Origin of the sequence: Limnohabitans sp. Bal53, from assembly GCF_003063355.1 — a bacterium.
Lineage (GTDB): Bacteria > Pseudomonadota > Gammaproteobacteria > Burkholderiales > Burkholderiaceae_C > Limnohabitans_A.
The window spans coordinates 282,829-339,189 of the sequence record NZ_NESH01000004.1 but is presented as its reverse complement, the minus strand read 5'-3'; the positions used below and the strand labels follow the sequence as shown (position 1 = coordinate 339,189).

56 protein-coding genes and 3 pseudogenes (2 of these 59 cut by a window edge) are annotated in these 56,361 nt (G+C 56.1%); 27 read left to right on the top strand and 32 right to left on the bottom strand.

The window, feature by feature from the left end:
- Positions 1-935: the 3' portion of a tripartite tricarboxylate transporter substrate binding protein gene (locus B9Z50_RS12840; RefSeq protein WP_108364919.1), read on the top strand. Its footprint begins 40 nt before the window's first position; the window shows 935 of its 975 coding nt (coding positions 41-975); the start codon falls outside the window, past its left edge; its stop codon occupies positions 933-935.
- 36 nt (positions 936-971) lie between these two features.
- Here B9Z50_RS12840 and B9Z50_RS12835 read toward each other — a convergent pair whose 3' ends face one another.
- From B9Z50_RS12835 to B9Z50_RS12825, 3 genes are all read right to left on the bottom strand, one after another.
- Positions 972-1,430, bottom strand: coding sequence for a cupin domain-containing protein (locus B9Z50_RS12835; RefSeq protein ID WP_108364917.1), 459 nt, complete (start codon positions 1,428-1,430; stop codon positions 972-974).
- Positions 1,431-1,444: 14 nt separating this feature from the next.
- Positions 1,445-3,154, bottom strand: a complete 1,710-nt coding sequence (locus B9Z50_RS12830; protein WP_108364915.1) for a sulfatase-like hydrolase/transferase — start codon at positions 3,152-3,154, stop codon at positions 1,445-1,447.
- Positions 3,155-3,710: 556 nt separating this feature from the next.
- Complete coding sequence (locus B9Z50_RS12825; RefSeq protein WP_233249855.1) at positions 3,711-4,595, bottom strand: LysR family transcriptional regulator; 885 nt, start codon at positions 4,593-4,595, stop codon at positions 3,711-3,713.
- A gap of 132 nt (positions 4,596-4,727) precedes the next feature.
- On the opposite strand from B9Z50_RS12825, the gene B9Z50_RS12820 reads away from it, so the two are divergent.
- Together B9Z50_RS12820 and B9Z50_RS12815 are read left to right on the top strand one after the other, a co-directional pair.
- Positions 4,728-5,213 (top strand): DoxX family protein, encoded by a 486-nt coding sequence (locus B9Z50_RS12820; protein ID WP_108364911.1) that lies wholly within the window; start codon positions 4,728-4,730, stop codon positions 5,211-5,213.
- Between the two features lie 50 nt (positions 5,214-5,263).
- Complete coding sequence (locus B9Z50_RS12815) at positions 5,264-6,076, top strand: dioxygenase (protein WP_108364909.1); 813 nt, start codon at positions 5,264-5,266, stop codon at positions 6,074-6,076.
- 32 nt (positions 6,077-6,108) lie between these two features.
- Here the strand turns inward: B9Z50_RS12815 and B9Z50_RS12810 are convergent, their stop codons facing one another.
- From B9Z50_RS12810 to B9Z50_RS12790, 4 genes are all read right to left on the bottom strand, one after another.
- Positions 6,109-6,747 carry a trimeric intracellular cation channel family protein gene (locus tag B9Z50_RS12810; RefSeq protein ID WP_108364907.1) on the bottom strand — a complete coding sequence of 213 codons (639 nt, stop codon included), beginning with the start codon at positions 6,745-6,747 and terminating at the stop codon, positions 6,109-6,111.
- 527 nt (positions 6,748-7,274) lie between these two features.
- The gene (locus B9Z50_RS12805) at positions 7,275-8,300 is read right to left on the bottom strand and encodes a tyrosine-type recombinase/integrase (protein ID WP_108364905.1); all 1,026 of its coding nucleotides are present in this window, start codon (positions 8,298-8,300) and stop codon (positions 7,275-7,277) included.
- 1,150 nt (positions 8,301-9,450) lie between these two features.
- Positions 9,451-9,945, bottom strand: a complete 495-nt coding sequence (locus B9Z50_RS12795; RefSeq protein ID WP_108364901.1) for a DUF6641 family protein — start codon at positions 9,943-9,945, stop codon at positions 9,451-9,453.
- Positions 9,946-10,053: 108 nt separating this feature from the next.
- A complete protein-coding gene (locus tag B9Z50_RS12790) occupies positions 10,054-11,637 on the bottom strand; it encodes a hypothetical protein (protein ID WP_146183218.1) in 1,584 nt (527 codons plus the stop codon).
- A 549-nt stretch (positions 11,638-12,186) separates the two neighbouring features.
- Between B9Z50_RS12790 and B9Z50_RS12785 the strand changes: the two genes are divergently transcribed.
- The 3 genes from B9Z50_RS12785 to B9Z50_RS12775 are packed head-to-tail and all read left to right on the top strand — an operon-like array spanning position 12,187 to position 13,286.
- Entirely contained in the window at positions 12,187-12,699 is a 513-nt protein-coding gene (locus B9Z50_RS12785; protein WP_108364897.1) for a zeta toxin family protein, read from the top strand.
- Positions 12,696-12,917 carry a hypothetical protein gene (locus B9Z50_RS12780; protein WP_108364895.1) on the top strand — a complete coding sequence of 74 codons (222 nt, stop codon included), beginning with the start codon at positions 12,696-12,698 and terminating at the stop codon, positions 12,915-12,917. Before B9Z50_RS12785 ends, B9Z50_RS12780 begins: the two co-directional genes overlap by 4 nt.
- A gap of 21 nt (positions 12,918-12,938) precedes the next feature.
- On the top strand, positions 12,939-13,286 hold the full coding sequence (locus tag B9Z50_RS12775; RefSeq protein ID WP_108364893.1) for a DUF3024 domain-containing protein: 348 nt from the start codon (positions 12,939-12,941) through the stop codon (positions 13,284-13,286).
- Here B9Z50_RS12775 and B9Z50_RS12770 read toward each other — a convergent pair.
- The 5 genes from B9Z50_RS12770 to B9Z50_RS17625 form a co-directional block, all read right to left on the bottom strand.
- Positions 13,249-13,917: an SOS response-associated peptidase gene (locus B9Z50_RS12770; protein WP_108364891.1), complete on the bottom strand. Its 669-nt coding sequence runs from the start codon at positions 13,915-13,917 to the stop codon at positions 13,249-13,251. The genes B9Z50_RS12775 and B9Z50_RS12770 overlap by 38 nt on opposite strands.
- A 41-nt stretch (positions 13,918-13,958) precedes the next feature.
- On the bottom strand, positions 13,959-14,201 hold the full coding sequence (locus B9Z50_RS12765; RefSeq protein WP_233249854.1) for a BrnA antitoxin family protein: 243 nt from the start codon (positions 14,199-14,201) through the stop codon (positions 13,959-13,961).
- The gene (locus B9Z50_RS12760; protein ID WP_108364889.1) at positions 14,179-14,457 is read right to left on the bottom strand and encodes a BrnT family toxin; all 279 of its coding nucleotides are present in this window, start codon (positions 14,455-14,457) and stop codon (positions 14,179-14,181) included. The genes B9Z50_RS12765 and B9Z50_RS12760 overlap by 23 nt, the downstream gene beginning before the upstream one ends.
- 43 nt (positions 14,458-14,500) lie before the next feature.
- The gene (locus B9Z50_RS12755) at positions 14,501-14,857 is read right to left on the bottom strand and encodes a DUF6876 family protein (protein WP_233249853.1); all 357 of its coding nucleotides are present in this window, start codon (positions 14,855-14,857) and stop codon (positions 14,501-14,503) included.
- Positions 14,858-15,116: 259 nt separating this feature from the next.
- Complete coding sequence (locus tag B9Z50_RS17625; protein WP_158270683.1) at positions 15,117-15,278, bottom strand: hypothetical protein; 162 nt, start codon at positions 15,276-15,278, stop codon at positions 15,117-15,119.
- A 125-nt stretch (positions 15,279-15,403) separates the two neighbouring features.
- On the opposite strand from B9Z50_RS17625, the gene B9Z50_RS12750 reads away from it, so the two are divergent.
- Positions 15,404-15,979, top strand: coding sequence for a site-specific integrase (locus B9Z50_RS12750; protein ID WP_108364885.1), 576 nt, complete (start codon positions 15,404-15,406; stop codon positions 15,977-15,979).
- 284 nt (positions 15,980-16,263) lie between these two features.
- On the opposite strand, the gene B9Z50_RS12745 is transcribed toward B9Z50_RS12750, so the two are convergent.
- The 4 genes from B9Z50_RS12745 to B9Z50_RS12730 are packed head-to-tail and all read right to left on the bottom strand — an operon-like array spanning position 16,264 to position 18,589.
- Positions 16,264-16,692, bottom strand: coding sequence for an organic hydroperoxide resistance protein (locus B9Z50_RS12745; protein WP_104801850.1), 429 nt, complete (start codon positions 16,690-16,692; stop codon positions 16,264-16,266).
- Positions 16,693-16,726: 34 nt separating this feature from the next.
- Positions 16,727-17,884, bottom strand: coding sequence for an NAD(P)/FAD-dependent oxidoreductase (locus tag B9Z50_RS12740; RefSeq protein ID WP_108364978.1), 1,158 nt, complete (start codon positions 17,882-17,884; stop codon positions 16,727-16,729).
- 17 nt (positions 17,885-17,901) lie between these two features.
- A complete protein-coding gene (locus tag B9Z50_RS12735) occupies positions 17,902-18,069 on the bottom strand; it encodes a rubredoxin (protein WP_108364883.1) in 168 nt (55 codons plus the stop codon).
- A 46-nt stretch (positions 18,070-18,115) separates the two neighbouring features.
- Positions 18,116-18,589, bottom strand: a complete 474-nt coding sequence (locus B9Z50_RS12730) for a rubrerythrin family protein (protein ID WP_108364881.1) — start codon at positions 18,587-18,589, stop codon at positions 18,116-18,118.
- A gap of 132 nt (positions 18,590-18,721) precedes the next feature.
- Between B9Z50_RS12730 and B9Z50_RS12725 the strand changes: the two genes are divergently transcribed.
- On the top strand, positions 18,722-19,630 hold the full coding sequence (locus B9Z50_RS12725) for a hydrogen peroxide-inducible genes activator (RefSeq protein WP_108364879.1): 909 nt from the start codon (positions 18,722-18,724) through the stop codon (positions 19,628-19,630).
- Positions 19,631-19,805: 175 nt separating this feature from the next.
- On the opposite strand, the pseudogene B9Z50_RS12720 reads toward B9Z50_RS12725, so the two are convergent.
- The 5 genes and pseudogenes from B9Z50_RS12720 to B9Z50_RS12700 form a co-directional block, all read right to left on the bottom strand.
- A pseudogene (locus B9Z50_RS12720) lies at positions 19,806-20,098 on the bottom strand (addiction module antidote protein).
- Positions 20,099-20,193: 95 nt separating this feature from the next.
- Positions 20,194-22,014, bottom strand: coding sequence for an acyl-CoA dehydrogenase C-terminal domain-containing protein (locus B9Z50_RS12715; RefSeq protein ID WP_108326952.1), 1,821 nt, complete (start codon positions 22,012-22,014; stop codon positions 20,194-20,196).
- Between the two features lie 2 nt (positions 22,015-22,016).
- Entirely contained in the window at positions 22,017-23,327 is a 1,311-nt protein-coding gene (locus tag B9Z50_RS12710; RefSeq protein ID WP_104801860.1) for an acetyl-CoA C-acetyltransferase, read from the bottom strand.
- 8 nt (positions 23,328-23,335) lie between these two features.
- Positions 23,336-24,250 (bottom strand): MaoC family dehydratase, encoded by a 915-nt coding sequence (locus B9Z50_RS12705; protein WP_158270139.1) that lies wholly within the window; start codon positions 24,248-24,250, stop codon positions 23,336-23,338.
- Between the two features lies 1 nt (position 24,251).
- Entirely contained in the window at positions 24,252-25,652 is a 1,401-nt protein-coding gene (locus B9Z50_RS12700; protein ID WP_104801858.1) for a 3-oxoacyl-ACP reductase, read from the bottom strand.
- Between the two features lie 63 nt (positions 25,653-25,715).
- On the opposite strand from B9Z50_RS12700, the gene fabR reads away from it, so the two are divergent.
- Both fabR and B9Z50_RS12690 read left to right on the top strand, forming a co-directional pair.
- Positions 25,716-26,393 carry an HTH-type transcriptional repressor FabR gene (fabR, locus tag B9Z50_RS12695; protein WP_104801857.1) on the top strand — a complete coding sequence of 226 codons (678 nt, stop codon included), beginning with the start codon at positions 25,716-25,718 and terminating at the stop codon, positions 26,391-26,393.
- A gap of 120 nt (positions 26,394-26,513) precedes the next feature.
- The gene (locus tag B9Z50_RS12690) at positions 26,514-27,353 is read left to right on the top strand and encodes a D-alanyl-D-alanine carboxypeptidase family protein (RefSeq protein WP_304481684.1); all 840 of its coding nucleotides are present in this window, start codon (positions 26,514-26,516) and stop codon (positions 27,351-27,353) included.
- Between the two features lie 344 nt (positions 27,354-27,697).
- On the opposite strand, the gene B9Z50_RS12685 is transcribed toward B9Z50_RS12690, so the two are convergent.
- From B9Z50_RS12685 to B9Z50_RS12670, 4 genes are read right to left on the bottom strand one after another with little or no spacing between them, the layout of a single operon-like run.
- Positions 27,698-28,837 (bottom strand): ABC transporter permease, encoded by a 1,140-nt coding sequence (locus B9Z50_RS12685; RefSeq protein WP_066692014.1) that lies wholly within the window; start codon positions 28,835-28,837, stop codon positions 27,698-27,700.
- Between the two features lies 1 nt (position 28,838).
- Entirely contained in the window at positions 28,839-30,011 is a 1,173-nt protein-coding gene (locus tag B9Z50_RS12680; RefSeq protein ID WP_066692050.1) for an ABC transporter permease, read from the bottom strand.
- 7 nt (positions 30,012-30,018) lie between these two features.
- Positions 30,019-30,987, bottom strand: a complete 969-nt coding sequence (locus B9Z50_RS12675; protein ID WP_104801856.1) for an HlyD family secretion protein — start codon at positions 30,985-30,987, stop codon at positions 30,019-30,021.
- Position 30,988: 1 nt separating this feature from the next.
- Positions 30,989-32,407, bottom strand: a complete 1,419-nt coding sequence (locus tag B9Z50_RS12670; protein ID WP_233249852.1) for a TolC family protein — start codon at positions 32,405-32,407, stop codon at positions 30,989-30,991.
- Between the two features lie 93 nt (positions 32,408-32,500).
- On the opposite strand from B9Z50_RS12670, the gene B9Z50_RS12665 reads away from it, so the two are divergent.
- Entirely contained in the window at positions 32,501-33,094 is a 594-nt protein-coding gene (locus B9Z50_RS12665; RefSeq protein ID WP_066692010.1) for a TetR/AcrR family transcriptional regulator, read from the top strand.
- A 100-nt stretch (positions 33,095-33,194) separates the two neighbouring features.
- On the opposite strand, the gene B9Z50_RS12660 is transcribed toward B9Z50_RS12665, so the two are convergent.
- A complete protein-coding gene (locus tag B9Z50_RS12660; protein ID WP_104801855.1) occupies positions 33,195-34,145 on the bottom strand; it encodes a LysR family transcriptional regulator in 951 nt (316 codons plus the stop codon).
- Between the two features lie 209 nt (positions 34,146-34,354).
- On the opposite strand from B9Z50_RS12660, the gene B9Z50_RS12655 reads away from it, so the two are divergent.
- The gene (locus tag B9Z50_RS12655) at positions 34,355-34,792 is read left to right on the top strand and encodes a DUF4148 domain-containing protein (RefSeq protein ID WP_199221736.1); all 438 of its coding nucleotides are present in this window, start codon (positions 34,355-34,357) and stop codon (positions 34,790-34,792) included.
- 525 nt (positions 34,793-35,317) lie between these two features.
- Here the strand turns inward: B9Z50_RS12655 and B9Z50_RS12650 are convergent.
- Positions 35,318-36,310: a hypothetical protein gene (locus B9Z50_RS12650; RefSeq protein ID WP_146183217.1), complete on the bottom strand. Its 993-nt coding sequence runs from the start codon at positions 36,308-36,310 to the stop codon at positions 35,318-35,320.
- A gap of 37 nt (positions 36,311-36,347) precedes the next feature.
- Between B9Z50_RS12650 and B9Z50_RS12645 the strand changes: the two genes are divergently transcribed.
- The 3 genes from B9Z50_RS12645 to B9Z50_RS12635 all read left to right on the top strand — a co-directional run bounded on the left by B9Z50_RS12645 (position 36,348) and on the right by B9Z50_RS12635 (position 39,438).
- Complete coding sequence (locus tag B9Z50_RS12645) at positions 36,348-37,217, top strand: hypothetical protein (RefSeq protein WP_146183216.1); 870 nt, start codon at positions 36,348-36,350, stop codon at positions 37,215-37,217.
- A 76-nt stretch (positions 37,218-37,293) separates the two neighbouring features.
- A complete protein-coding gene (locus tag B9Z50_RS12640) occupies positions 37,294-37,935 on the top strand; it encodes a hypothetical protein (protein ID WP_146183215.1) in 642 nt (213 codons plus the stop codon).
- A 153-nt stretch (positions 37,936-38,088) separates the two neighbouring features.
- Positions 38,089-39,438: a hypothetical protein gene (locus B9Z50_RS12635; protein WP_108364869.1), complete on the top strand. Its 1,350-nt coding sequence runs from the start codon at positions 38,089-38,091 to the stop codon at positions 39,436-39,438.
- A 344-nt stretch (positions 39,439-39,782) separates the two neighbouring features.
- Here the strand turns inward: B9Z50_RS12635 and B9Z50_RS12630 are convergent, their stop codons facing one another.
- The 3 genes from B9Z50_RS12630 to B9Z50_RS12620 all read right to left on the bottom strand — a co-directional run bounded on the left by B9Z50_RS12630 (position 39,783) and on the right by B9Z50_RS12620 (position 42,295).
- Positions 39,783-40,109: a LacI family transcriptional regulator gene (locus tag B9Z50_RS12630; protein ID WP_370463080.1), complete on the bottom strand. Its 327-nt coding sequence runs from the start codon at positions 40,107-40,109 to the stop codon at positions 39,783-39,785.
- 80 nt (positions 40,110-40,189) lie between these two features.
- Positions 40,190-41,611 carry a heavy metal sensor histidine kinase gene (locus B9Z50_RS12625; RefSeq protein WP_108364867.1) on the bottom strand — a complete coding sequence of 474 codons (1,422 nt, stop codon included), beginning with the start codon at positions 41,609-41,611 and terminating at the stop codon, positions 40,190-40,192.
- Entirely contained in the window at positions 41,612-42,295 is a 684-nt protein-coding gene (locus B9Z50_RS12620) for a heavy metal response regulator transcription factor (protein ID WP_108364976.1), read from the bottom strand. It abuts the gene before it with no gap.
- Positions 42,296-42,505: 210 nt separating this feature from the next.
- Here B9Z50_RS12620 and B9Z50_RS12615 point away from each other — a divergent pair, with 210 nt between their 5' ends.
- The 11 genes from B9Z50_RS12615 (at position 42,506) to B9Z50_RS17490 (ending at position 52,160) form a co-directional block, all read left to right on the top strand.
- Positions 42,506-42,772, top strand: a complete 267-nt coding sequence (locus B9Z50_RS12615) for a hypothetical protein (RefSeq protein WP_228768226.1) — start codon at positions 42,506-42,508, stop codon at positions 42,770-42,772.
- Positions 42,769-44,202: a TolC family protein gene (locus B9Z50_RS12610; RefSeq protein ID WP_108364865.1), complete on the top strand. Its 1,434-nt coding sequence runs from the start codon at positions 42,769-42,771 to the stop codon at positions 44,200-44,202. The genes B9Z50_RS12615 and B9Z50_RS12610 overlap by 4 nt, the downstream gene beginning before the upstream one ends.
- A gap of 15 nt (positions 44,203-44,217) precedes the next feature.
- Positions 44,218-45,630, top strand: a complete 1,413-nt coding sequence (locus B9Z50_RS12605) for a multicopper oxidase family protein (RefSeq protein WP_108364974.1) — start codon at positions 44,218-44,220, stop codon at positions 45,628-45,630.
- Between the two features lie 21 nt (positions 45,631-45,651).
- On the top strand, positions 45,652-46,146 hold the full coding sequence (locus B9Z50_RS12600; protein ID WP_108364863.1) for a plastocyanin/azurin family copper-binding protein: 495 nt from the start codon (positions 45,652-45,654) through the stop codon (positions 46,144-46,146).
- 26 nt (positions 46,147-46,172) lie between these two features.
- Positions 46,173-46,655: a DUF411 domain-containing protein gene (locus B9Z50_RS12595; protein WP_089957688.1), complete on the top strand. Its 483-nt coding sequence runs from the start codon at positions 46,173-46,175 to the stop codon at positions 46,653-46,655.
- Positions 46,656-46,662: 7 nt separating this feature from the next.
- Entirely contained in the window at positions 46,663-47,007 is a 345-nt protein-coding gene (locus tag B9Z50_RS12590; protein ID WP_108364861.1) for a copper-binding protein, read from the top strand.
- A 1,005-nt stretch (positions 47,008-48,012) separates the two neighbouring features.
- Positions 48,013-49,188, top strand: coding sequence for a tyrosine-type recombinase/integrase (locus tag B9Z50_RS12585; protein ID WP_108364859.1), 1,176 nt, complete (start codon positions 48,013-48,015; stop codon positions 49,186-49,188).
- Positions 49,185-49,637 (top strand): hypothetical protein, encoded by a 453-nt coding sequence (locus B9Z50_RS12580; protein WP_108364857.1) that lies wholly within the window; start codon positions 49,185-49,187, stop codon positions 49,635-49,637. Before B9Z50_RS12585 ends, B9Z50_RS12580 begins: the two co-directional genes overlap by 4 nt.
- A 938-nt stretch (positions 49,638-50,575) precedes the next feature.
- Positions 50,576-51,445: a ParB/RepB/Spo0J family partition protein gene (locus tag B9Z50_RS12575; RefSeq protein WP_158270682.1), complete on the top strand. Its 870-nt coding sequence runs from the start codon at positions 50,576-50,578 to the stop codon at positions 51,443-51,445.
- 18 nt (positions 51,446-51,463) lie between these two features.
- Positions 51,464-51,820: a hypothetical protein gene (locus tag B9Z50_RS12570; protein WP_146183213.1), complete on the top strand. Its 357-nt coding sequence runs from the start codon at positions 51,464-51,466 to the stop codon at positions 51,818-51,820.
- 37 nt (positions 51,821-51,857) lie between these two features.
- Complete coding sequence (locus B9Z50_RS17490; RefSeq protein ID WP_146183212.1) at positions 51,858-52,160, top strand: hypothetical protein; 303 nt, start codon at positions 51,858-51,860, stop codon at positions 52,158-52,160.
- Between the two features lie 205 nt (positions 52,161-52,365).
- Here B9Z50_RS17490 and B9Z50_RS12565 read toward each other — a convergent pair.
- Positions 52,366-53,533: pseudogene (locus B9Z50_RS12565) on the bottom strand (IS3 family transposase); the annotation flags it as partial.
- Positions 53,534-53,607: 74 nt separating this feature from the next.
- On the opposite strand from B9Z50_RS12565, the pseudogene B9Z50_RS17485 reads away from it, so the two are divergent.
- Positions 53,608-53,847 (top strand): annotated as a pseudogene (locus tag B9Z50_RS17485) (hypothetical protein); the annotation flags it as partial.
- 239 nt (positions 53,848-54,086) lie between these two features.
- On the opposite strand, the gene B9Z50_RS12560 reads toward B9Z50_RS17485, so the two are convergent.
- Positions 54,087-56,361, bottom strand: the 3' portion of a protein-coding gene (locus tag B9Z50_RS12560; protein ID WP_108364851.1) for an SNF2-related protein. It continues 1,601 nt past the right edge of the window; only the last 2,275 of its 3,876 coding nucleotides appear in the window; the start codon falls outside the window, past its right edge; the stop codon is at positions 54,087-54,089.

Here is a 56,361-nt window from a genome sequence, read left to right as displayed (position 1 = left end):
CCCCGTTTTTGGCTAGCCTGCCAACCATGGCACAAAGCTACCCGGACAAGCCGATTAAGATTATCGTGCCCCTGCCGCCGGGAAGTCCCCCGGATGTGCTTGCACGTCACCTGGCCGATGCCGTGAGCCGCAACTGGAAGCAACCTGTGATCGTGGAGAACCGCCCGGGTGCAACGGGCATGATCGGCATGCAAGCTTTGGCACGATCGGCTCCCGATGGTTACACCATGGGCGTTATGTTCCTGACACACACCGTGCTGCCCGAACTCATCGGCCCCCTGCCATACAACACCGCAGCTGACTTTGCACCCGTGGCCAATCTGGTGTGGCTTTACAACGTGCTGGTGGTGCCCGCATCGTCCAGCATACAGACTCTGCAAGACTTGGTCATCCGGGCTCGCAGCGAACCCAATGCCTTGAATTACGGCTCAGGAGGTAACGGCTCCCCCGCTCACTTGGTGGCCGAATCCTTTAGCCAGGCCAGCAATGTGAAAATGACGCATGTCCCATTTAAGGGTCCAGCCGAAGCAGTCAACGCACTATTGGGCAATCAGATCACCGCCATGTTTGCCACGGTACCCAACGCTGCTGCACTGGTGCGTTCGGGCAAGCTGCGTGCGATTGCCGTGACCAGTCCACAACGTCTGAGTGCCCTACCCAATGTGCCTACACTGGCCGAATCCGGTGTATCCGGCGTGGAGGTGAAGGAATGGGAAGGTCTGGTCGCACCAGCGGGCACACCCAAGGCCATCACCGACAAATGGAACCAAGAGTTGTTCCAAGTGCTGGCCTCTAGCGATTTGCGCGCCAAACTCGCCGACCTGGGCATGTCGGTCGTGCCCTCACACCCCAGCAGTGACTTTGCAGATTTGATCCGCAAGGAACTCGATCATTGGGGCAAGTTCGTCCGCACGACGGGCATGCGCCCCAGCTGACCGAACCCGATGGCCCGGCTCAGCCGGGCCACCGTTTTATCGCGCCGATGAAATAGGCTGCTCAAAAACCACCCCAAATTCAGGCGAAATTTCCGTCACCTTGCGTGGGTTGGCAATGTTGTGAATGCGCCGGTACAAGGCTGGCAACTCGCCTGCAGGCTCAGCCCAAAAAATGGCTTGCACCACCTTGCCACTGTTGTTGTAGAAAGCATGTGGGATTCCCTTGGGCAGGTAACCGATTTCACCCGTACGAACAATTGTTCGTACACCCTCAATTACCACTTCCACCGAGCCATTGAGTGGACTTAGATACTCGTCTTGCTCAGGGTGCGTGTGCGGTGGAACAAAGCTTTCCTCTGGAAAGGTGGCATGCCATACAAACTGCTTGTCATCGTATTGCTTTGGCGTGTAAACCTGGCCCATGATGTTCCAAGTCACACCATCGATGCCAGTGGGTGAATGGTCGCAATCGGGGAGTTGGGAAGCGTGGCTCATGACTTTCTCCGGTATCAGACTTTTTCGGTGGCGACGTGCTGACCTGTCAGGCGATCGAGCGCTTCCTTGACCAGCGGGTTGTGGCTTGCATAACGGGGCTTGAAGGTCTGCCGCTGAGCCCGCAAATCGTCCTCATCGGCATAACCGATCAAAATTCCGTTTTCGGCAATGCGCGCCTGAATCTCGGTGTTTTCGATCATTTCGTCCGACACCGTGACACGCTGGCGAGGACGTCGGGCCCACTCGAACAGGGCTTCGTGCAGACGTGCACGTTGTCGAACATGCTCGGGATCAGCCGAGGTGCCCAAATCGGTCAGCTCGTGGGGATCAGATTGCAGATCGAACAACATGGAGCGGTGGCCTTCGCACAGGACGTATTTCCAGCGGCCATCAAAGGCCATGCGCATCCAAGAGTCAATCGGCGGTTGCTTCAGTTCTATGCGGGCGTCCTGGAAGGCGTAGTCGCATTCGCAGACAGCAATGTTGCGCCAATCGGTCGGCGTCTGGCCAAACAACAAAGGGCGCAACGAGCGGCCATCCATGATGTGGGGAACGGGGTTGCCGCCATACACATCCAGGAAGGTGGGCGCGATGTCCACCGCCTCGACCAAGGCCTGGCAGCGCGTGCCACGGGTGGCATCTGCACGGGTATCTGGGTCGTAAATGATGAGTGGGGTGCGGACCACCGGCTGGTGAAACAGCTCCTTGTCCCCCAGCCAATGATCACCCAAAAAATCGCCATGGTCCGCGCAGAACACGATCATGGTGTTGTCCATCAGGCCGCGCTCCTCCATGAAGGCGAAGAGCTTGCCCATCTCGTCGTCAATCTGCTTGACCAGGCCCATGTAACCCACCATGACCGCATCTCGGACGCCAGGCTTGGCAAAGGTACGCGAGACCCGGTGGTGGGTCATGGCAGCATAGACCGGATGCGGGTCCTTGAGCTCTTCTTCGGAACGCACCACGGGCAATGCATCCTCGGGTTTGTACATGCCGGCATAAGGCTTGGGCACCACATACGGCCAGTGAGGCTTGATGAAAGACAGGTGCGCGACCCAGGGCTGATCGCCCGCCTCGCGCATGAAGTCCATGGCCCGGCGCGTGGTGTAGGGCGTCTCTGAATGTTCGTTCGGGATACGGGCAGGCAAATGGCTGTACTTCAGGTACCAACCCGAGCGGAACTGGCCTTGCTCGTCCACCACGGTGTTGGCCCATTCCTCCCAAGGGTTGTCGCCCCCGAAGCCCTGTTTGCGCAGATAAAGGTTGTAGTTGGGGTTGGGGTCATGGCCAGAAAACGGATGAATGCCATCGTCGCGCTCGTAAGGGTCAAAACCACATTCGGCGATGCGGATACCTATTTGCGATTCGGGATCGATACCCAGACGCGACATGCCGGACGAATCACCGCGCATATGGGTCTTGCCAATCAACACCGAACGCACACCCAGTGGCCGCAGGTGATCACCAAGTGTCATCTCGCCTGCCTTAAGGGGCACAAAGTTCCAGCTAACGCCATGCGACTGCATGTAGCGACCTGTGTAATAGCTCATGCGCGAAGGACCGCATACGGGAGACTGCACATAGGCGTTATCAAAAATCACGCCCCGCTTGGCTAGCCCATCCAGATGGGGTGTCTGCAGCTTGGGGTGCCCATAGCAAGACAGGTGATCGGCACGCAGCTGATCAGACATGATGAAGAGTATGTTCTTGACGCGTTGAGTCATGACTGCGGGCCTTGAGCAGGCACAAATTTACGATGACTCATGCTAGACATAGCGTAGCCAGTAATCCAATCGTATTTTTTAAAGCCGATTACCAAGGGTTATCGGCTTGAATTTCAATGAGATCTAGCCGCATACCTGAGGCATCAAACGGTCAAAAAAAAGAAGCACGCCTGTGATGCAAGGCTCACCTAGCGATCCAATCACTCAAAGTATCCGGGGAAAATTTCGGCATAAGTCACAGTCACCGGTCTATCCATCACAACTGACTCTCGCTGGTGGTTATTTTCTTGCAGGTAGTTTGGGTACACATGACTCGTTTTTGTCTCAGACCATCGCACACGAAACCAAGAAAGTGCAACCTGTCGCCTCAACAGGATTCTCAGACTGAGAGAGCTGAGAAGAGCTCCGACGGCGTATCCGTGCTTGCGTCAAAAACGATTAAGCCTCTGCAACGTTTTCTGTGGGTCGAAAAATAACCACCTTAACCACCTCATTGATCTAGCAGGCATGCGTTGAAGACTGTCCGACTTGTTCTCAGTTTTGAATGGTAAGCAATCTACAGATAACCCCACGGCGCCTCTCTCAACCGGGCATCAAGAAACTCGACCAAGGCGCGCACCTTGGGCAACACGAATTTGCGCGTGGGATAAACCGCGTAAATACCCAGAGTCACCGCCTGAAACTGCGGCAGGATCTCCACCAGTTCACCCCGGCGCAGTTCCTCGGCAATCAAAAATGTGGGCTGCAGCTGGATGCCCGCACCCTGCACGCTGGCGGCGATGCAACTGTCGCCGTTGTTGGACCACAGGCGAGGTCGCACCTTCACGCTCACAGGGCCATCAGGCCCAACAAACTGCCATTGATCACCAGTGGCCAACAGGCTGTAGCCCACCACATCGTGCGCAGCCAAATCCCTTGGGTGCAGTGGAGTGCCTTTGCGCTGCAAGTAATCTGGCGCAGCGCACAGCACCAACCGCGTGCCCGCGATTTGCCGCGAGATCAGACTCGAATCTGCGAGGCGGGCGATGCGGATGGCCATGTCAAAGCCCTCGTCCACCAGATCGATGACACGGTCGGCCAGCTGCACATCCAGCTTCAATTGCGGGTGCAAAGCCAGAAACTCCGGCCAGAGTGGCGCCAAGTGGCGAATGCCGAAGCTGACAGGCACGCTCACCTTGAGCAGGCCGCTGACGCTGAGGCTGCGTGTGGAAATCTCAGCCTCGGACGCCTCGATGCTCGACAGGATGTCCCGGCAGCGGCTGAGGAACACCTCTCCCTCGGGGGTCAAGGAGAGCCTGCGCGTAGTGCGGTGCAAGAGCCGCACGCCCAAGCGCTGCTCCAGCTCCGACACGTAGCGCGAGACAGCTGCTTTAGACATGCCCAGACTGTCCGCCGCTGCCACAAAACTGGAGGCCTCCACCACGGAGGTGAAGACACGCATTTCCTGATACTTGTCCATTGTTCCGATATTCTAAACAGTCGGTTCCTCTATGGATTGTTTATCTTTGTTTGATGAGCCAATAAAGTGGGGTCCATGCCCGCAGTGCGGGTCTAACCCCTGAAAGGATTCGCGATGTCAACTTCAATCAACGCTCTCAAACTCGAGGATGCTTCCGGCACATCCGTCATCCAGCGCGTGCTGACCACCGAAGCCAGCTTGGCACCACTGGCACTGCGTATCCCTGTCGGCATCATCTTTGCCGCGCACGGTGCACAAAAACTCTTTGGTGCGTTTGGCGGCTATGGCCTGGAAGGCACCGGCCAGTTCTTCGAATCAATTGGCTTGACCCCCGGTTATCTGATGGCTTTGCTGGCTGGCGGCGCCGAGTTTTTGGGTGGCTTGGCTTTGATCCTGGGCTTGCTGGTGCGTCCGTCGGCATTGGTGCTGGCCTTCACCATGCTGATCGCCATCGTCACAGTTCACTTGGACAAGGGCTTGTTCATGGCCAACAACGGCTATGAATTTGGTCTGGCTCTGTTGGCCATCAGCGTTGCACTGGTCTTCTCGGGTGCGGGCAGTTTCTCAGTTGATCGGACCCTTAGCCGTTCGTCCAAATAATTGCGCACGTTGCTCAAGCGCCTCTTGCCCTGTATCTTTTGGAGAACCACATGAACCGCTGGCCATCTCTGTTCGTCTCACACGGCGCACCGACCTACGCCATTGAGCCCGGTCTGGCCGGTGCGCAGCTAGGAGCGCTGGGACGCTTGCTCGGCAAACCCCGCGCGATTGTGGTGGTCTCGCCGCACTGGATGACCTCGGGACTCGAGATCTCCGCCACCGAACGTCCCCAGACGGTGCACGACTTTGGTGGTTTCCCCCGTGCACTGTATGACCTGCAGTATCCGGCACCAGGTTCACGCGCGCTGGCCCTGCAGATCCAGCAGCAACTGGCCAACAGTGGCATGCCAGCTCATCTAGATGTTCTTCGCGGTCTGGACCATGGCGCGTGGGTGCCTCTGCTGCATCTGTACCCCGATGCGGACGTGCCAACCTTGCAGGTGTCCTTGCCCTACGATGCCAATCCGAACAGTGCTTTTGCGCTGGGTCAGGCTTTGGCACCTTTGGCAGATGATGGGGTCCTGATCATCGGATCGGGCAGCCTCACCCACAATCTTGACGAGGTCCGCATGAGCGCGTCGGAGGGGGATGCTGCCGCCTATGCACAGGAGTTCTCGGCCTGGATTCGTCAGGCGGTGGCGGCCGGTGACTTAGCCCGTTTGCGCCAAGCGTTGGATTTGGCACCACATGCTGCCCGCGCCCACCCGACCACGGAGCATTTCCTGCCTTTGCTTGTGGCAGCTGGGGCTGCGCTGGCGCACACGCCCGTGACGGTACTCAACGGTGGCATTCGCCACGGTGTTTTGGCGATGGAGTCGTATGTATTTGGGCAGGCTTTAGACCTTGAATTCGGGAAACCCTAGTCTCCGCCAAACCTGAATTTTTACAGCACCATTCAGGCACGCCACGCTGGTAATTGCCAGTTGCGCCAAAGAGCCAGTGCGCGAAGGCCGACGGTGACAACAAGACATCCCAGCAAGGCTATCCAGCCTGGGGAGTCTGCGGACCAAAGAGCCACATAAGTCCAACCACCCGCAAAAGAACACACCGCATAAGGACGGTGGTCTTTGAAGGCTTTGGGAATCTCGTTGCACACCATGTCCCGCAGTACACCGCCAAACACGCCCGTGATCAGACCCATTAGCACTGCGACCACTGGTGGCATGTTTGACTGCAAAGCCTGATGTACGCCGGTGGCAGTAAACAGTCCTAGGCCTAGTGCGTCGTGCCAGAGTATTGTTTTTTCAGTGACCTCAAAATGCTTCTGACGCATGAATAACATTGCCAAAACACATAGAGCCAGAACACCCCAAAGAATTTCGGTGTGACGCACCCAAAAAAACGGCCGCTGATCAAGTAACAAGTCGCGCAAAGTACCGCCACCAAACGCTGCCAAGAAGGCAACCACACACACGCCTACCGCATCAAGCCTTTTGCGCGCTGCCTCCATAAGCCCTGATAAAGCAAAAGCAGCGGTGGCTGACAGCTCGACCAGCAGGCGAAGGGTGTCTCCCCATGATTGAAGTGCGTACATGCCAGGATTATGTTGCCTTTAAAAGTTGCCATAGCCTTAGCTTTGGATTAGCGGGTCAAGTACCCATTACCCAAACCGCAAGCAGTCGTTCCCCGGATCTATCGCAAACTGTCCTTTGAACTGTGACTGCTGTGTGCTTTAGACCGGTCACGTGATGCGCTGCATAGCGAACGACAGGTTATGGCGGATGCAAAAAATATATCGCATAGCCGGGATGTCCGAGTTCAGCCTGAAGAGGTCACTTGATTGCGATGAGATTTCATCTTGGTCTGCTCTTACAGCGCAATAGTCACTAAGCGACCATGCTGGGTTGAGCCGCGCTGATGAAACACTGAACGACTTCCACTGTGCTTGTTGCGCCCCCAAGAGTGACATGTAGAACGGATAACCTTTTAGTACATATATTTAGATCTTGAAATGGCTCCGTGCGCATAAAGTTCTGTTCATCGAACCTGGTGTGTATCGAACTTTTTTCGGCCAATCCAACGGTCACTAACCGCGCCATCGGAAGCGCTCAAAAAAGTTTGTCAGACCGCTATTCGGTTAAGAACGTCAAGCTTTTGTTCAAGGGTATAGCCCACCGTGCCGTAGTTATTGAACTCAGAGCCACCACTGGAGTGACCGGTGATGCTCTCGGCCAAACGCGTGGGAATATCGTTACAGGCCTTCATCCTGTCGATCAGGGCATGACGAAACATGTGACTTCTGAAGTCTAGGTCGGCCAGGTATTTGTTCATGATGGCCGAGCAACTGTTGCTGCCATGGTAGTGCGCATACTGCGGCACCAGCCATTCACTGCCTTCGCACTTGGCCATCTCCACCAGTCGCTTGGCCGCAAACAGCGACACCCCTACCAACGGCACTGCCCGGATGCTGCTCTTGTTCTTTCGATTGGAGAGAACATTTTTGCGGATCCAAATGTGCGGAATCGGGTGATCAAAAACACAATCCTCAACACGGGCGTACACAGGTTCAGACAGTCTCAAGCCCGTATTCAACTGGATCAGCCCAATGAACTTGTAGGGCTTGAACCGCGTCATCAACTTTTGTTTGACTGCCAGCAACAAGTCATTGGTAATGACAGGCATTGGCCTGCGCTCATCTTCACCGGAAATTTTCAGAGCACGGAATGGGCTCAGTCTGTCTATGTCCAAACATCTGAATGCCACATTGAGCATGGCGTTCAATATTGCTGTTTGCTTGCGGACCGTCACGGGTTTCAAACCCAAACTCAGCAAATGGTCACGAAAAATACAGGCATGCGCATAACGGAGATCACAGAGGTACAAATCACCCACCAAGGACGAAAAGCGCTTGAACACATGCAGCACATCGCCCTTGAACTTTCGGCCGTCACCTGCATCACTTTCATGAAGGTAAATCGCCACGGCATCTGAAAGTTTGGGTTCGGCATGCATTTCTTTGCGGATGAAATAATTGCCAATCAGCTCCGCAACGAACGACTCATCAAAGTCGACACCCCTTACCCGAACCAACCGCCGCAAGACGGCTTCTGGAGTTGATTTAACAATCTCAGAGTGACCGTCACTCATACTCAAAATAGTCAATTTGCATCCAACAAATTTACTGTCAAAGACGCAGATGGACAACCGGATTTAGATGAATTTCCAGAATGATCTGGACAGAAAAACCACGAAGTTTTCTACCCTAACCAAGCCCTACAACACCCCTCATGCAGGCCTTGGATCCGTGTCGATACCGGAATCCAAATCAGCCGGGTAGCGCTTGTTTTATGCGTTGCAAGATGCCCGATTTAATGAATACCCAATAGAGCCAACAGACTTTGCCCTTGGGTGTGCACGAACCATTTTTGCTATGCCTGTCATCCCCTTGACCAAAGATTTTAAAAACGGCCATATTCGGGGCCAAAACCCCGCGTTTTCGGGTCTTTCGACGGTTTATCGTGGCAAGTTAGCCTGGCTTGACCCCATCGTTTGTTGCTGCAACCCATAGGCATCGGCCTGGCTGAAGCTGCTTGAATGTGTTGGCCTGAGTACTGGCTGTGAGCTGGGCAATGGTGGGGGCCTGTTGGGGGTCACTACCCTCGCCTGCTGGGGTATTAGACTTTTGGGTGGGGGTGGTTTCGGGGCTGGTGGTTTTGGCTTGGGGGCTGGTGGCTTTTTCGGAACAATCTTTTTAGGCTTGATCCTCTTAGGCTTGGGGGTGGCTGCAGCTTGTGCTTTGAGCCTTGCCTGCTCCTTGGCCTGGGCCAGCACAGCTGACCAAACGTTGTCTGAAATCAATCGCCAAAGAGCAAGTTGATCGTCCGCACTGGCTATTTCGTTAAATCGCATAGTTGCTCTCCTTTCTCTATATTTATTTAGCAAAAAGACGACATCTCGTCCCCTCAATTTCGATCTGCTCATAAATAAAAATATGCTGATCAACGAACTCGTCAAACCCAAGACTCCAGACCAATTGAAGCTGGACCAACTTCGCGCCACGAGGGAACGCGCAACCACTGCTGTTCAACAGGAGCGAGAACGACAAAAGACACAGCGGGCCCAAAAAGCGCTGCAGTTCTTGACCAAGCCTAAGTCCCCAACAACTAAAACAACCAAGCCCATTGGCACCATAAAACCCATTGCGCCAATTAAATCGATCTAGCCAAAAGAAAGCCGACACCACGATGAATCAAGGTGTCGGCCATTGCTTTAAGCAGTGATCGCTTGTGTGGCTGCTTCAAACAGCAGGCTTAGCAGGTAACTTCAACTTGCCATTTTTGATAGCACCCTCTTCCTTGCTAAATGCAGCTTTGACCAGACCACTGACTGCTTCAATGCGTGCATCCAGCTCTCCGGCATCCACAGCAGCACGCAAAACTTCAAGCGTGGTGATAACGCCTGCGATGGTGTCAGTCTCTATGGCGTTCTTTCCTTCGACCACATCCAGAGTGCGTGCGCCATAGCGGACGGTGATGCACATCTTGCCGTTATCTCCAGACCACCACCATGGTTTCAACCGCTTGGGAATTTCAACTCGGCGCATTTCGCCTGTGGCATCGTCCCGAACCGTGCGAACCTTGACCGGTACAAATTCAGTACCTGACTGAACGGCTTTGGCCATTTGAATCTGCTCATGCAGCTTAGCGCTGAGCTTTTGCCTTCTTGCATGCGCTGGGCTAGTGCCCTGCTGACGCTTGCTGGCGATGAATTTCAATGCATTGAGACCTGACATTTGCTACTCCTTGTGTGTTGCAGGAATAACAAATTTATTGTCAGACCGTGGCTCTGGGCAACCGAATCATAGGTAACCCGACAGTCTGGAAGGACACCACTGGCAGCTTCAACCAATCAAGATGTTGGGGAACACCGATTTGTACCCTTTGGCCAAAGCTTCCTCTTGCTCGATTCTTTTCTTGTGCTCGCTTTCCTCGGTAGCAGCGTTCAAGGAACGCGGTTTGTAACGCTCCAACTGCTTAGGGGTCAAATGCCAATAAGGATTGCCCGTCTGCTCGCGCATCTGCATTTCAATCTCGGTCTTGAAATCCACGCCCAAACGACGCTTGAAGAAGATGGCGTCGTGAACATTGGCAATCGGTATGTGACCTTTTGTCAGTGCTACGCGCCTGACGATATCCATGACCTGTGTCTCGCCGTGCTGGTAAAGGTAAGCCATCACCTTGGCTTTACTGGGCCTGCCACTGTCGGTTTGCAGGAAGCTTTTTTGAAGCAAATCTGGACGGTGCTTCTTAACGAGCTCGTACAAGTAGTCGTCCAAAGCATTTTGTTCTTTGATGAAAAGCTTCACGGTCTTGTCGGCCAAAAATCGTTTTCTATCGTCTCCGTTTTTCAAGATGTCTACCAAGGCTGGATTGGTCCAATTGCCCGAAGCATCCAACCAACCATTCGCGGTTTGACGAGCACCGAAGCTGATCGCTGTAAACGCTTGCTTGAGCAAGGCAGGTTGCAGGTCTTTGGGCACTGGACTCGTGTCGCCAAACGTGAAATGCCTGATCGTGGCCATCAAGTCGGCCTTGTCTTCTAGGTACAGCAAAGTGGCTGGGAAATGCTTGCGCAAATCCACATCTAATCCTGCATCGCACAACAAGCTTCTGGCGTACCCCATCTTCCAAGCCACCACACTGCTGCGAATGTCGTACTCCCAGCAATTGCCCAACATGGCTCTTCTCAAGTCCTTGTTGACGTTTTGCACACTGGTGCCTTCGTAGTACGTGCGCCCAAACTGACTTGGTTTGACGCGCTGCACGTAATAGCCCTTGGTGAAGGTAGCGACGCCAATGATCGACAAGGCTTGACGAAGAATCGTGTCTTTTTGAGCGCCCTTGATGTGCGAGGATTCCATTTCCACCCAGTACAGGTAGGCCTTGACGGATTCGATGTCTACAGGCACCCAATGAAAAAGTTCAGCGAGTTTTTCCTCTTGCCAAACTTGTCCATATTCAGGGTAAAGGTGATCGAACAACGCCTTATTGGATACTGGGTCACCACTGAGGTATGCATCAATTTCTTCATCCGTGGTTGCAGCCGCAATTGATCCGGAAGGTACGGTCAAAGTGTTCTGAATTGTGATCAAGGGTGACAGTTTGACCTGTGTGTACTGGCCGGTGAATTTGCTGCCTGGGACAACGGTCTGAAGCAGCTCCAAATTGTTTTCTCGCAGCCATTTGTGCATGCGAATCTTTTTTGGCCCAATTTGCCCTCCCTTGTTGGCCAGTTGCTCCATGGAAACCGCGTATAAATCCAGCTTGAGTTGCTCAGGGGTCCTGCCATGCTGCAAGGCATCGAACAGCATGGATTCGACAACAGCAACGTATTTAGCCAAAGCACGCGCTGCTGAGGCTGCCGGCCTGGGAAAGGCCTTTTGCAAAGCGGACTCGACAGATTCATGAACGGTGACTTTGATCACGGGGTGCACACTCCTTGATGGCAGAAATCCAGGATTTCACATGTATTTAGCGCCTTTTCATAGATTTCGGCAATTACGAAAAAAGTCACATGCATATAGTAATTTCAATCATTCAATTGAAAAATCACCTGAATCAAATGGCATCTTGATGTGGCGCAGCCACCTAATGCCGCAGGCATGCAGCTCCTTGCTTGGATCAAGTCCTATGCCAATCAGTTAAATGGGCAAGTCTTTTTTTGGATCTGGATAAGTACTTGATGCGCACATACAAAGCATCAGTCAGGGTCAAGGTCAACGGACGAAGTCAGATCATTGCCACGGAAATTCGGGCGCCCAGTTCGCAAGACGCCCGTTGGCTGCTTTGGGCCATGTACGGATTTCACAGCATTCAAGTGGGTCCAACACTGCATTAGTGCTCAGATCCAAGAGCGCACCTGCCAATTGGTTGGCGATCACGGATCGTTGAGCATAAAATTACAGGAATTTTCGGCCAGCCTGAAAAGCACCGCCTAGGATTGCCCGAACGGTCAAACCAGAAGCTCAAGTCATTTGAAAAAGATCATCATCATTGCAGGACCAAACGGTGCAGGCAAAACGACCTTCGCCCGAGACTTTCTGCCAGCCGAGGCCCAAACGCTCCGGTTCATCAACGCTGATTTGATCGCTGCGGGCCTAGCGCCATTCAATCCCGAGTCTGCATCCATTAAAGCTGGAAGGCTTATGTTGGAGGAAATCGACGAATGCGTCGACTCAGGTCAAAGCTTCGCCTTCGAAACCACCTTATCCGGTAAGGGCTACTTGCGAAAAATAGCCCTTTGGCAGCAGCTCGGTTACCAAGTTAAACTGTGGTTTTTGTCGCTGCCCAGCGAAGATATTGCCATTTCTCGGGTGGCAGAACGGGTTGTCCAAGGCGGGCACAATATTCCTGAGCAAGTCATTCGCAGGCGCTTCAAGTCGGGACTTGAAAATTTTCATGAGCACTACAGCAAAGTCGTTGACTCATGGGCGCTTTACGACAACTATTTAAGGCCTCCAAAATTGATTGACTGGAGCAAGAAATGAACATCAAAGACATTAGGACATCTTCTGATCCTGATTTGGCTGGCTCCTATGCAGCCATCCAACGCGCAGCAAAATCTGCTGAGGACCTTGCCATCAAAACCAACACAGCCATCATCGTGGCTGTTGACGGCAAGCCTGTACGAATCACTGCAGCCGAATTGATCAAGATGCGCGAGCTTGAATCAGCTAAGCCCACACCACACATTCAAGCTCTTTGAATCGCGCAAGATAGGCGTTCCATGGCGCTTAGCATTGAACAAATAGGGGAAATCGACCAGGTCGTTGGCGATTGGTGCCTTGCTCGCGTTCCTGCTCACCTCAAGCAATCCGTTGATTACGACTACGAAATCGACGGTCAGGCCGTAACGATCTTAGAAGTAAGGCCTGCTTGGAGGGGGACTTCCGGCGAAGTAACCCGTCGGCCTATAGCCAGGTTTCGGTTCGTCAAAGTGACCGGTTTTTGGAAAATCTTCTGGATGCGAGCAAGCGGTAAATGGCACGCGTACGAACCCATGTTCGAGGTCAATGATCTGGTCGGTGCACTAGATGTCATTGAGACAGACCACTACGGCTGCTTCTTCGGCTGAGTGATGGCGCTTGGAGGGCTAACAAATCCGGCATGTGTGACCATGTCATCAGTTCGGAGCCTTGGGTCGTATCAGCAGAAAGCCATGCATCTTGTAACTCTGGCGCAATGATCACAGGGGTGCGTTTTTCATCCCCGGGCTTATGAAACTGCCTCATCACCGGATGGTCATCGGCATTGACCGTCAGCATTGAGAAGCTCACCACCCTATCACCTGAAGCTGGGTCTGTCCAACGATCCCAAAGGCAAGCAATGCCAAAAGGGTCCCCAGAGGCCAATTCAATCTTCCAACGCACTGCCTTGCCAGACTCGTAACTGGGCTCGTAGAAGTTGTCGACCAGCAGCAGTCCAAACTGTCGCTGCCGCCATGCGGTCCGGTAACTGGGCTTCTCGGCGGCAGTCTCGCTACGTGCGTTGTAGGTGTGCCGACTGATCTTGTCGTCTTTGGCCCATCCTGGTATCAAACCGAACCTGGCCAAACCACACGCGACGCGTTCGGATTGCCGACTCTTGACGACCAGAGGTGCAGCGTAACCGGGATAGGCTTCTTCAGGGAAACCTGAAGGCAGCTCAACACCCAGGTTTTCCTTGACCCATTGGGCGCGTGTTGTTGGAGTGAAATTCGTACACACGCACTGAATTCAAAAATAAGAGTGCTGACTGATCAGTCCCATCACTTCCAACTCAGATCCAGTTTTCTGTTGTGTGCAGCGCAGTCACGCAAGTAAAGATTGATCAGGCTTTGATAGGGAATTCCAACTTGCTCGGAAATGCCTTTGAAGTAGCCAATCGAGTCTTCATCCAGCCGGATGGTGATTTGCTTTTTCAGTTGGGCTGCGTAAGGGTTTTTGCGCGCTTTGGTGAAATCGTATTCTTTTCGCATCTTTGGCCTCTTAGCGGTATTGCTTGGATTCATGGGCTGAAGCTTTTCGGGCAGAAATGATTCGAATTAAATTGCCCTGCTCTCGGTAGCAATGACAGACAACCATGACGCGCAGCGTGCTGCTGATGCCAAGCAGGACAAATCTATCTTCATCTTCCGAGTGATCAGGGTCATCGATCAGTTTCGCATTTTCATCAAAGAAGACTGTGCGCGCTTCTTCAAATGAAACGCCATGCTTCTTCTCATTGGAAGCAGCTTTTTTATGGTCCCACTCAAATCGTATGCTCATAACTACAGTGTAGTTTTTATTTTTACGAGTCGCAAGCGAATTTTTAATACTCGCTAGGCAGCATGATCACCCAGTGCTCACCATCCCAGCAGGCGTAAAGCGTTTGCTCGGCCATGGGGAAGTCTGTGAACGGAATCTCTTGCCGAGCATGTTCATGGCCGTTACCGTCCTCATAGACCATGGCGGCTCGGGTACCTTGAACAGTGACGCGAACCAGAACAAACCAATCCGCTGTGCCGATTTCGCTGAGGTGACTGGCCACGGCATCCATCATCCAAAAGCACTCGGCTTGTTCAGCCAGGTATTTGGTACCGTCGGTCAGCAAGTGTCTACGGCTGATCCGGTAATAACGCTCGGTGCCGGTGAAGTGAGACAGTTGGCTTGCATCGAATTTTTTCATCTGTAGTCCTCTTTGTATGACCACAGTTTTGTTTCAGAGACGCAGATGGACAACCGATTTCAAGAGTCCCGACAGATCGGACGGATACCGATCCATCGCAGCCTTCTCAGGCCTGTTCGTGACATGGATCTAGTGCAAGTACTTTGTGATTGGTCGCAAGTTACAGCCCCTCATGCTCGGAACATTGCACACAAAAATTCCCCGCGCAAAACGCCCTACAACACGCTGTTTCCAGGGTCCGAATACTCTGAGCGCTGACTCAGCCGATCAGCGCTTGCAGGGCTTTTTTGACGCCCTGCTCTGCTGGGCACTGAAAGAGTGCGAGATCGAGGCGTAAATCTATGAAAACTGTGCTTTTACAAGATTTCACTGGTTGAGCGTTGAAATCATTGAAGAAAAATTCAGTGAAAAAGTTATCCACAACATGTTCAACCGCGCCTCTTTCGCACGCTAAAACCCGCCAGTGTGGCAGGACTCAGGTTGTCCAGATAAATATGTGAAAACACAATGCAGTTATTGCAAACACATGATTACAGGAGAACATGAATGGCACAGGCAAAGACGCTGACAAAGGATGAATTGTCCAGGGTACTGGACTACATCAACACACGACGCTTCGCGCAACGCAACCGGGCAATGATGTTGCTAACGCACTTGGCAGGCCTGCGAATTGGCGAGGTGGCTTGCCTGCGTTGGTCAGACGTGACAAACCACGATGGCACAGTCAAAGAAGAAATCCGCTTGCTACCCGATATGACTAAGGGACGGCACGCACGCACTGTATTCGTCAACATCCGACTGCGCGAAGAATTGCAAGCATACGCAGCGCAAGCCAAATGCATTGATCGCAGCTATCCCTTCTTCGCAAGCCAAAAGAGCATCAAAACAGGGTTCAGTGCAAACAGTCTTGCTCAGACATTTACACTATTTTACGAAGGCGCAGGCCTGGAAGGCGCCAGCAGCCACAGCGGTCGCAGGACGTTTTTGACATCGCTTGCCAACAAGGGCACAGCAATCCACATTTTGAAGACTTTGGCCGGTCATCGCAGCATCAGCACCACTGCCGCTTACCTTTACAGCAGTCCCAGCCAGTTAAAAGCGGCTGTTGAGTTAGTTGGCTAAAACCTATTTGTCTCAGATGCAAGATCACAGTGAACCGAGAAACAGCGCCGCGGCAGCGAAACGACGTTCACTCGTTTTAATCAATCGACTGTTACCGGCTTGAATTAGTAAATACAAACGAAGGACTGTTTTGCAGCGGGAGCAGTCATCGATATTTTCATGATGAGTGCCCGCTACCGGCCAGAAGCGGTCGCCGGCATGCTCGTCCTGGAAGTCCGTTCTGGGTCGAACAGCGACTCAAGGCACGGTACTCCTTGCTCAGTGCACGCCTGAGGATCGGCAGATCACCCTAAGGTCAGATCGACCACGATGTTGCCGCGCGTCGCGTTCGAATACGGGCACACCTGGTGCGCTGTATCCACCAAGTCCTGCGCCACCGCACGGTCCAGCCCCGGCAGGTTGATGGTCATCTGCACGGCAATGCCGAAGCCCTGGGAGATCGGGCCGATGTCCACACTGGCTTCAATGCTGGCATCAGCAGGCACGGCTACCTTCTTCATGCCGGCCACATGCTTGAGTGCGCCCATGAAGCAGGCCGAGTAGCCCGCCGCAAACAGCTGCTCGGGGTTGGTCGCGCCGCCCATGCCACCCAGTTCCTTTGGCGGAGCGAGTTTCACATCAAGCAAGCCGTCGTCGGACACGGCGCGGCCATCGCGGCCTCCGGTCGTACGTGCCTTGGCGGTGTAGAGGACTTTGTCGAGTTTCGTGGTCATGTCATTTCTCCATTTCAGGGGTTAAAAAATCAATTCACGCCAGCAGCGCTGGCAAGCTTTTCTGCAAAGCAGTTTTGTTCGTTGTAGCCTGGCCTGCCAGGGCGAATCCCAGCAGAGTGCCATCGTGGCCCACAAAGCGGGCATCCACCCCATCGGTGCTCGTCTCGATCTGCCACTGGCCTGCCACACCCGAGGCCGGTGGCGACACCACCACCGGCAGTGCCGGAGTTTTGACGACCACCGGCATGGCCGGGTAGCGCAGGCATGCAGCCTGCCCCGCCAGGTGCGCGGCCAGCGTGCGCGCCGCCTGCATGAGCGGCATGACGTAGGGCAGGCTGCGTCCCTCGACTTCGGCCACATCGCCCAGGGCATAAATGTCTGGCTGGCTAGTCTGCAACTGGCGGTTGACGACAATGCCTTGCGCCGTTTGCAGTCCGGCTGCTTGTGCCAGCGCGGTGCGCGGGCGCAGACCCACAGCCGACAGCACCACATCCGTGCCCAGACGTTGGCCGTTTGCCAGTTCAAGCTGCAAGTCTCCGGGCTGCGCATGAACGGCCTGCACTGACGAGCCCCAGTGAAAGCGGACACCTGCGTCGCTCAGTGCACGCTGCAGCAGGTCGCCAGCTTCGGGTGGCAGCAAGCGCCCCAGGGGCTGGGTGCCCGGGTCGACCACGTCCACTTCGTAGCCAGCCGCGACAAGGTCATTGGCGAATTCACAGCCAATGAGGCCAGCGCCGATGACCGTGACGCGGCGAGCACCTTGGAGCCGCTCTCGGAATGCAGCGTAATCCTGCAAATCGTTGACCGAGAGCACCCGATCTGCGGCGTCACCCTGCAAAGGCAGGCGCACCGCGTCCGCCCCCAGGGCCAGCACCAGGCGGCTGTAAGCCACCGTACCCTGACTTGTACTGATGGTGCAGGCCACCGGATCAATCGCCGTCACCTCGGTGTGCGCCATCAACTTGACCCCGTGTTGCTCTGCCATGGCAGCACTCGTGGTGCTGACCAGCTGGGCTGCGGTTTTGCCGCTGCTCAGGGCATTGGACAACATGGGCTTGCTGTATAAGTCGCCGTTGTCGCGGGTCACGAGGGTGATGGAGGTGTGGGCATCGAGTTTGCGCAACTCGCGCACCACCGTCCAGGCGGCCAGGCCCGAACCCACGATCACCAGGTTTTGAGCGGGTGCAATCATCCAGGGCTCCTGCTCGTTCAACCAATCTCAACCATTTCGAAGTCGGCCTTGGCCACGCCGCAATCGGGGCATTCCCAGTCTTCGGGAATGTCTTCAAAACGAGTGCCGGCAGCGATGCCGTCTTCAGGGATACCTTGGGCTTCGTCGTAGATGAAACCGCACACAATGCATTGCCAGACTTTCATGGTGTTCTCCAGAATTTAAGAATGTGAAATGAGGTAAAAGAAAGGCTCAGGCCTGGATGGCGTCGAGGGCCTTCTGGTAGTGGTTGGCATGGCGCTCTTCCACCTTGGCCAGTGCGGCAAAGCGCTTGGCAGCTTTTTCGAGCACGGCCTTAAACTGGCCGGCGTGTTCTTTCGACTCGCTGATCTGCTCGTCGATCTCGGCCACGGCCGCAGCGTTGCCTTCTTCGACCGCCGTCTGGCGGAAACCGGGGTACATCTCGCTGTACTCGTAGGTCTCGCCCTCGATGGCGATCTGCAATGCCTTGGCGGGGGTGATGTCGGCCGCGGGGTAGAGCAGGTCGAGGTGACCAAAGGCGTGCATCACTTCCTGATCAGCGGTCTGCTCGAAGATGCGGGCCGTGTCTTCGTCGCCTGCGGCGCGGGCCAGCTTGGCGAAGTAACGGTACTTGATGTGGGCCATCGATTCGCCCGCGAATGCGGCTTCGAGGTTCTGCCAGGTTTTGATTTCGGGACGTGCCATTTTTAAGCTCCTTGGTGGTGAAGATGTGTTGCGATGGGATGAATTGTGGATTTCGGCGATCAATCGGTCCAACGCATAATTTCAATTGAATCAATCTAAAATTCAGATAACAAAGCCCCAAGGAACCCGACCATGGCTGCCCTGCCCTCTCTGAGACAACTGCGCTACCTGCTGGCCCTGGCCGAGCACCTGAACTTCACCCGCGCAGCCGAAGCGAGTTTTGTGAGCCAGTCCACCCTGAGCACGGGACTCAAGGAACTCGAATCCACCCTGGGTGTGCAACTGGTGGAGAGGGACAAACAGACCGTGGCGCTGACGGCGGTAGGCAAAGAGGTGGTGGCCCGTGCGCGGCAGGTGCTGGCTGCTGCCGAAGACCTGAGCGACTTTGCATCGGACGCGTCACGACCCATGCAAGGGCAGCTGCGCCTGGGTGTGATCCCCACCATTGCCCCATTTGTGCTGCCGACTGTCATGCCCGCCCTTCGCGAGAAATTCCCGCAGCTGCAGTTGGCCTTGCGCGAAGACCTGACCGCCCATCTGCTGGAGCGGCTGCGCGACCGCCAGCTGGACTTCGCACTGATCGCACTGCCCTACGACACGGATGACCTGCGCGTGCAACCGCTCTACAAGGACAAGTTCTGGCTGGTGGGACGAGAGCAAGACCCCGCCATCACCGGCAAAGCGATCCAGCTCAGCAGCGCATGGACGGAGCGGTTGCTGCTGCTCGAGGAAGGGCATTGCCTGCGCGACCACGCTCTGCAGGCCTGCCGGACGGCAGAGGTTGCCAGTGTGGACGGAATGGAAGCCACCAGTCTACTGACGCTGGTTCAGATGGTCGCCTCAGGCATGGGCGTGGCCTTACTGCCGGAGATGGCGATCAAGAGCGGCCTTCTTCAAAATCTATCGCTCAAAGCAATGCCTCTGGCAAACCCTGCCCCCAAGCGGGTAATTGCATTGGTGACTCGCGCCACATCCGCCCACTCGGCCGAGTTCGAAGCGATTGCGAAGGTGATGGTTGCTGTCCATCGTAAAAAGAATTAGAAGCCTACCGTTACACAACTGCCGTATCGATGAATTGAAAGGCGGACATGCAGCAAACGCTGCTCACCGACTGCTTGGGGTCGGCTGCTGCCGATCATTGAACCCATACGGTAGCCCGCTTTCAGCCTTTACAGGGCATGAGCCACAAACGCTCCTACCCCAACACCCATCACGCTTACCCCGCCTGCATGGGCTGTGCGTGGAGCTGGATGCCCAGCGCCGCCGTGACTTTCAGGATCGTGGCAAAGCTGGGGTTGCCCTCCCCTGACAACGCCTTGTAGAGGCTGTCCCTGCCCAGGCCCGTCCGCGCGAAAGTTGCGACATGCCCTTGGCCCGGGCAATGGTGCCCAGGGCCTTGGCAGCATCATCCCCTGCCTCTTGCAGGCAGGCCTCCATATAGAGCGCCATGTCCTCTTCGGTCTTGAGGTGTTGGGCGCTGTCCCATTTCCGCAGTTTGAGTGCAGTCATCGGTTACCCCTTCAGTTGGCGCATAGATCGTTTTTATGGCGCTCTGTATCCATTGAGATACATTGCTGTCCATGCCGCCAAGCGGTGAAGCGGGTTCAACCCGCCATCGCCGCCACCGGCATCTGCAGCAGCGTGCTGGCCGGCGCCAGCGCCATGCGGTGGTGGGCGTCGGCGCGGGGCAGCAGGCGTTCAAAGTAGAACTGCGCGGTTTGCAGCTTGGCCTGGTAGAACGCCGCTGACTCTGGCCCCTGGCCGCTGTGCAGGGCCTGCTCGGCGCGCTGGGCCATCAGCGCCCAGTGGTAGGCCATCATCACGTAGCCGCAATACATCAGGTAGTCCACCGACGACGCGCCCACTTGCTCCGGGTCGGCCTTGGCCTTGAGCATGAGGCGCAGGGTGAGCGTATTCCATTGCACGGCGCGGCGCGCCAGGGCGCGGGCCATGCGGCCACGCAAGCCCCCAGCCAGCAGGCCCGGCCGGGCCAGCACCCACATCTGGGCGGTGAAGTCGCGCACGCACTGGCCGCGCGTTTGCAGCAGCACCTTGCGCCCCAGCAGGTCCAGCGCCTGGATGCCGGTGGTGCCTTCGTACAGCGTGGCAATGCGGGCATCGCGCGCGATCTGCTCCATGCCATGCTCGCGGATGTAACCGTGCCCGCCGTACACCTGCATGCCCAGGTTGGCGGCTTCCAGGCCCATTTCGGTCAAAAAGCCCTTGAGGATGGGGGTGAAGAAACCCAGTTCGCCGTCGTGGCGCTTGTAGCCGGCCTGGTCGCCGGCCCAGGCAGCGGCAAACATCTTGTCGGCCAGTTGCGCGGCGCCGTAGATCATGGCGCGGCCACCTTCGGCGATGGCTTTTTGGGTGAGCAGCATGCGCCGCACGTCGGGGTGCCAGACGATGGCGTCGGCCACCTGCTCGGGCTCCTTTTTGCCCGAGAGCGCGCGCATGGAACGGCGCTCGCAGGCATAGGCCAGCGCGCCCTGGTAAGCCAGCTCGGCATGGGCCACGCCCTGGATGGCGGTGCCGATGCGCGCGGTGTTCATGAAGGTGAACATGGCCTCCAGCCCCTTGTTCGGTTCACCGATCAGGGTGCCGATGGCGCCGTCGAAATTGAGCACCGCCGTGGCACTGGCGCTGATGCCCATCTTGTGCTCGATCGAGCCGCAGTGCACCGCGTTGCGCGTGCCTAAAGCACCACCCTCGCCCACCAGAAACTTGGGCACGATGAACAGCGAAATGCCGCGCGTGCCGGCGGGCGCCTCGGGCAGGCGCGCCAGCACGATGTGCACGATGTTGTCGGTCAAGTCGTGCTCGCCGCTGGAGATGAAGATCTTGGTGCCGGTGATGGCGTAGCTGCCGTCGCCCAGCGGTTTGGCCTGGGTCTTGACCTGCGCCAGGTCAGAGCCGCACTGCGGCTCGGTCAGGCACATGGTGCCGCCCCACTCGCCCGCCACCAGCTTGGGCAGGTACTGCTGGCGCATGGCCTCGGTGCCGTACTGCAAGATGGTGTTGATGCAGCCGATGCTCAGACCGGGGTACATGCTGAAGGCCCAGTTGGCCGTGCCCATCATCTCGCTCTTGAGCAGGTTGAGCGACACGGGCAGGCCCTGCCCGCCGTAAGCCGTGGGGAACGACAGGCCCTGCCAGCCGCCCTCGACGAACTGCGCATACGCCGCTTTGAAGCCCTTGGGCGTGGTGACCTCGCCCGCCTGAAAGTGGCAGCCCTCTTCGCCGCCCGAGACGTAGAGCGGCGCCAGCACCTCTTCGCAGTAGGTGGCGGCGGCCTCCAAAATGGCGTCCACCACCTCGGGCGAGGCGTCTTCGCCGCTGCCCAGCGCGCGGTAGTGCGCCGGGTAGTCGAACACCTCGTTCATCACAAAGCGCATGTCGCGCAGCGGGGCTTTGTAGTTCAACATGCTCATTTCTCCAGAATGGCCACGACGCCCTGGCCGCCAGCGGCGCAGATGGAAATCAAACCGCGCCCGCTGCCTTTTTGCGCGAGCAGCTTGGCCAGCGTGGCCACAATGCGCCCGCCGGTGGCGGCAAACGGGTGACCGGCGGCGAGCGAGCTGCCGTTCACATTGAGTTTGCTGCGGTCAATGGCGCCCAGCGGCTGCGCCAGGCCGAGCTTGTCGCGGCAAAACGCCGGGTCTTCCCACGCCTGCAGGGTGCACAGCACCTGGGCGGCAAAGGCTTCGTGGATTTCATAAAAGTCGAAGTCCTGCAGCGTCAACCCAGCGCGCGCCAGCATGCGCGGCACGGCGTAGGCGGGGGCCATCAGCAGGCCTTCTTTCTTGGCCGGGTCGGGGTTGAAAAAGTCCACCGCCGCCACCTCGCTGAACGTGAGGTAGGCCAGCACCGGCAGACCACGCTCGGCCGCCCAGGCTTCGCTGGCCAGCAGCACGGCCGAGGCGCCATCGGTCAGCGGTGTGGCGTTGCCTGCCGTCAGCGTGCCCTGGCCGGGCGCCACCTTGCGGTCGAAAACCGGCTTGAGCTTGGCCAGCTGTTCAGCGTTCAGGCCCTGGCGCAGGTTGTTGTCCTGCTTCACGCCCAGGAAGGGCGTCATCAGGTCGACAAAGAAACCTTCGCCATAGGCGCGCGCCAGGTTGTGGTGGCTTTGCAGGGCCAGGGCATCTTGCGCTTCGCGCGTGATGCCCCATTCGCGGGCCATGAGTTCGGCGTGTTCGCCCATCGACAGGCCGGTACGCGGCTCGCCGTTGCGCGGCAGCTCGGGCTGGAAGAACTGCCCCGGGCGGATGCGCAGCGCCCGCTGCAGGCGCTGCCAGGGGCTGCGCGCGCGCGAAACATCGAGCAGGGTGCGGCGCAGTTGGTCATTGACGGCGATGGGCGCGTCCGAGGTGGTGTCCACCCCGCCGGCCACGCCGCATTCGATCTGGCCCACCGCAATTTTGTGCGCCACCAGCATGGCGGCCTCCAGCCCGGTGCCGCAGGCCTGCTGCAGGTCGAAGGCCGGGGTCTCGGGCGAGAGCGTGGTGGAGAGCACGGCTTCGCGCACCAGGTTGAAGTCGCGCGAATGCTTCATCACCGCGCCTGCGGCCACGTCGCCCAGGCGCTGGCCATGCAGGTTGAAGCGGTCCACCAGGCCTTGCAGCGTGGCCGTGAGCATATCGAGGTTGGAGGCGCGGCTGTAGGCGGTGTTGGAGCGTGCAAACGGGATGCGGTTGCCACCCACGATGGCGACGCGACGGAGGGTGCTGTTGGGGGTCATGGTGGGGCTCAGGAAATGGTGGGTTGATGCGCGGGTTCGGCGCGGAGTTCGGAACGCAGATGGACCTGCTCGCCGCGTGCGTCGCGCACCTCGAACACGGTCTGGCCTGTACTGGCCTGCGCCTGCCAGAGCGAGGCGCGTGTCGGCAGCAGCACGGGCCGCTTGAACACGGTGGTGAGCGAAGCGGCTTGCAGCACAGTGGCCGGCGCGGCGGCTTGCAACAGGGCCAGCGCGCGCGCCTGCGTCCACAGGCCATGCGCGATGGCGCGCGGAAAGCCGAACAAGCGCGCGCTCAGCGCCGACAGGTGGATGGGGTTGTAGTCGCCCGACACCGGGGCGTAGCGGCGGCCGGTGTCGGCGGGGGCGTCGAATGCACCGGCCTGGGTCAGGGCGAGTTCCGGCCCCACGGCGCCGTTGAACGGTGCGCCCACGGGCGACTTCACGCCCAGGCGCAGCAGGGTTTGTGTGGCCTGCCAGACGCATTGACCATCGCCCTCGCCATCTGACTCGCGTAGCACGCGCAGGTGCAGCGTGAACACCTGCCCCTTGTCGTGCGCCAGCAGCTCGCCGCTGCTCAGCTCCACCCGCACCGCATCGCCTGCGGCCAGCGGCGCATGCTGGGTGATGGCGTTGGCCAGGTGCACCGTGCCCATGGCAGGCCAGGGGCAGGCGGGCGAAGTCATGTAGGTCATGACCAGGGGGAAAGTCAGCATCTGCGGGTAGGTGAGCGGCGCTTGCGCACTCGGGGCAAAACCGCAGACCTCGGCGTAACGCGCCAGGTGCGCGGCGTCGACCACGACGCGCGGCAGCACCAGCGTGACCGGGGCCAGCGCGCGCACCGGCCCGGGGCGCTTGAAACTGCTGGCCAGCGCACGGGCCAAGTTGCTCAGCGTGCTGGCGGGTGTGATGTTCTGGCGCTGCACCTTAAGCCCCCAGCAGGCTTTGGCCGCACACGCGCACCACCTGCCCATTCACGCCCTGCGAGGCGGGGCTGAGCAGCCAGGCGATGGTTTCGGCCACATCGACCGGCTGGCCGCCCTGCCCCATGGAATTCATGCGCCGGCCGGCTTCGCGGATGGCCAGCGGGATGGCGGCGGTCATTTGCGTTTCGATGAAGCCCGGCGCCACCGCGTTGATGGCCATGCCGCGGGGCAGGCGCGGCGCCTGGCTGTGCACCAGGCCGATCACGCCAGCCTTGGAAAACGCGTAGTTGGTCTGCCCCAGGTTGCCGGCAATGCCCGAGATGGACGACACGCACACCAGCCGTGCCTGGGGTTGGAGCGCGCCCCGCTCCAGCAAGGCCTGGTTGATCGCCTGCTGCGCCACCAGGTTGACCTGCACCAGCGTCTGCCACAGGTGCGGCGGCATCTTGGCGATGGTCTTGTCGCGGGTGATGCCGGCGTTGTGCACCACGCCGTCCCAGCCGCCGTCAGCCAGGGCCGCCTGGGCGATCTGCCCGGCGGCCGCCGGATCGGCAATGTCGAGCGCCAGCGCGCGGCCCTGCAGCCGCTCGGCCACGGCCTGCAAGGCGTCCTGGGCCTGCGGCACGTCCAGACAGACCACCTGGGCGCCATCGCGCGCCAGGGTTTCGGCAATGGCCGCGCCAATGCCGCGCGCCGCGCCGGTCACCAAAATCTTTTTGCCCGCCAGCGGCTGCACCCAGTCGCTCGGGGCCGGGGCCTCAAAGGGTGCCAGCCGCACCACCTGGCCCGACACATAGGCGCTGCGCGGCGACAAAAAGAAGCGCAGTGTGCCTTCGAGTTGCGCCTCGGCTCCCGGCGCCACATAGACCAGTTGCACCGCAATGCCGCGCTTGACCTCCTTGGCCAGCGATTTCACAAAACCTTCCAGAGCGCGCTGTACCGTGGCCTGCTCGGCAACCGGGCAGGCTTCGGGCGGGCGGCCCAGCACCAGCACGCGGCCGCAGCTTTGCAGTGAGCGCACCGCGTCGTGGAAGCACTGGTACAGCGCCTCGGCCTGGGCCACGGTGGCCAGGCCGGTGGCGTCAAACACCACGGCCTTGAGGGGACCGCCCGGCTGCTCGCCGGTGCTCCACAGCCCGCTCATCAAGCCGGCCTGGTTGGCCATCGCGGTCCAGCCCTGCACGCTGCGGTGCGCCACGGTGGCGGCCCGCATGGCGCGGAAGGCAGCCAGCAGCGCGGGCAGCAGTTCGGGCGTACCACCGGCGCCGACCAGCACGTCGCCAGCAACCACCGGTTGGCCGGCTTCGAACCGCTCGAGCGGCACGGGACGCGGCAGGCCCAGCATGCCGGCCAGGCGCGCGCCAAAGGCCGAGTTGGCAAAGTTGAGGTAAGCGTCGGACATGGACAGGGCTCCTTTGTTTGTGTACGATCGTACACCGAAAAACCCAAACCGCCAAATCCGTCCATGCCGAACGCCCGTCCCGACACCCCCGCCCCCGCCACGCCCGAGCCGCCGCTGAGCCGGCAAGACCGCAAGGACCTGACCCGCCAAAGCCTGGTGCAGGCCGCGCTGCGGTTGATCGGCGAGGGACGCAGCTTCACCAGCCTGGGCATCCGCGAGATCGCGCGCGAGGCCGGCATGGTGCCCAATGCGTTTTACCGGCACTTTCGCAGCCCAGACGAGCTGGGCCTGAGCCTGGTGGACGAGGTGGGGGCCACGCTTCGCGGCCTGCTGCGCCAGGCGCGCCAGCCGAGTTCGGCCCAGACCAGCGTGGTGCGCCAGTCGGTGCAGGTGTACCTGCAGTACGTGCGCGACAACCGGGTGCTGTTCCGCTTCATCTCGAGCGAGCGCGCGGGTGGCAGCCGGGTGCTGCGGCTGGCGATCCGCCACGAGGTGCAGCGTTTTGTGGACGACACGGCACGCGACCTGGCGCCGCTGGAGGCCTACCAGGGCCTGTCGCAGGCCAGCCTGCACATGGTCTGCGGCCTGATGGTCAACACCCTGCTGGCCGCCGCCCCCGAGGTTCTGGATCTGCCCGCCGACGAGCCTCAGTCCGAGCAGGCGATGGTGCAGGACTTCGTACAGCAGTTGCAGATCATCTTGCTGGGCGCGGCCAGCTGGCGCGAGGCAGAGCGGCGCTGAAGCGGCGGTGACTGCCAATCGGCAGCCATCCCAAGAAACCCGCCCCCAATCCGCGACAATCGATGCTCTACCGAACCACACCCTGCAAGCCAAGACTTTCTCTCGGGCACCGAGTCGTGCATGTACCTGCCGCTCAATAGCCAGGCCACCGTCATTGACATCCTGCGCGGCATTGTCATCCAGTCAGGCAACGATGCCTCCAAAGCGATTGCCGAACACATGGCCGGTTCAGAGGCCGGCTTTGCCAAGCTGATGAACGCCGAGGCCCAGCGCCTTGGTATGACGTACACCCAGTTCGTCAACCCTACGGGTCTGCCCGATCCGGAGCACAAGTCCTCCGCGCGTGACCTCGCCATACTGGCGCGCGCCATCATTCGCGACAGCGCCGAGTACTACCCCATCTACGCCGAACACGATTTCAAATACAACGGCATCAAGCAAGGCAACCGCAACGCCCTGCTCTACACCGACCCCACTGTGGACGGCCTCAAGACCGGCCACACCGCTGAGGCCGGTTATTGCCTGGTCACTTCGTCCAAGCGCAACGATATGCGCTTGATCTCGGTCATCCTCAACACCCACAGCGCACAGGCACGAGCCGACCACACGCGCACGCTGCTCGGCTGGGGCTTTGGCAGCTTCGAAAAAGCTGTCCCGATCCAGCCAGGTGCAGTGGTCACAACGGCCAAGGTGAGCTTTGGCAAGGCCGACACCGTGGGTGCGGTCCTGGGCGCGCCATGGATGCTTACCGTGCCACGCGGCCAGCAGGTGCAGGCCACGGTGGAACTGAAACCGGGCCTGGAAGCGCCCGTGGCCAAGGGCGCCGTGGTCGGCAAGGTGGTCGCCACCTCGAACGGCAAGCCGCTGGGCGAAACCCCGCTCGTGGCGCAGGCCGATGTGGAGCGCGCCGGTCTGTTGCTGCGCACATGGCAGTACGTGGCCAAGTGGTTCGGCAAGTGATGGCTTGAACGCAGCGGAGGGCTGACGCGGGGGACCTCTGCGGTCCCTTGGTTCTTAACGCATACCGACAGGCCACAGGCTGGCAGCTGAGGATATCGGCGTCGCAACGGGAACTATCGTTGGCTCAGACCTGCTGGCTGCTACCGGCCAGAAGCTGCCATCAGCAGAACTTTGATCAACGGCCGCTCAGGGTCCAATCGCAATCCTCGGCTGCGATCAGCGTCCAGATCGTCGGCGTCCCAGGGGGCGATATTGCGGATGAAGTCGACGCGTGGCTCTTCCTCGAACCAGCAGCGTGCCTTCACAGCAGCCCATTGCCTGCGCGTGTGCAAGTATCTCCGTCCTCAATCGCCCTGCGGCTTACCGCCGAATTTCAAGACGAAGCTGCCGGCCACCACGGTCAGTGCCAACAGGCAACCGAGATAGGGCATCACGCTTTGCAGAGGGGCTCCCATTTGATTCAGGCGCAATGCAGCCTGCACTCCAGACGTTGTCGGTATCAACCACCGCAGATACTGCAACGGGAGCGGCAACGCTTCTGGCGGCCAGGAAAATCCGGCAAGAAACACCATCGGCAATGTCGAAAAAAGCAGGACTTGAAGGACCCGTTCGCGATCTCTACACCACAGGCCCACAAGTGACCCCAGCGTCACGATGGCCGACACGTACAGGACCAGGAAAACTAGGGAGCCAGCCACGTTGTTAGCGCGAGGGTAACCGTAGAGCCAAAAGACCCATCCGAAATAGAACAGGCCAGACACCAATCCCGGCAACAGGAATGCCAGCCAGCGCCCGATCCAGGCCATTGGACTGGCATGAGCCGCGCCTCGTTCGACCCAGGTCGCCACCAGCATACCCACGCCCATCAGGAGGGTCTGGTGCATGATGAACAAGGCAACGGCAGGAACAATGAAGCTGCTATAGCCTTCTGTAGGGTTGAACAGCGCCATGGCCCGGAAATCCACGGGAGTGCGGCTCTCGCCGGCTTGGCGGGGACTCTGTCCTTTGGCCTCTCGCTGCCTGATCTCAACACCTGCCGAGGCTGCGCCCACGGCCTCAGAAAAGCCGTACTGAACTGCCTTGCTGATGAGGGGATAGGCCCCGTTCGAGACCACGGTCACCATAGCGGGCATTCCCCTGGCAACATGGGCTTTCAGGTCGTCGGGCAGGACCAGATAGCCATCAATCTCACCACGGCTCATGGCGGCTTGCGCGGCTCGCTCATCCGCCCCAACTGCCTTGACCTCGATGCGAGGATTGGCAAGTGCCAGACGATGAATCGAGCGTGAAAGCGCCGAGTGATCCTGGTCGACAACCGCCACCGGGATCCGGGTCACGACCTCCGGGCCAAAGAACCAGGGGTAGAAGAAAGCATAGAACAGGGGCGCAGCCACAAAGATCATCAATGCGCCCTTGTCGCGCAAGACGTCCCTCAGCGTTGCGACGAACCCTGACCTCAGCGAAGTGGGATGGTGCGAGGTCATGTCAACGCGCTCCCCAGGTCGATGGCTTGTCGCGAGCCTGGACCAAGCCCAAGGCCGCCAGCCCGAGCAACCCGAGGGTGGCCAGCAGGAATACAGCAGGTGTGGCGGCACTCGCGCCGAAGGTTAAGCCCATCAGCAATTGCTCGGTCTGCAATCGGATGTAGTGGGTGAACGGCATTGAGGTCGCCCACATTCGAGCACTGTCAGGCATCGCACTCAGCGGGAAACTCATACCGCTGAACGCGAATGCCGGGGCGGTCAAAAGCCCCGTGACGGACAACGCAGTGCGCAAGGACTTGGTCAGAGTGGCCGCCGCTGCACCCGCGGCCAGCGATAGCGCCATCAGTAAGGTCATGGCCAAGAAGATCCAGAGAAGGCTCCCAGAGATGTCCCAGCCACGCCCGGCCGTGATGTACCAGAGCGCTGCGGCTCCCACGCTGGTCAGAGTCACCCAAGGAATCGCCAGCTTGCCCAGCAGGGCTGCTCCGACGGCCCGCGGCCCCTCGTGCTGCAGCCACTGCCCCAGCGTCCTATCCCTGAACTCACGGCCGACCGCCCATGCCCCAGCCGTCATCGCGAGGATGTGAAGGATGGCGGGGATCGCGGCGGCAGTCAGGTACTTTTCGTAGTTGCCAGACCCGTTGAACAACGCGATTGATTGGATTTGGATCGGGTTAAAGCTGACCTTGGCCTGTTGGGCCGATTCACCTCGCTTGTTTCGAGCAGACATTTCGATGCCGGCGGCCAGGGTCCCAACCACCGTGCGTACATCCCGCTGCAGCAGACTCGAATGCGTGGCGAACTGAGCGTTGTGACGCAGAATGACCTCCGCCTTTATCCCACGCTTGATGTCTCTCTCGAAGTCCCGGGGGATGTTGATCATCCCGTAGACCCGCACCTCTCTTAGGGCAAGTTGGACCGAGGACTCGCTGTCGAATTCGTCCACCACTTGCATGCCAGGCGAGGCGTTGAGCATGCGGACCAGTTGTCGCGATAGCGCGGAATGGTCTTCATCCATCACGCCAACAGGCAGATTCCTGGGGATGGCGCTTGAGAATATCCAAACGACCAACACCACGGCCAATACAGGCACCCACGTCACCATCGCCAAGTCCCAGGGACTTTGACCAAGGCGATGGACCTCCCGCCTGGTGCTGTTGAAGAAGTGGCGCATGGTCAATTCACTCGACCAGCACGGACATGCCAGGGCGAACGCCCTCAATCATTTGGGACGGGCGGGCACGCACCTCGAAGGTCTTGATGTCAAAGCCCTGATCGGACCTGGTGGCACGCCACGTGGCGAAATCAGGCAGGACTGCTGCCCGGTAGACCTTGAAGCGAACCTTACGGCCTTTCAGGGCAGGCAAGGTGGCATCGAATTCTTTGCCGACGGCGAACTTGTCGAGTTTGTCTTCGCGCACGTTGAGCACCACCCACTGATCTGCCATGTTGGCAACCGTGACCACGGGGACGCCTTGGGGCGAAATTTCACCCACGCGCCCCAGCACCTTGACGACTTCGCCGGCCACTGGGCTCTTGAGTTCCGTCTCGGCCTTGGCCGCCTGGACTTCAGCTACGACTCCAGCCAATTGACGCGCCTGTGCGGCGGCAGCTTGCTTGTCCTCGGCACGGGCCCCGGCGCGAGCCATCTCGTATTGGGCCTGTGCAGCCAGGGCTTGATCGCGGGCTGTCTTGAAATTGGCTTCGGCCTCGTCGCGCTTTTGCGCAGCGATCAAGCCGTCCCTGGCCAATCCTTCGATCCGCTTGAACGACGCCTGTGCCAGGTCCGCCGCCGCCAATGCGCGCTGCCAGTTCAGACGGGCGATTTCCACCTCCTGGGGGCGGGCGCCATTTTGTGCCTTGGCCGCGGTGGCCTGCGCAGCCTCCTGGGCCGCAGTGGCCTGCGCCAGTTTTGCGGTCACCTCAGGACTGTCCAGGCGAATCAGCGGCGAGCCGACCGTGATGACATCCCCTTCCTTGACCAAGATGTCCGCGATCCGGGCACTGACCTTGGAAGCGACGTCTACTTCCTGAACCTCCATTTGCCCCTGGAACGCCTCGGCGCCAGGCTGTTGGGCCTTCCATAGGCCCACGCTGAGAACGGTGACTGCGCCGATGATGGCCAGAGTGATGGGTAGTTTCTTGTTCATCTCATTGCACTTTCAGATCGGCACGAGCCATGTAACTGCCGAATTGATCGGACAGGCCAGACACTTCAAGGAGATCGGCGAGCGCCTTGACATAGTCGTAAGCCGCTTGCGCCTGTTCCGTTTTGGCTTTGGCCAGGTTCACTTCGGCGTCGATCAGTTCCAGCGTGGAGTTGGTACCCGCCTTCTGGCCCTTGGTCTTGAGTTGGAGGACTGCATTGGCCAACTCCAGACTCGGGGTCAGCGCAAGGAACTGGCGCCGGGTTTGGTCGACGGCCATCCAACGTTTCTCGACCAGCAAGGCAATGTCATTTCGGGCTTGCTTGTCCTGGCTGTCCGCCATCTCGATGAGCCGGTGAGAGGCTTCGCTCATTAAGGAGCGGTCCACGCCACCCCACAACCTCCAGCTGACCCCGACGCCCACAACCCAATTGGCCTGGTCCGAGGAGCGCAGTTGGCGTTGGCCAAAGGCGAACACCGCAGGCTTCTTCTGAGACTCTTCCAGCGCATGAATTTGCTCGGCTTCACGCTTCTTGGCAGCCACCTTGGCCAATCCCGGGTGACGTTCCAGGGCCGCGTCAGTGAAGTAGCCGAGCGGCTCGATCGGCGAACTGATCACGAACAGCGGGCTCATCGGTTGAATCCGCTCATTGTTGCGAAGGGTTCTGGCCAACGCCGTCGAGGCTAATTCAGCGTCATCCCGGGCCTTCAGGGCGTTACGCTTGGCATCCTCCATCGCTGCGCGAGCCTGTAGTCGCTCGACCTGTGCGACAAGACCTGCTTCCAGCATTCGCTGCGTGGCGGCGTCATGCTCCGAGACGGTTCGGTAGGCCACTTCACGCAATCCGGCGACGCGTTCAGCCAGTTGGGCGCCGAAGTAGCGCTGCACGAACTCATTGAACACTTCCTGTTGTACCTGGCGGCCGTCTGCCCGGGCCTCTTCGGTTTTGGCTTGCAAGGCCTGTTTGATTGCCGTGGTGGCGCCCCCGGTGTAGATCGGCAATATGGCCGAGACTGATGAGGTATTGCCACTGCGCTGCGTGCTCAGATCGAGGCTGTTCGGAAGTGGCGGCAGGCGTGTCAGACCGGCCGCCAGCGGCGCCGGCAACGCTGCAATCGACGAACCGATCGTGTGCGTCAGGGGGGTCAGATCAATGCCCTGTACGGCGCCCTGGAAGCGGAAAGCCGCAGCTCCTGCGGTCACCACGGGACCACCCAGATGCCGAGTGGCCTGCTCTTTTAATTGTGCGCTCTCAACAGAAAAGCGAGTCATTGCCAGGCGATCTGAATTGGCTTGCAGTCGATGGGCGGCTTCTTCGAAGTTGAGAGCTTCGGCATGTGTCAGCGTGGGAAGGCAAGCTGCCACCCCCATCAAGGCACTGAGTGTCAGCCTGGCAAGCAATCGATTTTGTTGATTCAACATGGCATTCTCTAGTTCGGTACCAATCGGTACCATAATCAAAATTCTACGCCGATTTTCGGTACTGTCAAGTACCGAGCATGAGATACTCGAACCATGAGCCGACCACAGATCCCTGACGATGAACACCGCACCCGGTTGCTGGAGGGAATGGCACGCGCGGTCACTGCTCACGGGTACGCGCAACTCACGACTTCAGACATCGTTCGCGAGGCGAATGTGTCCAAGAGGACCTTCTACCAATACTTCAAGGACAAGACCGACTGCCTGATCGCGCTGTTCAACCACTCTGCGCAAAAGATCGAGGCCACGCTGCGTGCCAGCATCGATCCCAAGCGAGATTGGAGTTCGCAGATTGATCTGACCATCAGGCTCTATCTGGAGACCTTGGCCGCCAATCCCTTGCTACTGCGCGCGTTGTTTGTGGAGATCCTTGCGCTTGGACCTGCTGGGCTGGTCGCCAGGCGCTTGGCAATGGAAAGACTAGCGGGGGTACTTCTGGCGGCCGCCGCCAACCATCGCTCAACTCCGATCCCGCAATGGCTGGCCACTGGGCTGATTGGTGGAATCAACGAAATGGTGCTGCAGCACATCGAGCAAGACCAGATTGCCCATTTGCCCCGATTGAGCAACCAAGCCGCCGCATTCATGAAAAACGCACTCCAAACCCGTGTGATGGAACCGACCTAGCGCGTCGATGGTCAGTCTGCAGGCGTCCATCGACACGCTTTCTCCATTTGAAGGCATCTGAAAATTTCAGGCTGAACCGCGGCCCGCGTGCGTCGGTGGCTCAACCAACGGAATCCGCTTTCGTTGAAGTGAATGCCTTCAAGGCCTTGTCGGTCTGAAGCTTTGTTTGCTCGATCAGATACTCCAGAAAAACCCGTGTCCGGTCGGGAATGAACTTACGGCTCGGCAATGCCGCATACAAGGCCAGCCGCCCTGTGATCCAGGGAGAGAGCACCCGAACCAAAGTGCCTTGTGAGAGGTAAGGTGCCGCGATATCCAAGGGCAAAGACATGATGCCGGCGCCATCAAGCGCAGCGCGCAACAGCGTGTCCATGTGGTTGGACAACAAAACAGGCTGAACCTCCACCTCCTGCCATTGTTCTTCTCGTTGAGGACTCCACAAACGCCAAATGCGTGGTCGGGTTTGGGGCGATTTCGATCTCAGGCAATCATGGTGCGCCAGCTCCTCTGGCCTGCGTGGCTCCCCCCGGCGCTGCAGATAAGCCGGCGAAGCGACCAGGAAAGCTTCTGACTCGATGACCTTGCGCGCCACGATGTCAGCGTCGAAGTTGTCATCGGTGCCGAGCAAGGTGATGTCGAAGTCCTCAATGGCTGGCTCGGCCACGGGCGACACATGCAGCTCGATCCGCACCGCAGGGTACTGGCTGCGAAAGCGGCCCAGCAAAGGCGCGACAACATAGGTGGCCAGCAGGGGCGGCGCTTGGATTCGCAGCACGCCGGCCATCTCGGTGGTGTGCGAACTCGCCATCGCATCGGCTTCATCGATGTCCTGCAGGATGTGGCGTATGCGGCTGAGGTATTGCTGGCCAGCCTCGGTGAGTGAGAGGCGCCGAGTGGAGCGCTGCAACAGCCTCGTGCCCAAGTGTTCTTCCAGGTCGGCCACGAGCCGGGTGACCACGGGGGCCGACATGTCCAGCGCCCGCGCTGCAGCGGCAAAGCCGCCCTCGTCCACCACGCTCTCAAAAACACGCATCGACTGCAGTCGGTCCATCCAGCGCTCCTTACAGGCTCTTCAAGAGCTTGCATTATTTCTCTTTTGGAAATGACCCAATGTTTTATTAGCTATTTTTCTTTCGAAAAAGAAATTTTAAAGTTCATCCCATCGATGCAGCGCTTTCCACACGAAGGTCCATCGACCCGGCCAGAAGCTCCGTCATGTTGACAGACCGGCCGTTTCTTGAAACCGAAAGGAAACCAATCATGAACCGCTATACCCTCTCCGCCCTGACCCTTGCCGTGGTGGCAGCCCTGTCCGCTGGCCATGCCCTGGCCTTTGATGCCTCGGCCCCCAAAACCCGCGAACAGGTCAAGGCTGAATTGGCCGAAGCCATCCGCACCGGCGACATCGTGGTCAATGGTGAAACTGGCCAAAAAGCCAATGAACTTTTCCCTGGCCGCTACCCGGCCAAACCGGTCGTCGAAGGTAAGACCCGCGAGCAAGTCAAAGCCGAGCTGGCCGAAGCCATCCGCACCGGCGACATCGTGGTCGACCAAGAGAGCGGCAAGAAAGCCAACGAACTTTTCCCCGGCCGCTACCCGGCTAAACCGGTGGCCCAGGGCAAGACCCGCGAGCAGGTCAAGACCGAACTGGCCGAGGCGGTTCGCACGGGCCAGATGCCGCTGGTCAGCACTTACTGAACGGACCCGTTTGATTGGACCGCATGACTTCGGTGTGAATGCATGCAGTCCACGCCGGGGTCATTGAAATCAGTGAATTCGGCGCTCAGCGCCGCGTTCACTGGAGCCGGGCAAGCCGCATAGATGGTTCGGGATGATGCTAGATCGCTGAGATGCAGCCACATGGCCATGTCGTGCTGGGCGCGCCGATGCACGAGTTCGGCCTGCCTGCATACCTGCTTTGGCATCTCCGGGGAAATCTAGGACTTTTGCAGGTCCGCTGATTTGCGGCCGAACGCCTGTTCTGAACTTCGCTATTAACCAGGAGCGGAAGTTCATTGTGGGTTCGTCGACGACCGCATCGGGTCGGTTACTGCCGGTGACTTGCCACGTAGCTACGACTGCATCCAGCCTAAAGCTGAACACCAAGTGCGCATGAAACAATGCTATTGAACGATAGATATCCGCACGATAAAGCTCTTAAAAAACCGCAAGGTCTAACTTAGCTAGCTACACCCGAATCAGCATATTTCTATCACCACCCATTTAATAGCGCGGAAAAACACCGTCGCAAGCATTCGCAACCAAGCCCTGCCCTTTTCTAACCAACTCGCTCACTGTTTGCCCCATCTTGATGTGCTTGTCTATTTGCTCCTTCGGCGCATCACCAATTTTGGTCTTAGCCTTAGGGTTTAGGCCAATCTGCTCTCCGATACGCCAAAGTTTGGTGCTAGGTGCATTGTGCTTGATGGTGTCATGAGCCTCAAGCACATCAAGGTGTAGCTTAATGGCCTCAGGTGTTATGCGGCTTTTGTAGATAGACCACGCCCTGGGTGCTGAGGAAAGCATTCCACTTTGAGCTTGAAGCAGTCTCATCTGCTGAACCAGAAAACTGACCTCATCGCCGACCAGTTCCGTAGGTGTTTCGTCATCGACATCTAGAGTTATGCGGCAACTGGTCTTTTTACGCTGAGCCACTACCAAACGCACCTTGAATGTGGCCAAGCTGCGTCCAAAATTTTGGCAACCACGTTCGTGCCACCACTCACGCAACGTGAAATGCTCAAGGCACCCAAAGAGCTTGAAAGTGTTCGCTGCCCCTTGTGAACCAAAGAGTCCCGTGCGGCAGTTGTGGATGTATTGCTTGGACAACTTCAAACATCGGAACCAGACTTCCAAGTAACCGCCATAAATGAATGGCTCACTCCCAGCGGCGGTCATGCCACCCGAAGCAATCGCCTGCATCAATGGCTTTCCACCATTAGCAGATATCTGAGTTTCCAACTTCATTTTTTCGAACCCCTCGAAAAAAGGAACTATCTCCCTGGCCCAAAACCTAACCTCAGCTTGTCGCACCAATCCTGGTCGACGGAACCCATGGTTATGAAATTTAACAGGAGTTGAAATGAACTTAGAAAACACAAACATCACCCCGCCCGCAGCAAATGGGGCACCCGTCGATACCCTGGCAACCACCACACCAGTGGATGAGTTTTCCTTTGGTCTGTTGATGAACCGCGCCTTGGGCGGTTCCGACAAGCGCCGTCCCAGTGACAAAAGCGCCAACGAAGTGCAGGTGGACATGATCCTTGGACAGGCCCAGAACCTAGCCAAGATGAACAATCAGTACGTTGAGACCTACGTAGTGCGTGGAACAAAAGAGTTGTACGCACTGCTGGGCGCCATCTACAGCTATGCCCTGCAGATCAACGAGTCAGCACTGCGCGACCACATCTTGCTGCGCATGCGTGATCAATTGGAAAGCGAACACGACATCAAGACCCAGGCCAACACGCCTTGGATCACTACGGTGCTGCGTTTTATCCTGCCAACCGACCGCCAGACTGCCTACAACTACTCCAAAGTTCTGCAGGTGGCTTTTGACGAGAACTTGGCGGCCACTGAATTGCCTGGTTACATCAAGGACCGGGGTGGCATTGCCAAGATCACTGCGACAAAAGAGGACGCAGACACGGCCAAGGCTGTGAAGGATCACAAGGAAGCCAAGACCAAGCTGCTGCGCAAAATCTTACTGGCCAATGCCAAGGTTGCGGACACCGTAGTTCAGGTAGAGGACAAGTTCGTGCTTAACACCGTCGGCGAAGGCAAAAAGGAAGGCACTTTTGAATTTGCTGTGTGCGTGAACCCCATGGGACACGAGCGTCGTGTGGTTCGCTTCATCCGGCTGAACGAAGCCATGGAAACGCAAATCCTGTCCATGGTGGCTGAAGCCAGCCTTTCTGACGACTTGAAAAGCATGGAAGACAAGTTGGATGTGTTGCGAGAGAAATGGGGTATCACATCTGGATGGGGCATGCAGCCGGGCGACAAGGGTTACCAGCCTGCGGGACTGCCTGTCCTCAGTTCTGCTACTCATCCTCTCACAAACAGCGCACCACTGAGTGTTTCTATTGATGACCTGGCGAACAAAGAAGCCATGTTGTAAATACCAATTTGATCCCCGGTTCGTAATGAGCTGGGGATCAATCTATCAAAGGTCAATCAACAACGAGGAGCGCCCAATGAGTGATTTTTTAGGACCCTATGGCCAAGCCACTGTGATTTTGATGAAAGCCCACTTTGAATCTGAACTTCCAAAACTAAAGGACCTCAAAAAGATTCTTCAAATTCCAGATGGTCGTTACTACAAAAGCGGTGGACGCAACTACTCCTCATTACACAGTCTCGAAAGGCTGCTGAACAACTTGAGTGAGATTAGAGGGGAGGAGTATGACTGGAAGCGCTACAGCAGTTCTGACTATTTGATAACCGTAGCACAGGTGCACTCAAACCTGTTCATGACGCTCAAGCACTCAGCTCAGATCGTTGACGGTTTCAATCTGACGGATGCGTGCATGGTCGAACTAGAGCAATTGATGAATTCTTATAGAAGTATTTGTTCTATGAAACGTGATGTGGAAAACATTTGGGAAACTTTGGAAGCCAACAGTGAAAAAGCCATCAATTTTCAAATTTCTGACACCACAATTTTGGAGCCGGACATAGCGAAATTGAAGCGTATTTTGCAAGGCTATGGTGACGCTGAGTATCTGAAAGCAACCAGTGAACTACAAGCCTGGTATGAAACGTATCGATGGAAGGTCGGGACACCAAAGTCGAATTCATCATCTGACGAACCTCAAGATGAGGCTGAAAGCGTTTGAAGAACGCTCTGCAAATAGCAGTTGAATTTGCAGGGCGTCTCACTAAATCAGCGATCGTCTAAAAGCCACAGATCAACCGGAGCCCTGCCGCTTTCAGGTTGACTGGCCAGCTGTTCAGAAAACAAACTTTATGAATACAGCAGAGAAATTGACATGCCACGCGCCATTGAACCCGACTCACACGAACGGCACAGGTCTGTGCCCATCAAGGAAACCATCACGCGAATTCCAGGGTACCCACGCAAGTTGGTGATTTTCAAAATTCCGGCTTCCAGCTACTGGTGGGTAAGGTATTACGCCGAGAGCCACATCTTCAAACGCACAACCAAGACCGAAATCAAGCGAGACGCGTTGGAAGCGGCCAAGCGCTTTTACGACGACATCACCATTCGCATAAGGGGTGGCAACTTTGAAGGCTTGCCGATCGAGGTCAACGCCGCAGAAGTTGTGACTTTCGCCAAAGCCACCAAGATGCTGATGGACAGTGAATTAGCCAAGCTGAACCGAAGCCAATTATCCAAGATCAGTTATGACAACATGCAGTTGCGCTACGACAAACACATCCTGCCCTTTTTCGGTCAAACGGACGTGCTCAGCATCAACTACAAGATGCTGGATGAGTTTTTGCAGAAGCTGTCCAACCAAGTGCCCAAGCTGAGTGTTTCTACGCTGGGTGCCTACATGGGGCTCACACGCAAGGTTTTGCAACATGCCGCCCGGCACAGCTTCATCCAGCACATCCCCGAGTTTCCCAAGGTGGGCATTGAGGACAAGCCGCGTGGCTGGTTCAATGTGGGCGAATACAAAGAAATCACCAAGGTGGCCAAAAAGTTGGCTGGCAAGAAAGTCGAGTGGCGAGCACACTCAGAAGAAACCAAGGGCTCCTACTTTTGCGAGCCTGGTGGCAAGTTAGGACCTGCTGATCGCTTGATCAAGCGCATCGAGATGACCAAGGACTTGGCAGACCTGATCGTGTTCATGGTCAACAGCTACATCCGCCCTACTGACATTCGCAATATGCAGCACAAGCATGTAGAGATCATTCGCAGGGAGTGGACATACCTAAGGCTCAGCTTGCCGCCTAGTAAGGGGCACACTTTTCCCATCACCACCATGCCTTGGGCAGTGAAAGTGTATGAACGCATCAGGCGTCGACAAGCGCTTGAACTGGGCCGAGACATCCACCCCGAGGACTATGTGTTCATGCCCGATGCGGCGTCACGCGACAACGCCATGAAGCTGCTGGCAAGGCAGTTTGAAATTGTGCTGGAAGTAACTGGTCTGAAACTCAGCACCGCTGGCGAAACCCGTACCTTGTACAGCCTTCGTCACAGCAGCATCATGTTCCGATTGATGTTTGGTCGAACGGTGGACACATTGACCCTGGCTCGCAATGCACGGACCAGCCCAGAAATGATCGACCGCTTCTACGCTGCTCCACTTCAGGGTGAGATGAACGTGGGTGAACTTCAGAGCAAGCGACGGCCACGGCCTTGGGAATAAACGACTCAGGGTTGACGACTCCTAGGCAGCGATAGCGGGCGTCGGAAGGTGCGATTCCAACGGCCGGATTCGGCCAAAAGCGGACGATGCTGTTGTTGTATCAATCTGTGATTTAGGCTGGTTGTAGTCACTCGCGGTAAGTGGACGTCATAGTTGCGGCGATTACTACCGGTCATTTAAGCGGGAGGAGCTACGAGGACCGTTGTAATTGAAATACCGGTCACTCGACATGCCGCGTATGCGATCCGTGCTTATGCGAACATGATCGGGCGGTCTGGTGCTGGCTTTACAGACACCCCGCTGTCTTGGAGTCAGTCGCCATCACTATCTTTTACAGTCCCGTCTCACCAAATCCGTAACCGCTGCTCCTCCCACAGCGCAGGCGGGTCCACCGCAAGATCAAACAGCGTCAGGTGATCCGGCAGCGTATCCTCCAAAATCGCCTCGACGATGTCCGGTGCCAGCTTAGTCAAATTCACCATCCGGCTGACGTAGCTGTTGTCGACTCCCTCCAGCGCTACAATTTCAGTCAGGTTTTTCAACTTGCCGTACTCCAGCATTGCCAACCACCGGTGGCCCCTGGCCAGCGCCAGTTCCAGCGGTGTGGCCGCCACGTCCCACGGCCGCAGCAGTTTCCCCGGTCGCCTTGATTGCTCATTGGGCAGTCTCATTTGTTTGCGCCCGCTGCGGCGGTTGTTATGAATCGGTACAGCGCGATCCGGCCCTCTCTTGTTCACGCAAAAGGCGTTATTCAGGGCCGACTAAGTAGTTCAGTCGCTTGCCTCATCCTTGCTTGAAGCCCTGGAAAAACAAGCCTGAATCGAGTCCACTCCTGGTCTGAAGTAACCGAGATCGCCCCGCCATGGGCCTCGACGATGGCTTTGGTAATCGACAGCCCCAAGCCTGCCCCGTCAGAAGCTGGGTGCCTGCGTGCTGAGTCTGCGCGATAGAAGCGCTCGAAGACTCTCTGCTGGACATCCAATGGAATCTCCTTGCCCGTGTTTTTGACAGTGACTTCAATTCCACGCGACGAACTTTCGATTCTGACGCCCACGACACCGCCGACTGGTGCATGCCTGAGCGCATTGGATAGGAGGTTGCTCAAGGCACGTCTGAACATCAAACGATCGCCATAGATTCGCCCATCACCTTCCACGCTCATTAAGATGCGTTTTTCGTCCGCAACGGCTTCATAAAATTCAACGAGTTCGCGAGCTCCTTGTGCTGCCGAGAAGGACTCCTTATGGGGCAGGTCTACCCCCCGCTCTGTCTTGGCGAGGAATAGCATGTCTGATACCACCCGAGCCAAACGCTGCAATTCCTCTGCGTTGGACGCCAGCGTATCTTGGTATGTCTTAAGGTCGCGTTGGGTGGACAGCGTCACCTGTGTTTGGGTGAGGAGATTGCTGATGGGTGTGCGAAGTTCATGTGCCAAATCCGCCGCAAAATCAGCAAGCTGTTTGAAGTCGTTCTGCAGGCGACCCAACATCTCATTGAGTTCCCTTGCCAAATCTGCCATTTCAATCGGGACGGCATCCTCGGGCATGCGCTCTTGCAACTGTTGGCCTGTCACTGCAGCGGCGCGACGTTTCATTGCGCGCAGCGGAGACATGCCTTGATGAGCCGCGAACCAAGCCAAGAATCCGCTTAGAAGAATGGCCAGCACAGCATAGATCGCAATGCTGCGCCGGAGCTCCCTCATGAATTCTTGGTGGTGCTGCGTATCGACGGCGAGTGATATTTGGAGCGGCCCGGCCATTCCCTGAACAATGCCAGCAGTAAAGCTCATCTCATGGAACTCGCGACCGCCACTCCTCCAAGACTGAAGCCCGTGGCCGTCGTCATTCGTGATGAATGATGCTTGCGTAGTCGGGCCGCTGTATCCGTTGGTCTGGTACAACTTTTCACCCTGCGGTCCTTTGACCAGAGCGTAAAGGCTGTGGTGATGGCTCAATGCTTCGTTCAGGCGACTGCGAGCTTCTTCATGGGATCGAGAACTGGCCAGAATGCCCTCGATCAGGTGCTTTTTATCATCCAAGGCGGCGCTATCGAGGTCGACGAAGTGCCTATCAGCCTCTACCATGAAAAGAAGCGCCAAGCCCAGGATGACCGAACTGGCCAGCGCTATAAAAAAGATGGTGAGGCGGGATGTCAGTGACAGCCTGCGAAACATCTAGCGACCCTCCGGCGCTTCGAGCACGTAGCCCATGCCGCGTACAGTTTGGATCAGCTTGAACTGGTGATCATCATCGATCTTGACGCGCAGACGCCTCATGGCCACCTCGATGACGTTAGTGTCGCTGTCGAAGTTCATGTCCCAAACCTGAGAGGCGATCAGCGACCTGGGCAGGACTTCTCCCTGCCTACGCATCAGCAGTTCCAGCAATCCAAACTCCTTGGCGGTAAGATTAAGGCGCTTGCCGTCTCGGGTGACGCGGCGGCGTAGCAGATCAAGTTGGAGGTCTGCCACCTGCAAGGTCGTGGATTCGGTGCCACTACGACCGCGGCGCACAATGGTGCGAACTCGGGCCAAGAGCTCGGCAAAGGAAAACGGCTTGACGAGGTAATCGTCGGCGCCTAATTCAAGCCCCTTCACGCGATCTTCCACCTGATCGCGGGCGGTGAGAAACATGGCTGGCACTTGTAGGCCTTCATGACGTATCGCCTGCAGGACCTCCCAACCGCTCATGCCCGGCATCATCACATCCAGGATCGCGAGATCGTAGTTACCGCCAAGAGCTAGGTGAAGGCCGTCGGGCCCATTTCTGGCCAAGTCCACAACGAAACCGACCTCGATCAGTCCCTGGCGCAGATATGCCCCGGTCTTAGGCTCATCTTCCACAATCAAAATTTTCATTGGCAACTGACCCTCTTTGGCAGACCTGAGTATGACGACTTCCATTTATTGCGATGGCGAGATGACAAATATGTAATCTTTTCGACATCGTGCTGACGACTTGGTATTTTAATAATTCCCCCTGTCTATGTTACCGATCACATTGAGGAAACCATGCTCGTCAGACGTTCACTATTATTCGCACAGACATGTCTCGCCCTGAGTTGTGCCATGTTAGCTGGTGTAGCCGCGGCCCAAGCCAACAAAGAGCCCGTGAAAAATCTTTCGGTGGTGGAAGTTGAGTACAAGTCTGCACTTAGTGACTTCCGCCCCTACAACGACCAGGCCATTCAGTCCTGGGTCAAAGCCAACGACTTGGTAGGTCGTATTGGAGGCTGGCGCAGCTATGCCAAGGAGGTCGCGACAGGTGAGGCCCTAAAGGATGCCTCTGAAGTGCCTGATACGCAATCTAGTCATCATGGGGGAGTCAAGCCATGAAGCGCATCCCAAGCACCTCGCTAGGGAAACTGGCGCTATCCGCGATCGCCTTGGCCACGCTTGCCGGTTGCGCCACTGTTAGCCTCGAACAAAACGTTGCCCGGGTGAACGAGGAGGCCAAGAGTTTTGCCGAAGGGCAGATTTCTCTCGCGCGGACTGCCGATGAGCGCGAACAGCGTGCGCAGGCGGCCCAGAAGCTGCTTCAAAACATTCTGGGTAAGCGCGAGGCGGTCCAGCTGGCGCTCGTCAACAGCCCATCGCTCCAGGCGCTGCTGGCTCAAGGTTGGGCGGAGTCCGCAGATGCGGCACAGGTGGGCAGAATTGCAAACCCGGTCTTCTCCCTGGAACGCATGGTGGCCGGTGATGCGCTGGAGTTAAACCGTGCGCTTTCCTTTGGTCTGCTCGATATTCTGACCCTCCCTAGTCGCCAGGGAATCGCCAACCGTCGCATCGAAGTGGCCCATCTGCGACTGTCGAGTGATGTGGTCGACCAGGTCACCCGCGTGCGCCAGGCATGGGTCCGCGCCGTGGCTGCCCAACAGACGCTTCAGTATGCCAAGCAGGTGTATGAAAGCGCTGCAGCGAGTGCCGAACTGGCTCGCAGGATGCAGGCCATAGGCAACTTCAATCGCCTCACACGGGCTCGTGAGCAGGCCTTCTATGCGGACGCAGGGACCCGATTGGCAACAGCAACTCACCAAGTAACTGCTGCCCGCGAAGAGTTCGTACGCGTACTCGGTCTGGATGCCCAACAGGCCCAGATGCTCAAACTGCCGGACCGCTTGCCTGAACTACCCAAACAGGCGCTCGATCCGCAGGGCGTTGCGACGTTTGCTACGCGTAACCGCCTCGACATCCGTCTTGCCCAAAGCACACTGGATGCTTCCGCCAGAGCCCAGGGTTTGAACATGGTCACCAGCATCACCGACATTGAACTGAGGGCCATGCGCAACACCAGCACGAACAGCGTGGCGGGTGAGCGCAGCGTAGCGCGAGGGTATGAAATCGCGGTACGCCTGCCCATCTTTGATTGGGGGGGCATGCAGCGCGATGCCATGAACGCACGCACCTTGGCCGCAGCCAATCAGCTTGAGGCGACCGTCCGCTCGGCGGGTTCAAGCTTGCGAGAAAGCTACTCATCCTATCGCACGGCTTATGACATTGCACGGCACAACCGGGACGAGGTGATACCGCTTCGTAAGGTGATCTCAGAAGAGAACCAACTGCGCTACAACGGAATGATCATCGGCATCTTCGAGTTGCTGGCGGACTCACGTGATCAGGTCTCTACGGTCATGGCTGCGATCGGAGCCGAGCAGCAGTTTTGGCTAGCGGATGCCGCGCTACAAGCCTCACTGGTCGGGCGACCGATGAACACTCCGCTGGCAGCCATGCCCAGTGCGCCAGCCGGTGGCGCTGCGCCTCATTGAATGAAAGATACAACGATGACTTCCAGAAGAGACTTTTTTAAGTACGCCGGGATTGCTGGTGGTGCCGTGGCCGCCAGCGCGGTCAGCCGCGTGGCGATGGCCGCTCTGCCTGAGCCTGTAATACAGACCAGCCCTAACACCATGGCGCCGCTTGTCCCCAACAGCGGACGCGCCTACAACCCGGTGGTGACGCTGAATGGATGGACTTTGCCATGGCGCATGAATCAAGGCGTCAAGGAATTTCACCTGGTCGCCGAACCAGTAGTGCGGGAAATGGCCCCTGGCTTTAAAGCCCATCTCTGGGGCTACAACGGCCAGAGCCCGGGGCCCACGATTGAAGTGGTCGAGGGCGATCGCGTACGGATCTTCGTGACCAACAAGCTGCCAGAGCATACCTCCATTCATTGGCACGGGCAGCGCCTGCCCAACGGCATGGACGGTGTGGCCGGACTGAACCAGCCGGCTATTCCCTCCGGCAAGACGTTTGTTTACGAGTTCGTCGCGCGCCGGCCTGGCACCTTCATGTACCACCCGCATGCTGATGAGATGACACAGATGGCCATGGGCATGATGGGCTTTTGGGTGACCCATCCTAAGGTCAAGAATGATCTGATTGATGAGGTCCAGCGAGACTTCTGCTTCCTACTCAACGCCTATGACATCGATCCGGGCAGCTACACCCCCAAGATCATGACAATGCTGGACTTCAACCTGTGGAGCTGGAATAGCCGGATATTTCCAGGCATTGACAGCCTCAATGTTCGCCTGAACGACAAGGTGCGTATTCGCATTGGCAATCTGACGATGACGAACCACCCCATACATTTGCACGGCCATGAGTTCCTCGTCACTGGTACGGACGGTGGCCCGACACCCAAGAGCACCCGCTGGCATGAAGTGACGACCGATGTGGCCGTCGGTCAGATGCGACAGATCGAGTTTCTGGCAGATGAGGAAGGGGACTGGGCCTTCCACTGTCACAAAAGCCATCACACCATGAACGCCATGGGTCATAACGTTCCGACATTGATTGGTGTGGATCACCGTAGCATCGCCAAGAAGATCAATAACCTGATTCCAGACTACATGGTCATGGGTGAGCGTGGTATGGCCGACATGACTGAGATGGAAATGCCCATCCCTGACAACACCGCTGCGATGATGACTGGCCAAGGCCCCTTCGGATCGGTCGAAATGGGTGGCATGTTCAGCGTTCTGAAGGTCCGCCGTAATCAAAAGCCGGGGGACTACAAGGACCCGGGTTGGTACAAGCATCCCGAAGGCACGGTAGCCCATGAGTACACCGGGCCGTTGACTGAACCAGCGCGCTTCAAGGCGGAGGGTGGGCAGTCCATGCCTCGCGCCCAGATGCCCGCCAAAACGACCGAAGTCAAGGTGCGCAAGCCCTCATCACATAGCAATCACTGAATTTTTTTCCGGAGTTAACGAATGAAACCCAAGTACATCACTTCTCGCCAAATCTTTGTTTTGGTTGCTCTGACCCTGTCAGCGTCGGCTTTTGCGGCTGGAAAGCACGCCGGTGGGCATGGCCATGCTGACGAGGAAACCGCAATTGGCAAACCAGGTGTTGCCTCCAAGGTAACGCAGACCATCAATGTCGATATGACGGATAACATGCGTTACACACCCTCATCTATTCAGGTCAAGCAAGGAGAGACGGTCCGCTTTGTTGTCAAGAATCAAGGAAAGGTCAAGCACGAATTGAGTCTGGGCACCCAGAAGGAATTGCTCGAGCATCTGGAGCAGATGAAAAAATTCCCAGATATGGAACATGACGAACCTGGCAAAGTGACACTATCTCCAGGACAGCAAGGCGAAATTGTTTGGCAATTCACGAAGACTGGAACCCTAAATTTTGCCTGCTTGATGCCAGGCCACTACGAAGCTGGGATGAAGGGCGCGATCAAGGTTGGCAAGAAGTAATTTCATTACAGGAAAGGGCTGCTGAAATGACTGACAAAAACAGTTCAAAAAATTCAACGAGGCGGTTGCTATTGTTGGGAATAGCTTCAATGTGCTCGTCCTCAATTGCTATTGCAGCCAGCCCAAACGCTATAGCTATACAAGTCTGGAAAGACCCTAACTGTGGCTGTTGCAAAGACTGGATTATTCATTTAGAAAAGAATAATTTTTCTTTGAAAGTAAACGATCAAGGTAATAACGCAGCGCGGGCTCGACTGGGTATGCCTCAAAAGTTCGCTTCATGTCATACAGCTCTGGTCGGTGGATATGTGATTGAGGGGCATGTGCCAGCCGAAGACATTCAACGTTTACTCAAAGAAAAACCACAAGCGTTAGGTCTTGCCGTTCCGGGGATGCCTATCGGATCTCCTGGAATGGACGGTCCTGTCTACGGCGCAAGGCGTGACGCGTATCAAGTCTTGCTAATCCAAAAAGACGGATCATCAAAAGTTTTTAACTCTTACTCATGAGGAAAATATGAAAAATATTCAAACCAAAATTGCAACTTTACTATTGACCATTGGTGCGGCTCTTCCCTTAAGCAGTTTTTCCCAAGCTGTCATGGATCACAGCAAGATGAACATGTCTCAAATGACGCCGTCTTTAACCGACGGAGAGGTCAAGAAAATTGATCTCGAAACTGGCAAGGTCACGATCAAACACGACGAAATCAAACATATGGATATGCCGGGAATGACAATGGTATTTACTGCTAAAGATAAGAGTTTATTGACCAGCATCAAGCCAGGCGAAAAAATTAAGTTTATGGTGATCAATGAAGGTGGCAAGATGATCGTCACTGACATCCAGCTAGTTCAGTAAGAAAACGTCGCTGCATCGAAAATGTGCAGGGCTCCCTGTTCATTGGGCGTCATAGCCTGTTGTGCAAATTGGCCCATGCATCAATGGATCCTATCCGTCAGCACTGGATAGGATGTGTGGTAGCGGTCATTGGCCTATGACCGAACTGACCGGCTGCCGAGCCTGATGGTTAAAGATCGACCGACCGCTACTGGCAGAAAGCCCACAAATGACTGCGGGACACGACCGGCAGCAACCGCTACAAACAAGTCAACGTCTTAAAAGATGTGACCGGCTGCAATGGGTCGGAAGCACCCTTTGACTCAGGCAGTAAGCGGTCGTTCGCCGTGGTCTATTCAAGCTGTCCTTCGAGCTGCGGCTGCTGTGGGCTGTAGACCGGTCACTGGTCGCATTGCTAAGCGAGCGACCGGTTATGGCGGGTGCAAAACATCAGTCTCAGCGTGGGAATGTCCGAGTTCAGCCTTTAGTGACTGTTTGCGCGCATAGTCTGCCTAAGGCAGTGCTCCTTTGCAGCTGGCACCCGTGCGGGCATCAAAAACGCCCTACAGCGCGTTTTTTCTTAGGCTCGCTGGGCTGAGTAGCTGGAGTCATTTCAAAACAAACGTAGCGTTTTTTTCAAGCTGAGCACAGCGATAGCTGCGTCTGCGCAGAGGCAAAAAGCAAGGCCGCATTGACACCATGCTGGCGTCACTGAGAACAGATTGAATTAGGCTTGTTTGACAGTTCCGAAATCTATGAAAAGACATCGAAAAATCTATGAGAAGTAGTAAACCCGGACCATACTACTTTGAACCAAAGAAAAAGCACTTAGAGTTTCCTCTAAGTGCTTGATTTCATTGGGAATTTTTGGTGGGCGATGCAAGTTTCGAACTTGCGACCCCTGCAGTGTGAATGCAGGGCATATAGACGTTAACGGACGAAAAGTGCAGGGTTTACACCTTGTAAATGTCCATAATTGTCCTAAAATGTTCGTAGATGTTTAGGACAATTTTAGGACACTAAAAAATGACTTATCGCATTGATACCGTTGAGGGACGCACCCGCTTGAAGCCCAGAACACCTCCTTACTGGAAAAAGCTGACCACCGGTTGTCACGTTGGCTTTCGGAAGTCAGCCGGGGGAGATGGAACATGGCTCGCACAGGCTTACGACTCAAGCACGCAAAAGCAGACACGTCAGAGCTACGGCAAACTCGACCACCTACCTGCCCACCAGCAATTCGATGCAGCCAAGAAAAAGGCCGAGGCTTGGTTTGAACACCTTGGGCGTGGAGGCTCCACAAAAGTCATTACTGTTGGTGTCGCTTGCGAGAGGTATGTAAAGAGCTTGATTGATGCGGGTGCAACAAAAAACGCAGCAGACATAAATGCGCGATTTAGGCGCTGGATTTATTCGCACAAGATAGCCGATCAAGCTCTTACCAAGCTGACTCGAAAAACTGTTGAGGAATGGCGGAATCAATTGGCAAAAACACCCGTGAAGACGAATCCGCACACTGATCCGTCTCTCATTCGCGAGAGGTCCGCCGCATCTCTAAATCGCGACATGGCTGCTCTTCGAGCGGCATTGAACAATGCTCATGACAACGGTGATGTCACCAATGACATGGCGTGGCGGGTCGCATTGAGGGCAGTAGAGAACGCAGGAACTCGTCGCGATACGTATCTCGACCGGGCACAGCGCTCAAAATTGATTGATTCATCGGAAGCCAGCTTGGGCCAACTTTTGCGCTGCATGTCACTTCTGCCTCTACGCCCGGGAGCGTTGGCAGTTTTGACGGTGGAAAAGGTGAACAATAAACTTGGAGTTTTGACTGTTGGAAAAGATAAAGCTGGCCGAGACAGAAAAATCAAACTCCCCCCCTCAACCGCAGCAGTTATTGCTGGCCTCACCAAAGGCAAACTTCCCGCAGCACCACTCCTGAGTCAAGCCGATGGTCAGGCTTGGCACAAAGACGCGTGGAAAAAACCAATCAAAGCAGCGTCAGCGGCTGCAGGCTTACCAAACACAGTCACCGCCTACACACTGCGTCACTCCGTTATTACCGATTTGGTAACCAACGGCCTTGACCTGCTCACCGTGGCTCAACTCAGCGGCACGAGCGTTGCCATGATCGAAAAACACTATGGTCATCATCGCGCTGACCACGCTGCAAAAGCATTGGAGGGTCTTGCACTATGACAAAAGAAATCAATCCTTGGTCAGGGCTTCAAGCTAAGGTGCCCATTAAAAAAGTTGGACTTATTGATAAGCTACGGAATTTATATGCGCTTGCTGAAGAGATTGAACTTTCAAACAAGTATGACGAACCACTTCGGCCAGAGCTATCTACGTGGTTGGTTGCAGCTTTAAAAAATATCGCATGTGGGGTCGATCCAGAGGTGTGCCTAAACATCAAGCCTAACAAGCCGGGGCAAAATAAAAATCCGTTTCTGATAGAGATGCAGCGCAAGCATGCCAACGGATTTATAGCTGCGTCAACTAACAAGACAAAAACAGCGTCAATCAAACAAAAAGAGGCTTTCAAGACGGTAGCGGGAATAGTTGGCAAAAGTTCGACGACCGTTCGAAAGGACTGGAACGCAAAGGACACCGACCGCGGGGAGGATTACTCCCTATCGAAAAAATAGGTACTCCGGCTCACTAGGGTGATTTTAAATTTTGGCTGATTTCAAATACCTCCAGATACAACCACTGGAGTACATTGATGAACAGCAAGCAACAAGGGGATTCGAGCCAAGTCATTCCCAGAACAAACCGTATTCATCGCGTTCGCGAGTCCTGCCTGATTCTTGGCCTATCGCGTAGCACATACTACTTGCTAAGGCGTGAGGGGTTGATTGCCCCCCCAATAAAAATCAGTCGACGTGCGCGTGGCCACACCTCTGAGTACCTTGAGCAACTAATCAGCAAAATGGGGACAGCATGATTACCCAAAAAAGTAACGGAGTTGATCATGGAACCCAAGAAGTAACGAGCGCCCAAAGGACAGCTCGCTACAAGACCATCTATGAAAATTTTCTGAGGACGCAAGTCGCAGGTCATACGCATGCACTAACAATCACCCTGCGAAACGACTCACCGACTGAGCTCCTTCAGAACCGTCGAGCGCGTCTTGAAGAGACCATACGGCACATGCTCTACCGAATCGGCCGGAAGTGCTTCAAAAATCGCCATAAACGTTATGGACTACGTATCGGCTCCACTGTAGTTATTGAAAATGGCAGTCACCAAAATAGACTACATGCTCACCTAACATTGAAGTGCCCGGATGGAATGCTAAGTGGGCAGTTTGAATCAACCGTGGTAGCTGCAGTCACACGGTGCAAGTCGCTTGGACAGCAATGTGTAATCAAGCGAATTACCGACAGCGATGGCTGGGTGAGCTACATGGCCAAAGACGGCCCAGAGGCTTTTTCGCCTCAATGTACCCAACACGCTAAGCATTGAGCTCAGCATAACTGTCGCCTGACGGGCTTCCAGTGAGTTGGTCAACAAGAGGCTCTTAATGCCCTTGATAGAACTCCTGTGCGCGTCATTCAGAACGTACCTAGGTAAAGGAAATGTCATGCAAAACTTAGAAAATATTTCAATCAGCGACATCATTGCAGATGGCCAGTACCAAGGCCGCGTTACTACAAACACAGAGGTCATAGACCAATACCACGAAGCTATAACAAGAGGGGACACTTTCCCACCGGTGGATGTTTATGAAGTAGGTGGACAGCTGTTCTTGGTTGATGGGTTTCACCGTTATGCTGCGCATTGTCGCGCCGGCGCCGCTTCTATTTTGGCGGTCGTGACTCGAGGCACACAAGCTGACGCAATGGAAGCAGCGCTTCTGGCCAACCAGACACACGGCCTTCCAAGATCTATCTCTGACAAACGTCTCATCGTCGAACGTGCTTTAAAGTTTGAAGCATTTCAGGCGCTTAGTGATCGTGATGTTGCTAAAAAACTGTGCGTCAGTGCGCCGTTCATTGGGAAAATGAGGCGGCAAGTCCTGAATTCTTCTTTTTCAAGAGCGCCGACGATCACCGAGGCCCCTTCTAAGGTGAAAACGTTTACACCTCGCGAAGTTCAAACTCAGCCGCTTGAGTACGATTTATTGGATGACAACCACGCGGCGGAAGCTCGAAAAGGCAGTGACTTGACCGAGATTCAACTTTTAAAAGAAGTGGCGGATCTTTATGAACTGGAAAACGAGGAGTTGCGAGACCGACTTGCAGCAGCTAATTTTTCTTCTTCACAAGAGGACCGAGACTCTTCTTACGACCATATTAAAACTTTGCGTGAAGAAAATCGGAAGTTGAAAATTGAGCTTGACGTCATCAAGATCAGCCGCGATCAGTACATGCAAGAGAAAAGCGAAATGATCAAACAAGTCAAATATTGGGAACGTCAGGTAAGAAAGTACAAGCAGGAGGTGGGGATATGACCAGTTGCAACGGGACTTGTGAATTTTTCGCATTCAACCTCACTTTTGAATGGCTTCATCATGTTTCTGCCTGAGCAAGAAAATTTTGTCCCCGTTTTCGGCCACCGACTCGCATTGCGCTGTACTGCAAAAAGTAAACGCTCAGGCAAAAGATGCTGTGGTTTTGCAGTTAAAGGCTATTCGGTTTGTAGGATGCATGGCTGTGGTGGTGGCCCAAAGACTCAAGAAGGCGTTGCCCGTATTGCATCGGCAAACACAAAACACGGTCGAGAAACCCGAGCGATTCGATTAACCCGCCAAACTATCCGCTTGCGACTTGAACTTGCAATTTTGGTCGGAAACGCTATCAAACTGTTTGAAAAAAGAACCAAGTGATTAGCGTAGCTTTTTAAAATCGTCCCTGGCTCATCCCATGAGCCGAGCCATCCACTACCATCACAGGATTGATAATTTTGTGAGTTTTGGCCCTGCATTTGCCGAAAAGGCTTGTTTCTTCTTTTTTGGCCATATTACTTCTGTGCTCGATTTCGGTCACTGCATCCGCAGCTCCACCCAGCTCTCGCCAACTCTACGAGCGCATTCGACCAACAGTCGTGGAAGTGGTGACGAAAAACCGAACCAACTTGGGTGTTTCTTCCGTGGCAAGTGGTTTTGTGACCCACCGCAAAGACTGGGTCATAACCAACTACCACGCCATTTCCGATTCAATTTTTGAGCCAGACGATCACGCCTTACACATCGTTTCGCAGGACCAATGAAGTGGACCCCAAAGTCAGGACAGACTTGATGGCAGTTTAAGTTGCACTCAACTTCTCGCAGCTGGACGGCGCTGCCCCGGTTTTTGCCTTTTGTATTGCAGGCTCAATCTCAATCCTGACTTCCCCTGCCCCAGTCCCGCTGGAGTGCAGCGCAACTGGAAGTCTTTCTCGAGTCCGGTATTTTTCCACGATCATCGCACCACCACCGCTTGACGTCTGGTGAACCTCTTGCGGTGTTTGGTTGTCCAGTGATTGGTGCGGGCGCTCGGTGTTGTAGAAAGCAAAGTATTTCGTCAGACCCACCAGCAACTCGCCCATGGTGGCGTAGCCGTTGAGGTAGATGTCTTCATGCTTGACGCTCCTCCAAAGCCGCTCCACAAAGATGTTGTCATACGCCCGGCCCCGGCCGTCCATGCTGATGGTGATCCCCTCACGATTGAGCACGCCCGTGAAGCCAATGCTGGTGAATTGGCTGCCCTGGTCGCTGTTGAACACCTCGGGCTTGCCATGCTCGCGCAAGGCATCCTCCAGGCAGTCCACGCAAAACGCAGCCTCCATGCTGTTGCTGATTCGCCAGCTCAGCACCCGCCTTGAATACCAGTCGATCACAGCCACCAAGTAAGCAAAGCCGCGCGCCAGCCGCACGTAGGTGATGTCCGTGCTCCAGACCTGATTGGCCCGCACCACGGGCACGCCACGCAGCAAGTAGGGGTAGACCTTGTGCAGTGAGTGCGCAGCGCTGGTGTTTGGCCCTGGCGCCATCCCGGCCAGCGACATGCAGCGCATGAAGCGCTGCACCCGCTTGCGGTTGACCAAGTGTCCGCAACGCCCCAAATACACCACCATCTTGCGACTGCCGTAGAAAGGGTGACGCGTGTATTCCTCATCAATCAGGCGCTTGAGCACCTCGTCTGACTCGACAAACACCACGGGTTTGCGCTTGACATAGACCGTTGTGCGCGAGACGCCAGCGAGCACGCACTGGCGCTTTTGCGTGACATCGGCATGGGCACCGATCCAAGCATGGCGGATCATGGCAGGCTGATCCCGGACTTTTTTTGAGCCAATCGAGCTCCATCTTCAATCGCCCGATCTCGCCGTAGAGCCTGTCAGGCGAACTCGCAGGAGAGGCCGGTTTTGGCCCTCGCTTACCTTCAAACAGCGTTTTGGCTTGGTCTTGGATGTCGCGTTTCCATTGGCGAACCTGCATGGGATGGACATCGTGCTCTTGGGCGATTTGGTTGATGGTCTTCATGCCACCAAGCGCCTCCAAGCCAAGCTTGGCTTTGAGCTCGGGTGGATGAAGCCTGCGCTTTGTTGTTTCAGTCATTGGTAACCCATTTCTTTGGACAGTGTCCCACTTAAACACCTGTCCTAGATTCGGGGTCCACTTCACAAGGCGAGCTCAAAGCTGAAATCGTGGCTGTAGACATTCAAAATGATTTGGCAATTTTGAAAGTTGAACAGGCTCTGCGAGTACCGTTGCTGGAATTGCGTGAGACCTTGCCCGATCGCGGCGAATCAGGGTATTCAATGGGCAAGCCTGGCGGTTATCAGGGCTTTGTGGATGGCTGGAAGTGTTTTGTCCATATCGCTTGTGTCGGCACACACTTGGGCCAACAAAAACGATCGGGCTGCAGCTGACAAGTTGCCCTATGCGTCCAACATTTATTCCCCTGCTTTTGTCGCCACGCCTGAGTACAAACTTCGCGAGGGTTTGGAGCACATGTGGTCAAAGTCGTGGGGGGATCAGTGAGACATGACACATGTCTAAGATCCAAAAAGAAAAATCATGGGCGATTAAATGTGTCTAATTTGATTGAGGTAGCTGATGACTCGACCAAAAAAAGGAAAGCTGTTGAAATAAGTGCTGAGGTCAGCACTTATGCAGCACGCTGCATCTGTGCTGACCACCCGATAACCTCATTGTCAAATTCATGGTTTGAAATTGGATGCGCACCGAGCATCTGCTCCAATTGAATTCGCGTCACTAATTGAACACGATTCGCATCAGCTTGAGTTATCGCACCTGACGTGAAACCTTGATTCGTCACTGCGAATTTCATGAATTTTGTACCTGGAAATCTGGTTTGATACCGAGCAGCACCTGCTGCAACTTCTTTTATTGCATCCCATCCAATGGCTTCGGATACAGAGCTCTTACATTGAATTAGCTCTCCTTCACGCCCAATAAGGGCGACAACATCAATACCACCGTCCCCGCCCCTTTTCGGAGTAACGCTAGCTTGGAACCCGCGCTTACCCCAAAGCACGCAGCAAAGAACCTCAAAGCTGAAACCATCCATACGGTCAACGTCATCCATGGTGAGGAAGCGCTTAGGAACGTCTGCTCCCGGTTCATCAGTTCCAACTAGGTCACCGAAAGTAGCCTCACTACCAGTTCCATTCAACATTTCAGTCATAGCATCTGAGTCCAAAGTTGACCCTGCAAGCCCCGCCTTTTTCTTTAAAAGTGCATCAAGACGAAATTCGAATGTCGGGAAATCAGCAATAACCGTTGGGCAATAAACGTACACATCCAATTCTTGGCCAATTCGGTAGGCTCGGTCAGTCGCCTGAGATTCCTTTGCAGGGTTCCAAGCACGGGTGAAGTGAAATACATGGTTAGCTGCGGTTACGTTCAACCCTGCGCCGGCAGCCAAGGTGGAAAGAATGATGACATCGAAGCCTTGGGTAGCTGAAAACCTGTCAATAGAGGCCTGCCGTCCTTGAGAGTCACCATTGATTGTGATTGGCTTTAGCCCAAACTCTTCGCGCAGGAAGTAGGACAGCGCAGCCTGTGCTTCCCTTAACTCCGTGAAAATAATTGCTTTTTGACCTTCGCGCTTGATTTCCGCAAGTCTCAATAGCATCCAACGCAGCTTAGGCGAGTTCGCGAGGTGAGCATCCATTCCTCGTTTATCCATCAAAAATTTTGTTCCTGGCAAACAGTATGGTTCGGCGCAAACGGCTTTCATCAAGTGCAAAGCCCCAAACGAAAGTTGAGCACGCTTGCGCCCGTCTGACTCTTTGGAAGCATCCTGCAACTTTTTTAAGCCACCAAGGTAAAGAATTCTTTGATGCTCAGTAAGAGTAATTTCCAGACGGTCAGTATCAGCAAGCTTCTCTTTAAATTGAAGCTTTTCAGAAGCAGCCGCTTTCATGGCGAAATACTTTTTTGGAAGTTCTTCCGCAATATCGGCCTTGGTCCTCCTCAAAGTCTGAGGTGCAATAAGCTCCTGCAAACGCCTCAGTGCGGCTTTCAAATCCTCCGTGCCACATTCAATGGGACGACGGTAAGTCTTACCAAATTCCTCCAGGAAACCAAGTAATCCTGGCTGCACGAAGTCGAAAAGACACCATAGATCGGCAAGTGAATTCTCAACCGGTGTCCCTGTGCATGCAATCCTGAAATCAGCCTTCAACTTTTTGGCAGCCAAGGTAACCAATGTACCTGGAGTCTTAATGCGCTGAGCTTCATCGCAGATAACAAAAGCAAATGGTTGTCGAGCAAATGAAAACTCATATGAGGTAAGGGTTTCATATGTTGTGATTATTATTTTTGAAGTACCCACCCAATTTGGCTTTAGAAGCTCAATGATTCCTTTGGCTGCCAGTTGGGAGTCTATAAGTGCCAAAGGCTGCTTCCTACCCTTTAGCTCGTCGCCGTAAAGTACCAGTACTTCTGGAAATGAAGGCGTAAAAAACTTCTTTGCCTCATTAGCCCAGTTGTCTAGCAGGCTCTTTGGCGCAAAGATTACTGAAGGCGCTGCATTAGGATTTTTTTCGTAATACCAAGCTAGAACACATAAGAGCTGAAGCGTCTTACCTAATCCCATGTCGTCGGCAAGCAGTGCCCCACGGCACTCAAATGGTGCCTTTGAAACAAGGTGTTGGAACCATGCAATTCCGTACAATTGATGCTTCTTTAAGCCGATTTCGGAACGAAGAGAACGCGGTAGTACTTCCAGTGTCCCGCTCGGTAATGCCAAGCTGACCCGACGCTCCTCTTGATAATCAACACCTGTGAAGTTGGTTTTTACTAAGAGCGTTTCTTTGGGAGCTTTCTTTTCCTTAGGCTTGGAAATACCCTCTCGCTTCACCTGGTCTTGGATTCCCAACATTCCTTTGAATCCTTCTACAAGCGCTCGTGCCTGC

Coding starts and splice junctions, on each gene's coding strand:
- B9Z50_RS12735 (WP_108364883.1), bottom strand. CDS start 18,069: ATGAAAGTCTGGCAATGCATTGTGTGCGGTTTCATCTACGACGAAGCC.
- B9Z50_RS12740 (WP_108364978.1), bottom strand. CDS start 17,884: ATGATTGCACCCGCTCAAAACCTGGTGATCGTGGGTTCGGGCCTGGCC.
- B9Z50_RS12580 (WP_108364857.1), top strand. CDS start 49,185: ATGACAAAAGAAATCAATCCTTGGTCAGGGCTTCAAGCTAAGGTGCCC.
- B9Z50_RS12805 (WP_108364905.1), bottom strand. CDS start 8,300: ATGAGTGACGGTCACTCTGAGATTGTTAAATCAACTCCAGAAGCCGTC.
- B9Z50_RS12610 (WP_108364865.1), top strand. CDS start 42,769: ATGAAGCGCATCCCAAGCACCTCGCTAGGGAAACTGGCGCTATCCGCG.
- B9Z50_RS12575 (WP_158270682.1), top strand. CDS start 50,576: ATGCAAAACTTAGAAAATATTTCAATCAGCGACATCATTGCAGATGGC.
- B9Z50_RS12605 (WP_108364974.1), top strand. CDS start 44,218: ATGACTTCCAGAAGAGACTTTTTTAAGTACGCCGGGATTGCTGGTGGT.
- B9Z50_RS12830 (WP_108364915.1), bottom strand. CDS start 3,154: ATGACTCAACGCGTCAAGAACATACTCTTCATCATGTCTGATCAGCTG.
- B9Z50_RS12665 (WP_066692010.1), top strand. CDS start 32,501: ATGAGCCGACCACAGATCCCTGACGATGAACACCGCACCCGGTTGCTG.
- B9Z50_RS12670 (WP_233249852.1), bottom strand. CDS start 32,407: ATGTTGAATCAACAAAATCGATTGCTTGCCAGGCTGACACTCAGTGCC.
- B9Z50_RS12600 (WP_108364863.1), top strand. CDS start 45,652: ATGAAACCCAAGTACATCACTTCTCGCCAAATCTTTGTTTTGGTTGCT.
- B9Z50_RS12775 (WP_108364893.1), top strand. CDS start 12,939: ATGGCGCTTAGCATTGAACAAATAGGGGAAATCGACCAGGTCGTTGGC.
- B9Z50_RS12745 (WP_104801850.1), bottom strand. CDS start 16,692: ATGACCACGAAACTCGACAAAGTCCTCTACACCGCCAAGGCACGTACG.
- B9Z50_RS12635 (WP_108364869.1), top strand. CDS start 38,089: ATGCCACGCGCCATTGAACCCGACTCACACGAACGGCACAGGTCTGTG.
- fabR (WP_104801857.1), top strand. CDS start 25,716: ATGCCGAACGCCCGTCCCGACACCCCCGCCCCCGCCACGCCCGAGCCG.
- B9Z50_RS12815 (WP_108364909.1), top strand. CDS start 5,264: ATGAACCGCTGGCCATCTCTGTTCGTCTCACACGGCGCACCGACCTAC.
- B9Z50_RS12710 (WP_104801860.1), bottom strand. CDS start 23,327: ATGACCCCCAACAGCACCCTCCGTCGCGTCGCCATCGTGGGTGGCAAC.
- B9Z50_RS12780 (WP_108364895.1), top strand. CDS start 12,696: ATGAACATCAAAGACATTAGGACATCTTCTGATCCTGATTTGGCTGGC.
- B9Z50_RS12835 (WP_108364917.1), bottom strand. CDS start 1,430: ATGAGCCACGCTTCCCAACTCCCCGATTGCGACCATTCACCCACTGGC.
- B9Z50_RS12660 (WP_104801855.1), bottom strand. CDS start 34,145: ATGGACCGACTGCAGTCGATGCGTGTTTTTGAGAGCGTGGTGGACGAG.
- B9Z50_RS12620 (WP_108364976.1), bottom strand. CDS start 42,295: ATGAAAATTTTGATTGTGGAAGATGAGCCTAAGACCGGGGCATATCTG.
- B9Z50_RS12655 (WP_199221736.1), top strand. CDS start 34,355: ATGAACCGCTATACCCTCTCCGCCCTGACCCTTGCCGTGGTGGCAGCC.
- B9Z50_RS12615 (WP_228768226.1), top strand. CDS start 42,506: ATGTTAGCTGGTGTAGCCGCGGCCCAAGCCAACAAAGAGCCCGTGAAA.
- B9Z50_RS12755 (WP_233249853.1), bottom strand. CDS start 14,857: ATGAAAAAATTCGATGCAAGCCAACTGTCTCACTTCACCGGCACCGAG.
- B9Z50_RS12795 (WP_108364901.1), bottom strand. CDS start 9,945: ATGTCAGGTCTCAATGCATTGAAATTCATCGCCAGCAAGCGTCAGCAG.
- B9Z50_RS12760 (WP_108364889.1), bottom strand. CDS start 14,457: ATGAGCATACGATTTGAGTGGGACCATAAAAAAGCTGCTTCCAATGAG.
- B9Z50_RS12725 (WP_108364879.1), top strand. CDS start 18,722: ATGGCTGCCCTGCCCTCTCTGAGACAACTGCGCTACCTGCTGGCCCTG.
- B9Z50_RS12585 (WP_108364859.1), top strand. CDS start 48,013: ATGACTTATCGCATTGATACCGTTGAGGGACGCACCCGCTTGAAGCCC.
- B9Z50_RS12680 (WP_066692050.1), bottom strand. CDS start 30,011: ATGCGCCACTTCTTCAACAGCACCAGGCGGGAGGTCCATCGCCTTGGT.
- B9Z50_RS12750 (WP_108364885.1), top strand. CDS start 15,404: ATGGCACAGGCAAAGACGCTGACAAAGGATGAATTGTCCAGGGTACTG.
- B9Z50_RS12625 (WP_108364867.1), bottom strand. CDS start 41,611: ATGTTTCGCAGGCTGTCACTGACATCCCGCCTCACCATCTTTTTTATA.
- B9Z50_RS12730 (WP_108364881.1), bottom strand. CDS start 18,589: ATGGCACGTCCCGAAATCAAAACCTGGCAGAACCTCGAAGCCGCATTC.
- B9Z50_RS12825 (WP_233249855.1), bottom strand. CDS start 4,595: ATGCGTGTCTTCACCTCCGTGGTGGAGGCCTCCAGTTTTGTGGCAGCG.
- B9Z50_RS12595 (WP_089957688.1), top strand. CDS start 46,173: ATGACTGACAAAAACAGTTCAAAAAATTCAACGAGGCGGTTGCTATTG.
- B9Z50_RS12590 (WP_108364861.1), top strand. CDS start 46,663: ATGAAAAATATTCAAACCAAAATTGCAACTTTACTATTGACCATTGGT.
- B9Z50_RS12700 (WP_104801858.1), bottom strand. CDS start 25,652: ATGTCCGACGCTTACCTCAACTTTGCCAACTCGGCCTTTGGCGCGCGC.
- B9Z50_RS12690 (WP_304481684.1), top strand. CDS start 26,514: ATGTACCTGCCGCTCAATAGCCAGGCCACCGTCATTGACATCCTGCGC.
- B9Z50_RS12630 (WP_370463080.1), bottom strand. CDS start 40,109: ATGAGACTGCCCAATGAGCAATCAAGGCGACCGGGGAAACTGCTGCGG.
- B9Z50_RS12765 (WP_233249854.1), bottom strand. CDS start 14,201: ATGAATCCAAGCAATACCGCTAAGAGGCCAAAGATGCGAAAAGAATAC.
- B9Z50_RS12810 (WP_108364907.1), bottom strand. CDS start 6,747: ATGTACGCACTTCAATCATGGGGAGACACCCTTCGCCTGCTGGTCGAG.
- B9Z50_RS12640 (WP_146183215.1), top strand. CDS start 37,294: ATGAGTGATTTTTTAGGACCCTATGGCCAAGCCACTGTGATTTTGATG.
- B9Z50_RS12820 (WP_108364911.1), top strand. CDS start 4,728: ATGTCAACTTCAATCAACGCTCTCAAACTCGAGGATGCTTCCGGCACA.
- B9Z50_RS12675 (WP_104801856.1), bottom strand. CDS start 30,987: ATGAACAAGAAACTACCCATCACTCTGGCCATCATCGGCGCAGTCACC.
- B9Z50_RS12685 (WP_066692014.1), bottom strand. CDS start 28,837: ATGACCTCGCACCATCCCACTTCGCTGAGGTCAGGGTTCGTCGCAACG.
- B9Z50_RS17490 (WP_146183212.1), top strand. CDS start 51,858: ATGAGCCGAGCCATCCACTACCATCACAGGATTGATAATTTTGTGAGT.
- B9Z50_RS12715 (WP_108326952.1), bottom strand. CDS start 22,014: ATGTTGAACTACAAAGCCCCGCTGCGCGACATGCGCTTTGTGATGAAC.